Origin of the sequence: Collinsella aerofaciens (genome assembly GCF_025289055.1) — a bacterium.
Classification (GTDB): domain Bacteria; phylum Actinomycetota; class Coriobacteriia; order Coriobacteriales; family Coriobacteriaceae; genus Collinsella.
In genome coordinates this window covers 1-56,686 of sequence record NZ_JAESIQ010000001.1, presented here as the reverse complement: position 1 = coordinate 56,686, position 56,686 = coordinate 1, and the positions used below count along the sequence as shown (strand labels likewise).

General features: G+C 61.0%; 57 protein-coding genes and 1 riboswitch (1 of these 58 cut by a window edge). Of the genes, 47 read left to right on the top strand and 10 right to left on the bottom strand.

All coding sequences use genetic code 11. The features are described from left to right. The 8 genes from JMJ97_RS00285 to JMJ97_RS00250 form a co-directional block, all read left to right on the top strand. Positions 1-143, top strand: partial view of a 5'-methylthioadenosine/S-adenosylhomocysteine nucleosidase gene (locus tag JMJ97_RS00285; RefSeq protein WP_260698765.1) — the end only. The gene continues 202 nt to the left of window position 1, outside the view; 143 of the gene's 345 nt are visible here — the last part of the coding sequence; the start codon falls outside the window, past its left edge; its stop codon occupies positions 141-143. A gap of 226 nt (positions 144-369) precedes the next feature. Next, positions 370-3,111 (top strand): PRD domain-containing protein, encoded by a 2,742-nt coding sequence (locus JMJ97_RS00280; protein ID WP_260698764.1) that lies wholly within the window; start codon positions 370-372, stop codon positions 3,109-3,111. A 121-nt stretch (positions 3,112-3,232) separates the two neighbouring features. Further along, a complete protein-coding gene (locus tag JMJ97_RS00275) occupies positions 3,233-3,706 on the top strand; it encodes a PTS sugar transporter subunit IIB (protein ID WP_260698763.1) in 474 nt (157 codons plus the stop codon). A 9-nt stretch (positions 3,707-3,715) separates the two neighbouring features. Then, positions 3,716-4,501: a PTS mannose/fructose/sorbose/N-acetylgalactosamine transporter subunit IIC gene (locus JMJ97_RS00270; RefSeq protein ID WP_152067441.1), complete on the top strand. Its 786-nt coding sequence runs from the start codon at positions 3,716-3,718 to the stop codon at positions 4,499-4,501. Positions 4,502-4,503: 2 nt separating this feature from the next. Further along, positions 4,504-5,334, top strand: coding sequence for a PTS system mannose/fructose/sorbose family transporter subunit IID (locus JMJ97_RS00265; RefSeq protein WP_260698762.1), 831 nt, complete (start codon positions 4,504-4,506; stop codon positions 5,332-5,334). 26 nt (positions 5,335-5,360) lie between these two features. Next, positions 5,361-5,759, top strand: a complete 399-nt coding sequence (locus JMJ97_RS00260) for a PTS sugar transporter subunit IIA (protein ID WP_152067443.1) — start codon at positions 5,361-5,363, stop codon at positions 5,757-5,759. A gap of 12 nt (positions 5,760-5,771) precedes the next feature. Next, positions 5,772-6,896 (top strand): glycoside hydrolase family 172 protein, encoded by a 1,125-nt coding sequence (locus JMJ97_RS00255; RefSeq protein WP_260698761.1) that lies wholly within the window; start codon positions 5,772-5,774, stop codon positions 6,894-6,896. A 79-nt stretch (positions 6,897-6,975) separates the two neighbouring features. Beyond that, complete coding sequence (locus JMJ97_RS00250) at positions 6,976-7,860, top strand: ROK family protein (RefSeq protein WP_215694938.1); 885 nt, start codon at positions 6,976-6,978, stop codon at positions 7,858-7,860. 115 nt (positions 7,861-7,975) lie between these two features. Here the strand turns inward: JMJ97_RS00250 and JMJ97_RS00245 are convergent, their stop codons facing one another. Then, positions 7,976-8,212 (bottom strand): DegV family protein, encoded by a 237-nt coding sequence (locus tag JMJ97_RS00245; RefSeq protein ID WP_193221404.1) that lies wholly within the window; start codon positions 8,210-8,212, stop codon positions 7,976-7,978. 605 nt (positions 8,213-8,817) lie between these two features. Here JMJ97_RS00245 and JMJ97_RS00240 point away from each other — a divergent pair. Beyond that, positions 8,818-9,897, top strand: coding sequence for a Gfo/Idh/MocA family protein (locus JMJ97_RS00240; RefSeq protein WP_260698760.1), 1,080 nt, complete (start codon positions 8,818-8,820; stop codon positions 9,895-9,897). 3 nt (positions 9,898-9,900) lie between these two features. Further along, positions 9,901-10,647, top strand: a complete 747-nt coding sequence (locus tag JMJ97_RS00235) for a DeoR/GlpR family DNA-binding transcription regulator (RefSeq protein ID WP_260698759.1) — start codon at positions 9,901-9,903, stop codon at positions 10,645-10,647. Between the two features lie 377 nt (positions 10,648-11,024). Here the strand turns inward: JMJ97_RS00235 and JMJ97_RS00230 are convergent, their stop codons facing one another. Continuing rightward, on the bottom strand, positions 11,025-11,684 hold the full coding sequence (locus tag JMJ97_RS00230; protein ID WP_260698758.1) for an RluA family pseudouridine synthase: 660 nt from the start codon (positions 11,682-11,684) through the stop codon (positions 11,025-11,027). Positions 11,685-11,699: 15 nt separating this feature from the next. Continuing rightward, the gene (locus tag JMJ97_RS00225) at positions 11,700-14,192 is read right to left on the bottom strand and encodes a peptidase U32 family protein (protein WP_260698757.1); all 2,493 of its coding nucleotides are present in this window, start codon (positions 14,190-14,192) and stop codon (positions 11,700-11,702) included. Positions 14,193-14,492: 300 nt separating this feature from the next. Between JMJ97_RS00225 and JMJ97_RS00220 the strand changes: the two genes are divergently transcribed. Then, on the top strand, positions 14,493-14,870 hold the full coding sequence (locus tag JMJ97_RS00220) for a RidA family protein (protein ID WP_055285184.1): 378 nt from the start codon (positions 14,493-14,495) through the stop codon (positions 14,868-14,870). A gap of 112 nt (positions 14,871-14,982) precedes the next feature. Here the strand turns inward: JMJ97_RS00220 and JMJ97_RS00215 are convergent, their stop codons facing one another. Next, entirely contained in the window at positions 14,983-15,639 is a 657-nt protein-coding gene (locus tag JMJ97_RS00215) for a helix-turn-helix transcriptional regulator (RefSeq protein ID WP_233506175.1), read from the bottom strand. Positions 15,640-15,991: 352 nt separating this feature from the next. Here JMJ97_RS00215 and JMJ97_RS00210 point away from each other — a divergent pair, with 352 nt between their 5' ends. The 5 genes from JMJ97_RS00210 to xdh all read left to right on the top strand — a co-directional run bounded on the left by JMJ97_RS00210 (position 15,992) and on the right by xdh (position 25,367). Beyond that, positions 15,992-17,386: a uracil-xanthine permease family protein gene (locus tag JMJ97_RS00210; RefSeq protein WP_055285183.1), complete on the top strand. Its 1,395-nt coding sequence runs from the start codon at positions 15,992-15,994 to the stop codon at positions 17,384-17,386. A 195-nt stretch (positions 17,387-17,581) separates the two neighbouring features. Then, positions 17,582-18,937 carry a putative aminohydrolase SsnA gene (gene ssnA, locus JMJ97_RS00205; RefSeq protein WP_260698756.1) on the top strand — a complete coding sequence of 452 codons (1,356 nt, stop codon included), beginning with the start codon at positions 17,582-17,584 and terminating at the stop codon, positions 18,935-18,937. 149 nt (positions 18,938-19,086) lie between these two features. Continuing rightward, complete coding sequence (ygfK, locus tag JMJ97_RS00200; RefSeq protein ID WP_260698755.1) at positions 19,087-22,086, top strand: putative selenate reductase subunit YgfK; 3,000 nt, start codon at positions 19,087-19,089, stop codon at positions 22,084-22,086. Positions 22,087-22,097: 11 nt separating this feature from the next. After that, entirely contained in the window at positions 22,098-22,577 is a 480-nt protein-coding gene (locus JMJ97_RS00195; RefSeq protein ID WP_055309382.1) for a 4Fe-4S binding protein, read from the top strand. Positions 22,578-22,589: 12 nt separating this feature from the next. Then, entirely contained in the window at positions 22,590-25,367 is a 2,778-nt protein-coding gene (gene xdh / locus JMJ97_RS00190; protein ID WP_217108323.1) for a selenium-dependent xanthine dehydrogenase, read from the top strand. 487 nt (positions 25,368-25,854) lie between these two features. Here the strand turns inward: xdh and JMJ97_RS00185 are convergent, their stop codons facing one another. Continuing rightward, complete coding sequence (locus JMJ97_RS00185) at positions 25,855-26,853, bottom strand: hypothetical protein (protein ID WP_260698754.1); 999 nt, start codon at positions 26,851-26,853, stop codon at positions 25,855-25,857. Positions 26,854-27,446: 593 nt separating this feature from the next. Between JMJ97_RS00185 and JMJ97_RS09570 the strand changes: the two genes are divergently transcribed. Then, positions 27,447-28,826 (top strand): ATP-binding protein, encoded by a 1,380-nt coding sequence (locus tag JMJ97_RS09570; RefSeq protein ID WP_260698753.1) that lies wholly within the window; start codon positions 27,447-27,449, stop codon positions 28,824-28,826. Positions 28,827-29,347: 521 nt separating this feature from the next. Here JMJ97_RS09570 and JMJ97_RS00175 read toward each other — a convergent pair. After that, positions 29,348-29,473 (bottom strand): hypothetical protein, encoded by a 126-nt coding sequence (locus JMJ97_RS00175; RefSeq protein ID WP_255412934.1) that lies wholly within the window; start codon positions 29,471-29,473, stop codon positions 29,348-29,350. Positions 29,474-29,935: 462 nt separating this feature from the next. Here JMJ97_RS00175 and JMJ97_RS00170 point away from each other — a divergent pair, with 462 nt between their 5' ends. Continuing rightward, entirely contained in the window at positions 29,936-30,670 is a 735-nt protein-coding gene (locus tag JMJ97_RS00170) for a 3'-5' exonuclease (RefSeq protein ID WP_260698752.1), read from the top strand. Between the two features lie 110 nt (positions 30,671-30,780). Here JMJ97_RS00170 and JMJ97_RS00165 read toward each other — a convergent pair whose 3' ends face one another. The 3 genes from JMJ97_RS00165 to JMJ97_RS00155 all read right to left on the bottom strand — a co-directional run bounded on the left by JMJ97_RS00165 (position 30,781) and on the right by JMJ97_RS00155 (position 33,347). Next, on the bottom strand, positions 30,781-31,203 hold the full coding sequence (locus JMJ97_RS00165) for a hypothetical protein (protein WP_260698751.1): 423 nt from the start codon (positions 31,201-31,203) through the stop codon (positions 30,781-30,783). Between the two features lie 8 nt (positions 31,204-31,211). Beyond that, positions 31,212-31,302: riboswitch (SAM riboswitch) on the bottom strand. A gap of 281 nt (positions 31,303-31,583) precedes the next feature. Then, complete coding sequence (locus JMJ97_RS00160) at positions 31,584-32,570, bottom strand: hypothetical protein (RefSeq protein ID WP_260698750.1); 987 nt, start codon at positions 32,568-32,570, stop codon at positions 31,584-31,586. 123 nt (positions 32,571-32,693) lie between these two features. After that, entirely contained in the window at positions 32,694-33,347 is a 654-nt protein-coding gene (locus JMJ97_RS00155) for a helix-turn-helix transcriptional regulator (protein WP_175406064.1), read from the bottom strand. Positions 33,348-33,624: 277 nt separating this feature from the next. Between JMJ97_RS00155 and dpaL the strand changes: the two genes are divergently transcribed. From dpaL to hydA, 6 genes are all read left to right on the top strand, one after another. Then, positions 33,625-34,839: a diaminopropionate ammonia-lyase gene (gene dpaL, locus JMJ97_RS00150; RefSeq protein WP_118266260.1), complete on the top strand. Its 1,215-nt coding sequence runs from the start codon at positions 33,625-33,627 to the stop codon at positions 34,837-34,839. Positions 34,840-34,913: 74 nt separating this feature from the next. Continuing rightward, positions 34,914-36,299, top strand: a complete 1,386-nt coding sequence (locus JMJ97_RS00145) for a YgeY family selenium metabolism-linked hydrolase (RefSeq protein WP_195232234.1) — start codon at positions 34,914-34,916, stop codon at positions 36,297-36,299. Between the two features lie 201 nt (positions 36,300-36,500). Beyond that, positions 36,501-37,703, top strand: a complete 1,203-nt coding sequence (gene ygeW, locus JMJ97_RS00140) for a knotted carbamoyltransferase YgeW (protein ID WP_260698749.1) — start codon at positions 36,501-36,503, stop codon at positions 37,701-37,703. Positions 37,704-37,717: 14 nt separating this feature from the next. Then, a complete protein-coding gene (gene arcC / locus JMJ97_RS00135) occupies positions 37,718-38,668 on the top strand; it encodes a carbamate kinase (RefSeq protein ID WP_260698748.1) in 951 nt (316 codons plus the stop codon). 176 nt (positions 38,669-38,844) lie between these two features. Continuing rightward, positions 38,845-39,459, top strand: a complete 615-nt coding sequence (locus JMJ97_RS00130; RefSeq protein WP_260698747.1) for a nucleotidyltransferase family protein — start codon at positions 38,845-38,847, stop codon at positions 39,457-39,459. A gap of 8 nt (positions 39,460-39,467) precedes the next feature. Next, the gene (gene hydA, locus JMJ97_RS00125) at positions 39,468-40,835 is read left to right on the top strand and encodes a dihydropyrimidinase (protein WP_260698746.1); all 1,368 of its coding nucleotides are present in this window, start codon (positions 39,468-39,470) and stop codon (positions 40,833-40,835) included. Positions 40,836-40,944: 109 nt separating this feature from the next. Here hydA and yqeC read toward each other — a convergent pair whose 3' ends face one another. Then, a complete protein-coding gene (yqeC, locus tag JMJ97_RS00120) occupies positions 40,945-41,679 on the bottom strand; it encodes a selenium cofactor biosynthesis protein YqeC (protein ID WP_260698745.1) in 735 nt (244 codons plus the stop codon). Between the two features lie 102 nt (positions 41,680-41,781). Between yqeC and yqeB the strand changes: the two genes are divergently transcribed. From yqeB to JMJ97_RS00005, 23 genes are all read left to right on the top strand, one after another. Next, a complete protein-coding gene (gene yqeB / locus JMJ97_RS00115; protein ID WP_260698744.1) occupies positions 41,782-42,576 on the top strand; it encodes a selenium-dependent molybdenum cofactor biosynthesis protein YqeB in 795 nt (264 codons plus the stop codon). 9 nt (positions 42,577-42,585) lie between these two features. Continuing rightward, positions 42,586-43,629, top strand: a complete 1,044-nt coding sequence (locus JMJ97_RS00110) for an XdhC family protein (RefSeq protein WP_260698743.1) — start codon at positions 42,586-42,588, stop codon at positions 43,627-43,629. 311 nt (positions 43,630-43,940) lie between these two features. After that, positions 43,941-44,498, top strand: a complete 558-nt coding sequence (gene rplE / locus JMJ97_RS00105) for a 50S ribosomal protein L5 (RefSeq protein ID WP_006235260.1) — start codon at positions 43,941-43,943, stop codon at positions 44,496-44,498. 79 nt (positions 44,499-44,577) lie between these two features. Beyond that, positions 44,578-44,763 carry a type Z 30S ribosomal protein S14 gene (locus JMJ97_RS00100; protein ID WP_022094280.1) on the top strand — a complete coding sequence of 62 codons (186 nt, stop codon included), beginning with the start codon at positions 44,578-44,580 and terminating at the stop codon, positions 44,761-44,763. 119 nt (positions 44,764-44,882) lie between these two features. Next, complete coding sequence (gene rpsH / locus JMJ97_RS00095) at positions 44,883-45,281, top strand: 30S ribosomal protein S8 (RefSeq protein WP_006235262.1); 399 nt, start codon at positions 44,883-44,885, stop codon at positions 45,279-45,281. A gap of 33 nt (positions 45,282-45,314) precedes the next feature. Then, positions 45,315-45,851 (top strand): 50S ribosomal protein L6, encoded by a 537-nt coding sequence (gene rplF / locus JMJ97_RS00090; protein ID WP_006235263.1) that lies wholly within the window; start codon positions 45,315-45,317, stop codon positions 45,849-45,851. Positions 45,852-45,926: 75 nt separating this feature from the next. Next, on the top strand, positions 45,927-46,295 hold the full coding sequence (gene rplR / locus JMJ97_RS00085; protein ID WP_006235264.1) for a 50S ribosomal protein L18: 369 nt from the start codon (positions 45,927-45,929) through the stop codon (positions 46,293-46,295). A 14-nt stretch (positions 46,296-46,309) separates the two neighbouring features. Further along, entirely contained in the window at positions 46,310-46,834 is a 525-nt protein-coding gene (rpsE, locus tag JMJ97_RS00080) for a 30S ribosomal protein S5 (protein WP_006235265.1), read from the top strand. A gap of 2 nt (positions 46,835-46,836) precedes the next feature. Continuing rightward, the gene (rpmD, locus tag JMJ97_RS00075) at positions 46,837-47,019 is read left to right on the top strand and encodes a 50S ribosomal protein L30 (protein WP_006235266.1); all 183 of its coding nucleotides are present in this window, start codon (positions 46,837-46,839) and stop codon (positions 47,017-47,019) included. A 3-nt stretch (positions 47,020-47,022) separates the two neighbouring features. Then, complete coding sequence (gene rplO, locus JMJ97_RS00070; RefSeq protein ID WP_006235267.1) at positions 47,023-47,472, top strand: 50S ribosomal protein L15; 450 nt, start codon at positions 47,023-47,025, stop codon at positions 47,470-47,472. Beyond that, the gene (gene secY, locus JMJ97_RS00065; RefSeq protein WP_055252237.1) at positions 47,466-48,752 is read left to right on the top strand and encodes a preprotein translocase subunit SecY; all 1,287 of its coding nucleotides are present in this window, start codon (positions 47,466-47,468) and stop codon (positions 48,750-48,752) included. The genes rplO and secY overlap by 7 nt, the downstream gene beginning before the upstream one ends. Before the next feature lie 18 nt (positions 48,753-48,770). Next, positions 48,771-49,397, top strand: a complete 627-nt coding sequence (locus JMJ97_RS00060) for an adenylate kinase (protein WP_260698742.1) — start codon at positions 48,771-48,773, stop codon at positions 49,395-49,397. Further along, positions 49,394-50,182, top strand: coding sequence for a type I methionyl aminopeptidase (map, locus tag JMJ97_RS00055; protein WP_006235270.1), 789 nt, complete (start codon positions 49,394-49,396; stop codon positions 50,180-50,182). Before JMJ97_RS00060 ends, map begins: the two co-directional genes overlap by 4 nt. 232 nt (positions 50,183-50,414) lie before the next feature. Next, a complete protein-coding gene (infA, locus tag JMJ97_RS00050) occupies positions 50,415-50,633 on the top strand; it encodes a translation initiation factor IF-1 (protein ID WP_035137443.1) in 219 nt (72 codons plus the stop codon). Between the two features lie 150 nt (positions 50,634-50,783). Continuing rightward, entirely contained in the window at positions 50,784-50,897 is a 114-nt protein-coding gene (rpmJ, locus tag JMJ97_RS00045; RefSeq protein WP_006363204.1) for a 50S ribosomal protein L36, read from the top strand. A 14-nt stretch (positions 50,898-50,911) separates the two neighbouring features. Further along, the gene (gene rpsM / locus JMJ97_RS00040) at positions 50,912-51,286 is read left to right on the top strand and encodes a 30S ribosomal protein S13 (protein ID WP_022094275.1); all 375 of its coding nucleotides are present in this window, start codon (positions 50,912-50,914) and stop codon (positions 51,284-51,286) included. 14 nt (positions 51,287-51,300) lie between these two features. After that, positions 51,301-51,705 (top strand): 30S ribosomal protein S11, encoded by a 405-nt coding sequence (gene rpsK, locus JMJ97_RS00035; RefSeq protein WP_006235274.1) that lies wholly within the window; start codon positions 51,301-51,303, stop codon positions 51,703-51,705. A gap of 19 nt (positions 51,706-51,724) precedes the next feature. Further along, entirely contained in the window at positions 51,725-52,321 is a 597-nt protein-coding gene (rpsD, locus tag JMJ97_RS00030) for a 30S ribosomal protein S4 (protein WP_006235275.1), read from the top strand. Positions 52,322-52,353: 32 nt separating this feature from the next. After that, entirely contained in the window at positions 52,354-53,295 is a 942-nt protein-coding gene (locus JMJ97_RS00025; RefSeq protein WP_006235276.1) for a DNA-directed RNA polymerase subunit alpha, read from the top strand. Positions 53,296-53,325: 30 nt separating this feature from the next. Then, positions 53,326-53,793 (top strand): 50S ribosomal protein L17, encoded by a 468-nt coding sequence (gene rplQ / locus JMJ97_RS00020; RefSeq protein WP_055252240.1) that lies wholly within the window; start codon positions 53,326-53,328, stop codon positions 53,791-53,793. Between the two features lie 92 nt (positions 53,794-53,885). Further along, positions 53,886-54,710 (top strand): tRNA pseudouridine(38-40) synthase TruA, encoded by an 825-nt coding sequence (gene truA, locus JMJ97_RS00015; protein WP_260698741.1) that lies wholly within the window; start codon positions 53,886-53,888, stop codon positions 54,708-54,710. 203 nt (positions 54,711-54,913) lie between these two features. Continuing rightward, the gene (locus JMJ97_RS00010; RefSeq protein WP_260698740.1) at positions 54,914-55,912 is read left to right on the top strand and encodes a glycosyltransferase family 2 protein; all 999 of its coding nucleotides are present in this window, start codon (positions 54,914-54,916) and stop codon (positions 55,910-55,912) included. 132 nt (positions 55,913-56,044) lie between these two features. Further along, positions 56,045-56,482: an arginine repressor gene (locus tag JMJ97_RS00005; protein WP_006235280.1), complete on the top strand. Its 438-nt coding sequence runs from the start codon at positions 56,045-56,047 to the stop codon at positions 56,480-56,482. Positions 56,483-56,686: the final 204 nt, after the last annotated feature.

Here is a 56,686-nt window from a genome sequence, read left to right as displayed (position 1 = left end):
ATCTCAACGGCGTGCCCCTCATCGTCGTGCGCGCCATCAGCGACAAGCCCTGCGCCGAGGGCCAGGTCGTCGACTACAACACCTTCGAGAAGAAGGCCGCCTGCGACTGCGCCCGCATCGCCGCGCGCATGGTTAAGCTTTAGGCCCTGCGCGCCGGGGCCCTTCTTTATGTTGGGACCCCGGCGCGCAGGGCCCTTTCCAAAGCGAAGTGTCGAGCCGAAGTGTTGAGCGTCGGCCCTGAATGTTCAATGGCCGTTGTTTTCTGCCCCTCAAGTGGTGGACTTTTCCTCGGGGCTGTTGATTCCCCCACGCGCCCCTTTCCGTTCTCTGTGTTCCCCTTATACTCCTTGTACGAGGAGGTAAGAAGTCATGGACAAGACCGCACAGGACAGCTTGGCAAAGAAGCCCGTCGACATGAGGGACAGGATTCTCGAGCATCTCGAGGCCCTCACCTCTGCCGTCTCGCTCGACGACCTTGCCCGTCTGTCCACCTCCGACATCGCCGAGACGCTCATCATCTCCAGGAGCCTGGCGAGCCAGTACCTCAACGACCTTGTTCGCGCCGGCTTTGTGGTTAAGGTGGCGGGCAGGCCTGTCCGTTATTTTCATCGCCGCGCGTTCCAGAAGCGTTTTCAGGTAAAGCTCTCTGCAAGCGAGTACGCCTCGCTCGCCGACCTCATCCAGGCGACGGGAATCGCCGATCACCGCGACTTCGCGCGTGCCGTGGGCTTCGACCTGAGCCTCAGCTCCGTTGTCGAGCAGTGCAAGGCTGCGGTTCAGTACCCTCCGTTTGGCCTGCCCATCCTCTTGAGCGGCGGCGTGGGTGTCGGTAAGTCTTTCCTTTCTCGCCTTGTGTACGAGTACGGCAAGAACCAGGGCTTGCTGTCCCGCGACTCCTCCTATGTGCGCATCGACTGCGCCGGGGTCCCGGACGCCGCCTCGTTCAACGGGCTTCTTGACGAGTCGATCGCGAAATCGCGCGGGGGTGTGGTCTTTGTCAACGGCATCGAGGCACTCTCTCCCTCTGCGATGGAACACTGCCTTGCGACGGCCCTCGGGCTCGATGTCTCTCAGGATGCGCCGCGCGCTCGCCTCGTTCTTTCGACGACGCTTTCCGCCGATGACCCGAAGGTTTCCTCGGCCTACAGCAAAATGCCCATCTGTGCCCGCGTCCCCTCACTCAAGGAGCGGACCCCCGAGGAGCGCGAGGATCTCATCTTGAGCTTCCTGCGCAGCGAGGGGTGCCGAATCGGTTCTGATGTGAAGATCAGCCGCGGCGCATACCGTTGCCTCGTGAACGCGGACTTTTCCGATAACATCGCCGGCTTGCGCGCCTGCGTGACGAACTGCTGCGCCAAAGCGTTCCTCAATCGCGAGGGCGACTACGTCGTCGTTCGCCCGTATCTTCTTCCCAGCGGGCTCCTCTCCTCCGCGCAGATCGATCAACAGCCCGACGATGGCGTTCTGATCGACGCGTCCCTGGATGCCGCCGAGAGCACAGGGCCGGTCGAGCAGGCGCTCGATGCCCTGTGCTCTCTCGATGAGCGATTCTGCGCCGGGGAGCTCTCTGTCTCCGAGCTTGTCTCGCAAGCTGTCTCCGCTGTGCGCGGCGTTGAGGATCACTTGATCTTCGGCCACGGCGTCGCCTCATCGAGGTCGCGCGCCTTCGAGCGCGTCGTGGGCGCGGTCCTTGCCGACGCAGGCTCTTCTTATGGCATCGAGCTTTCGAGGAAGGTCACTTTTCTACTGGCCCAGGAGATTTGCCTGCAGTTGTGGCCGGGCATCGGCCTGGCTAAGCGAAAGTCTGCCTGTGCGGAGCAAATTTCCCATCTCCTCGGTGCCGTGACCTCCGAATTGCCGTTTGCCTCGAGCGTCTCCGATCAGGTCGCCGCAGACATGGAAGGGGCGCTCGGAATCTCGCTCGATCACTTCACGAAGACGCTTCTGACGTTGTGCGTCGCATCGGAGTCTCGCGACGCGAAGGCCCTTCGGACGCTCTGCGTCATCTTGTCACACGGCTACTCGACGGCGACGAGCATCGCCGACGCGGCGAACCGTATGCTCGGCGTGCATGTGTACGAGGCGGTCGACATGCCCTACGACCAGCAGCTGAAGGACATCGTCGGTCCGCTCCAGCGCCTCGTCGACCGCCATTCCTACTGCACCGGGGTCGTGTTTCTTGTTGACATGGGCTCTTTGGAGGAGGCCTATAAGGCCCTCGAGAACGTTACCGACTCCACCATCGGGGTGGTGAACAACGTCTCCACCGGGCTCGCGCTCGAGATCGGGTCCGGGCTGCTCGGCGGCAAGTCCATCGCCGAGGTTCTTGGCGATGCGACCGCCGTGTGCGTGACGCACTGCAAGGTAATCGAGCGCGTCAACCGTGAGGACGCCATCGTCTTCTGCTCCGAGTCCGGGGTCGACGCGGCCGAGAGGATACGTCAGCTCGTCTCGCAGAGCCTCCCGCGCACCATAGGCGCGCGCCTGCTCACGAGGCCCTTCAAGCAGCTTGCCGCGAACGGGTCGAACGACGCCGTTTTCTCCGAGCACCGCGTCTGCGCCGTCATCGGCACGGGAGACCCCAGGATTGCCTCCGTTCCCTTCGTCGCCCTCGAAGACATTATGTCGACGGCGTCCGCCTCGAAGGTCGATGCCGTGTTCGGCAGGTGGCTCGACGTCTCCGAGCTCGCTTCTTTCCACGAGAAGCTGCTTTCGAATATGACGCTACAGAACGTTATCCGCTCCATCACCATCCTCGACCCGGAGCGGCTGTTCCACGAGATCGAGAGCGCCGTGCACGAGCTTCAGCGCAGAACGGGCGAGAAGATCAGCAGCAACGCCATCATCGGGCTGTACGTTCACCTCTGTTGCCTCGTCGAGCGCCTCGTCACCCGCAACCCCATCGAGACCTACGTCGGCCAGGATCGCTTCGAGGAAGAGCACACCGACTTCATCGAGTCCTTCAGGCAGAGTTTCTCGAGCATCTCGACGCGCTATCGCGTGGAGGTTCCTGTAAGCGAGATCGCCTACGTCTTCGACTACATCAGCGTGAGCGCCGCCCCGGCGCGAGAGGAGCGTCTCGGCTCCTCGAGCCTCCTGTTCGACGAGTGACCCCCCGCGCCGTCACGAGCTGACCGCGCGTCTTCAATAATCCGATAATCCCTCGCCCGGCGCGAATCCGGATAGCGCCAAGGCAGTGCTGAATGAAAAACTTGATTTGATAGGAGCAAACATGAGTGTTGTTATGGCACGAATCGACAATCGCCTGCTTCACGGCATCATCGTGACGCAGTGGGCCCCGGTGTCGGGCGCAACCCGAGTCATGGTCATCGACGACAAGGTCGCCGGCGACGAGGTCCTGAAGTCCACCATGAGGATGGCGCGCCCCGCGGGCATGGCCGTCTCGATCATCTCCGAGGAGACCGCGCTCAAGAACTTCGCGGCGGGCAAGTACGACCGCGAGAAGGTCTTTGTCATTGCCAAGGAACCCGAGACGATGCTTCACCTGGTCGAGTCGGGCATCGAGCTCCCGACGCTGATCGTCGGCGGCTCTCTTGTCAAGGAGGGCGGCGTCCAGCTCACCCAGCGCGCCTATGCCTCCGCCGAGAACGTCCAAAGCTACAAGGCGCTCATCGCCCACGGCGTCAAGGTGACGGCACAGTTCGTGCCCGCCGACAAGCCCGTCTCCGTCGCCGACCTCATCTAAGGAGGGATCATGGTCAACTTCACTATCCTGCAGGTCGTCCTTTTGACCCTGCTTGCCTTCATCAAGCACGTGGACTACTACGGCATCCCGATGATCTTCGTCAACTATGCCGTCTTCTGGGGCCTTATCACCGGCGTGGTCATGGGCGACTGGCAGACCGGCCTCGTCATCGGCGGCACCATCCAGCTCATGCAGCTCGGCGTCGCGGGCTTCGGCGGCTCGTCGATTCCCGATTACGGCACGATGGCCATCATCGCCACCGCCTACGGCGTGACCCTGGGCTCCGACACGGGCCTCGCCATCGGCCTGCCGGTCGGCATGCTCGGCATCCAGCTCGACGTCGTCGTCAAGATCCTCAACGGCTTTGTCGTCGAGAAGTCCCAGAAGTTCTGCAACGAGGGTAAGTTCAATCAGATGAACGCCATCCTGTGGGTCTGCCCCGCGCTCTTCGGCCTGTGCGCCGCCCTGCCCGTCTTTGTCTCCGTGACGCTCGGCCAGCCCGCCGTCAACTGGCTCCTCGAGGTCATGCCCCAGTGGTTCCTCTCCGGCCTCACCCTCGCCGGCAAGATGCTCCCGGCCATCGGTATCGCCATGCTGCTCCGCTACATGCCAACCGCCAAGTACTTCCAGTACCTGCTCGCCGGTTTCTTCCTCTCGGCCTTCCTGAACGTGCCCATCATCGGTGCCGCCATCGTCGGCGTTGCCCTCGCGATCGCGTTCTATCAGCGTGCCGAGAAGGACGCCGAGCTCACCGCCCACGCTTCCGCAGACGCCTTCATCGGAGAGGATGAGTAACCATGGAAAACGAGAACATCACCGCCGCCGAGGGCAAGCCCTCCGGCTATAAGGTCACCAAGAAGGACCTGCGCAACGCGAACTGGCGCTGGCTCATGAGCGTGTGCACCTTCAACTACCAGACCCAGCAGGGCGCTTCGGTCGCCTACGCCCTCTCGCCGATCCTGAGGAAGATCTACACGAACGACGAGGACTATAAGCAAGCGCTCAACAACCACTTCCGCTACTACAACACCCAGCCTTGGCTCGCCGCCATCATCCTCGGCGCCTGCGTGGCCATGGAGGAGCGTGACGGCCTCGCGGCGGCGGACGCCGTCCAAGACCTGAAGATCGGCACCATGGGACCGCTCGCCGGCGTCGGCGACTCCCTGCTCATGACCATGATCCCGACCATCATGGGCTCCATCGCCGCCTACATGGCCATCGAGGGCAACCCCGTGGGAGCCGGCATCTGGTTCGCGCTCATCCTGGCCATCTTCTGGGTCCGCATGCACGCCCTCGAGTTCGGCTACAAGCAGGGTGTGAAGCTCGTCACCGACTTCAGCGAGAAGCTTCCCAACCTCACTGCCGCCGCCTCCGTGCTCGGCCTCACCGTGGTCGGCTGCCTCATCGCCTCGGTCATCGGCGTCACCTGCCCGATTAGCTTCAGCTTCGGCGACGTCTCGATGGAGATTCAGCCGCTGCTCGACAAGATCCTGCCTGCCATGATCCCCGCCGCCATCACGGGAAGCGCGTATTACCTTCTTACCAAGAAGAACGCGAGCATGACGGCCCTCATCCTCGTGGTGATCGTCCTCGCGATGGTCGCCTCCGCCGCCGGCATCCTCGCCTAGCTTCGACCCAAGAGATTGGTGAATCAATGAGAAAGATAGTTGTGGCGAGCCATTCCCTTCTCGCCCAGGGCTTCAAGGACACCCTCGAGTTCCTTACGGGTAAGAGCGACGCCGTCACCGCCGTTTGCGCCTACGTGAACGACAACGGCGAGGGGCTCGACGCGGCGGTCGAGGCGGCGCTTTCGGGCACTGACGAGGTCGTCGTCCTTACCGACGCGCTCGGCGGCAGCGTGAACCAGCGCTTCTCCCGCTTCGCCTCCGACCGGATCCACGTGATCGCGGGTGTCAACCTCCCGCTCGCCATGACGGTCGCGCTCGCGCGCCCCGACGAGAAACTCGACTTCGACGCCCTCGTCGACGAGGCGCGCCAGCAGATCGTCTACGTGAACGGTGCCAGTTCCGCCGAGTGCGAAGACGACGAATAGAGGAGGTCGACGATGAGAGAGTTCCTTAAAGACGTGTGGATGCACGGCGGTGAAGAAAGCCGCGCCATCACCCCCGAGAACATCACGGGCGAGAAGGGCCACGCCGCCATGTCGGCCAGCCACCTCGGCGTCGGCCGCAAGGGCTCGTGCTGCGTGCCCCTTGAGTCCGGCGAGACCATCACGCTCGCGGACATCGAGGGCCCCGGCATCATCCGCCACATCTGGATGACCGTCCCCGACAAGACCGCCGCCGGCAGCTTCGTCATGCGCGACCTCGTGCTGCGCTTCTACTGGGACGACGAGGAGACCCCCTCGGTCGAGTGCCCTGTCGGCGACTTCTTCTGCAACGGCTTCGGTGAGCGCGCCATCGTCAACTCGATGCCCATCTGCGTGAACCCGACGGGCGGCATGAACTGCTACTTCGAGATGCCCTTCAGGAAGCACGCCAAAGTCACGCTTACGAGCGAGCACCCCGGGTTCATTAAGTACATCTTCTACACGTTCAACTACGCGCTCACCGACGTGCCGGACGACGCCATGTACTTCCACGCCCGTTTTAACCGCGAGCGCAGCACCCGCAGGGGCGTCGACTACACCGTGCTCGACGGCGTGCGCGGTAAGGGCTACTACGTCGGCACCTACATGGCCCTGTGCGCCCTGGAGCGCTATTGGTGGGGCGAGGGCGAGATGAAGTTCTTCCTCGACGGCGACGAGGAGTTCCCCACGGTCACCTCGACGGGAGCCGAGGACTACTTTGGCGGTGCCTGGGCCTTCCTCGACAGGCCGCCCCACGCGCTGCCCGAGGCGCAGTGCTTCAACACACTGTTCGCCGGCTACCCGTACCGCTCGACGCGCGACGCCACGCGCGACCGCTTCAGCGCGGGCAAGCCGAACCCGAACCCGATGCTCGCGACCAACGACGACGCGCTGCCCAGGCACGGCCTCTACAGGTGGCACCTTCCCGACCCGATCTCGTTCAAGGAGGACCTGCGCGTGACGTTCCAGGACCTCGGCAACGACGACATCAAGCTCTACGAGCGCGAGGACGACATCTCCACCGTCGCCTACTGGTACCAAAGCGAACCGCACGCCGTGCTCGCCCCGTTTGCCGCAAGGCAGGACCGCGTGCCCAGGTAGGGTCGCCTCGAAACAAGCCAACGTTATGGGCGTCCGCGGTTGACCATGACTGCGGGCGTCCCTTTGTAAGGAGGATCGCATGAGCGAAAAGCAAATGAGGCTCGGCGCCCTCGAGGCCGGCGGGACCAAGATGGTCTGTGCCGTGGTGTCCGGCGACGGCGAGGTCCTCGACCGTATGGAGACCCCGACGCTTGCGCCCGCCGAGACCGTCCCGCAGATGATCGAGTGGTTCGCCGCCCGCGATGTGGACGCGTTGGGCATCGGCGCCTTCGGCCCGACCTGCGTCGACCCCGCCGACGAGCGCTACGGCTCCATCCTCCAAACGCCCAAGCTCGCGTGGCGAGGCTATGGTCTTCGCGCCGCGTTTGCCGACGCCCTCGGGATTCCGGTGGCCTACGATACGGACGTGAACGTTGCCTGCCTCGGCGAAGCGGTCTTCGGCTGCTGCAAGGGGCTCAAGGACGCCGTCTACGTGACCATCGGCACCGGCGTGGGCGCGGGCGTCATGTGCGCGGGCAGGCTCCTTCACGGCATGCTGCACCCCGAGGCCGGCCACATGCTGGTAAGGACCCGTCCCACCGAGGAAGGACGCTGCGTCTGCCCGAGCCACGCGAGCTGCCTCGAGGGCCTCGCCTCCGGCCCCGCCATCGCCGCGCGCTGGGGAAAGCCCGCGGCCGAGCTCGCGGACAACGATGAGGTGTGGATGCTCGAGGGGGATTATCTGGGGCAGATGTGTGCGAACCTCGTGCTCATGTACTCGCCTCACCGCATCGTCCTCGGCGGCGGCGTGATGCACCAGGAGCAGCTCTACGGCATCGTCCGCAAGAAGACCCTCGAATATCTGGGTGGCTACATCCAGACCGCCGAGCTTAAGGACATGGAGAGCTATATCTGCGCCCCGGGCTGCGGCGGCGACCAAGGAATCCTCGGCGCGGCCGAGCTGGCAAGAAGGGCGCTCGCGTAACTTGCGCTCTCTCCGCCATACTACGCGTTAAGAAAAGACGAGCGCTTCTTGCCAATTGGGCGGCAAGAAGCGCTCGTCTTTTGCATTTGTTTTTGGGCAGAACGCCCCGCCTCCGCTAGAGTCCCTGGACCGCTACACCCACGAGGTTTGGACCGGTGTGGACAAGAAGCGCGGGGCTGATGTCGGAGCGGACGATCTCCACCGCGTTGGCCACGCGCTCGCGCAGGGCCTGCTCCATGCGGTCGTAAAGGTCGGCGTAGGCCGAGGTGTAGCTCACGGCAAAGCGCACCTTGGGGTGCTTCTCGGCGATGGCGGCGACGAGCTTGACCTCGGTGCGATGCGGTACTTGCATAGCCATTTCGTGTGCGCGAGGCTGTCGGCTTTCTGGGCCACAGCAATCACATTCCCCCTAGCATGATGATCTGAACAATCCTCATGCTAGGGGGAAGGTTTTTGTCGCGTAGCGGAAATTGGCCTCCACCCGCTGAGCGGGTGGCTTTCTATGCCGCGCGTGCCGTGCGGCACGGACTAAAGTCCATGAATAAAAACGAGGGAGGCCGTTTCCGACCTCCCTCGCAAAGGGTCTCTGATTACTCCCACTCATTGGGGACAGACTTAAATGAGTGCTCTTGAAATGCCGGCGCCTGGGGACGTTCCTTTTCTGTCGGCAGTTTGGGACGGTCCTTAGAGTTGCAGCGCGCCATGAGTGACGTGGTGAAGCGGATCATCCTGTCTTTGAAGTTCTAAGTAGAATTCCCCGTCTCTGAGCAATGATTAGTGCGCATTTGTGCGTATTTGCGTGCGCAGGATTGCGTGACCATGCGTGTATATGCGCCGTCTGCGGTTGTATTTTGACCGTTTGGCGGTTATATACGCAGAAGTACGCACATACACGCGTATTTGTGCGAATATATAGCTGTCAGAATTGAAAGACTTTTCACGACGCAGGAGGCATTCATGGCAGATTCCAAGCAGGTTCCACTCGACTCCGCGGCAGCCGCAAAGGCGGCGTTTGCCTCGGTCCAGGATCAGCCGTTCCCCGATGATATCTTTACGACCCCCGAGCTCCGCTGGGCCGTGATCGGGTGCGGCGTTATCGCCAACCAAATGGCCCAGTCCCTCGCTCTGGCCGGTCGCAAGCTCGCGGGTGTCGCCAACCGTACGCTGTCCAAGGCCCAGGCTTTTGCCGAGCAGTATGGCGTCGAAAAGGTGTACGAGACGGTTGAGGACCTCTACGCCGATCCGGACATCGACGCCGTCTATATCACCACGCCGCACAACACGCATATCACCTATCTGCGTGCCGCGCTGGCTGCCGGCAAGCACGTGCTCTGCGAGAAGGCCATTACCCTCAACTCTGCCGAGCTCGACGAGGCCCGTGCCATCGCCGACGAGCACAACGTGGTCCTTATGGATGCCACCACGGTGCTCCACATGCCGTTGTATCAGGAGCTGCGCCGTCGCATGGATGCGGGCGACTTTGGCCGCATGAACCTCGCCCAGCTCAACTTTGGCAGCTATAAGGAGTACGGCGACCTGACCAACCGCTTCTACAATCGCAGTCTCGCCGGCGGCGCCATGCTCGACATTGGTGTGTATGCCCTGTCCGTCATGCGCCTGTTTATGGCCAGCCAGCCAGCCGAGGTCGTGTCTCTGGGCAATACCTGCGAGACTGGCGTTGACGTCGCGGGTGGCATTGTCTGCCGTAATGCTGAGCAGCAGCTGGGCGTTGTGAGCCTTACGCTCCACTCCAAGCAGCCCAAGCGCTCGGTCATCAGCTTCGATAAGTGCTATATCGAGGTCAACGAGTATCCGCGTGCCGACCATGCGACCATCGTGTGGACTGCGGACGGTCACCGTGAGGAGGTCCACGCTGGCACCGAGGCATACGCTCTGTGCTACGAGATGGCCGACCTGGAGAAGGCCGTTGCCGGCGATGATTTGAAGCGCGAGCTTCTGGGCTATGCTTCTGATGTTATGGAGCTGATGACCAAGCTCCGCGCCGATTGGGGAGTCGTGTACCCCGAGGAGGAGTAAGCGATGCTTGCGGAAGATAGGCTCAACGCGATCGTGACGATGGTGCAGCAGGCCGGCTCGGTTACCGTGCCGGAGCTTGCTGAAGCCCTGGGCGTGACGGCGTCTACCATTCGGCGCGACCTGCAGGCGCTCGACCGTGCACACCGTATCGCCAAGGTGCACGGAGGCGCGACGAGTCTGGAGCGTGCGCACGTGACGCGCGACCTGACGATCAGCGAGCGCAGTGATCTCCATAACGATGACAAGGAGCGCATCTGCGCCCGTGCGGCGGCGCTTGTGGAGCCCGAGGGCTTTGTGTATATCGATTCGGGCTCCACGACCCTCAAGCTCATCGAACATCTCCCGCATCTCGACGGCGTCACCTATGTGACCGATTCCGTGCTCCATGCTCAGCATCTCGCCCTGCGCGGTATGCGTACCGTGGTGCTGGGCGGCGAGCTCAAGCCCGAGACCGAGGCGCTCGTCGGTCCCGATGCCTTGGCAACCCTAGACCGCTATAACTTCAACTGCGGCTTTTGGGGTTCCAATGGCATCGCCGCCGAGCAAGGTCTCACCACACCGGATATCGAGGAAGCGCAGGTCAAGCGTATCTCGATGCGCCATACCGCCAAACGCTTCGTAATCTCGGACGCCAGTAAATTTGGCATGGTGGCGCCCGTTAAGTTCGCGGACTTCCGCGACGCAACGATTATTACCGCGGGCGAGGTGCCAGCCAAGTACCAGTCGATGGACAACGTCATCACGGTCTAGCGACAGGGCAAGGTCAAAACCATTTAGGTTCCTCAATAGAAAAGCGGCAACACCCTCGATGGGCGATGCCGCTTTTGTTGTCTGCCGTTTTGTCTAAATCTGTAACAACTAGACCGTTAAAAGTGGGCTAGGTGTTACAGATTGAGATACTTCCGAACCTTGCCGTCCCTTTGTCTCGATCTGTAACATCTGGGACCGATTTTGCCGAGTTATTGTTACAGATTGAGATTTTCCCTTAAGGGGGATTCGAATGTCTCGATCTGTAACAGATAGACCGGAAAATGGGTTCTAACTGTTACAGATCGAGACATTTTGGGACCGCGGTTGAACCATTGCGGCAAAACCACCACAAAGGTGCCTGTCCCCATTGTGGTGGTTTAGGGCTCCCAGGGGCAGGGGGCTTCGATGTGGATGTGCTCGCCGGTTACGGGATGCGTGAAGGACACGCTGTGGGCGTGGAGCATCAGGCCGCAGGGGCGCGGCGTTCCGTACAGGTCGTCGCCAACCAGGGGATGATGCTCGCTTGCCAGGTGCACACGGATTTGGTGCTTGCGGCCGGTGAGCAACTCGACATCGATATACGAGCGCGCGGGCAGGCCACGACGGCTCTTAAGACGTTTGAGCACCTTCACGCGAGTTTGAGACGGCTTGCCGCTGGCGCCGACGCGCATCTTTCGGCTGTCGTGACGGTCGCGGGCGATGGGCTTGTCGATGAGCTTCTCGTTCCAGTCGATCTTGCCCTCGGCCAGCGCCAGATAGTGCTTTTCGAAGGCGTGGTCGATGACCATTTGGTCAAAGGCGGGCTGCGTCTGTTTGTCGAGCGAAAACAACACCACGCCGGTGGTGTTGCGGTCCAGGCGGTTGAGCGGCTGCATGTCGGTCGCGGCAAAGCCGTCACCCATCGCCAGCAGCAGGTCGCTGGCGTAGTCGGTGAGCGTGCGCTCGCCGGTGCCGTCGCCGTGGACGATCATGTCGGCGGGCTTGTCGATGGCCATGAGCCAGGCGTCGCAGTAAAGGACTTGAGGTTCTTCGTTCACGTGTAAGCCTTTCGGTTAGCTAATTCCCACAAACATGCAGCCCGAGGTGGCGCCGCGCAGGCGGGCGGCGGGCTTGCGGCCGGCCTGTGCTGCTTCGACGGCACGACGGACGCGGGCGACGGCACGGCCCACCTCATCTGTCTCGAGCAGCGTTCCGTCTACCATGAGACGACGCACGCCGGCATCGAGCAGCTGAGGAACCTGCGGCGTGAGGTCGATGGGGTAGGCGTCGTACAGGCGAGAGCGGCCATGGATGTCGGTGCGTACGGGCATGACCTTGCCGTCGATATTCTTGAGTGACAGCTTGCGGGCGCGCAGGCGGCAGTTAGCGCAATCGTGGATGCAGCCATTGGCCACCTGCAGGATGCAGTGCTCACTCGTCATAACGCGCGGGCGGCCGAACACAGTGATGCCCAGGGCTGCGGGCGCGGCGGTGCCAAGCGAGACGATCTCGTCGAGCGTGATCTCGGGCGAGAGCCAAAACGCACCGGCTCCGCGCTCGGCAAGTGCCTCCATGCAGGGCGTGTTATGCACCGGCAGGCAAGAGCGAATCTCAGCCGTGGCGCCGGCATGAGCGGCTACGGCGAGCTCGGAGATATTGCCGACGGCGACGGTGGCTCCGGCATTGATCCAAGGATCGACGCGCTCGTGGTCGACGGCGCGGCAGACCTCGTCGAGTACGGGCACGATACCCTGCTCAAATGCATCGGCAGGGGAGAGTCCGACAGCCTCGAGCGCGTCGGTGGTCATATAGATGCGCGTTGCACCCTCCGCGCGGGCTGCCTCGGCGGCCTCGAGCGAGGTGACGGTGGCGCAGATCTGCGGCTCGTCGCGGTAGTGCTTGGGCATGGGGCGCGTACATTTGTCGAGCACCGGCAACTCGAGCGTTTTTGCGCGCTCCTCGTACGGTGCCAGAATGGCCTCTTCCAGCGCCTTACAAGCGGCGGCGCGCACCTTGTGCACGGCGGAGAAGCCCATGCCGCAGCCCTCATCGAGCGCCACATCAAAGCTCGCGGCCTCAAAGGGAGAGGAGCCCATGCGCCCGACGTGCTCAACCAGATCGGATGCCTCGACGGCGCGGGTCTTGGCGGCCTCGACGGTGAAGCCCGTGGCGGTGGCGGTGAGCGCGGGGTTGTCACAGCAGGTGAGTGTGACAGTAAACGGCTCGCCCAGGCGCGCCACGACGGACACGTCAACAGCTCGGCGGCGCAGCACATCGCGCTTGAGCGCGGCGCCGGCGGCGTCAATGGCGCTCTGGCTTCGAATCACGCGCACGCGGCAGCCCTCGGGCATGCTACGGGGCACGCGGCACTCAATGATGTCACCGGCGGCGGCATCATCGGCGGCAATGGTGGTCAGGAACTGGTCAAACTCGTTATCGTGGCGAAGCTCCAGCAGGTCGCCTTTGCCCACGGGCTCAAACAGCTCAATGCGGGCGATGGCGGCGCGGCGACGGCGGTCGTCGGACTTGAGGCCGCGCACATCGCGGTTGGCCGGGCGGCTGCCCAGCACCGTGCCCACGATCTGGCCGCGGTTGTTGGAACGCTCATAGCTCATCATCTCGTCGCCCGAGGTGCCGTCCTGATAGGCGTGCGTAAAGTCGCGGTTGAAGCAGCGCTTGAGCTGGCGCTGGCGGGCGGCTTCCTCGTCCTTGGCAACGGCGGCTCCGGATAGCATGTCGTCAATTTCGTGACGATACACATCAACGATGGAGTACACGTAATCGGGTGCCTTCATGCGGCCCTCGAGCTTGAGCGATGCGGCGCCGGCGTCATACAGACGGCGAACAAGCTGTGAGGTGTTGGTGTCACGCGGGCACAGCGCGCGCTCGCGACCGGCAGGGGAGAGCGCGCGACCGTTCTCGTCGATCAACTCGTAGGGCAGGCGGCAGGGCTGGGCGCACATGCCGCGGTTGGCCGATCGTCCCGCCATGGCAAAGCTCGACAGCAGGCACAGGCCCGAGTAGCAAAAGCAGATGGCGCCATGGCTGAATACCTCAAGGTCCACATCGGGCGCGGCGTCGTGAATGGCGGCGATTTCGTCGATGGAGAGCTCGCGCGAGAGAGTCACGCGGTCGGCGCCCTGCTCACGGCACCAAAGGGTTCCGCGGTCGTCGTGGATGTTCGCCTGGGTCGAGATATGTGTCTCGATGCCGGGCATGGTGCGCTTGGCCTCAAAGAACAGACCCCAGTCCTGGATAATGAAGGCATCGGCGCCCAGCGTGGAGCAGCGATGAATGAGCTGCAGTGCATCGCCCATCTCGGACTGCTTGATGACGATGTTGACCGTGACGTAGACGCGCGACCCGGCTAGATGCGCGGCGCGGCAGGCTTGCTCAAAGGCCTCGTCGGTAAAGTTGGTTGCCTTGCGGCGGGCGTTGAAGCTGCCCATGCCGCAGTAGATGGCGTCTGCCCCGGCGGCGAGCGCGGCGGCAAAGGGCTCCGGGCCTCCGGCGGGGGCCAAAAGCTCGGGCCTGCGGTTAGTGGTTCGGCTGGCGGTTGCGGTCATATCCTGCCTTTCAAAATGCTCAGATATTCAAAAGTATAGTGGCGTCGCTGCGGTGGGCGACGCCCGCAGCCTAAGCAGGACAAAGTCTTCAGCAGCTTGGACTGGCTGCTCCACATGAGAACCGTTCAGCGGTTCGGGGAAACCGTTGGGCGATAAAATATTCTCGCAAGCTGATAATATTCTTGCATCAAACAGAAACCTTGAGTACTATCCCAATCAAGCGCGGTGTTCAGACCGAACTGTGCCTCCCGGTGTGAACACCGCGCTCACGCTCTCTCAATTGATCGTAAGGAGAAAAACATGAGCAAGACCGTCGTGTCTTCCGATAACGCACCCGCAGCCATCGGCCCGTATTCCCCCGGTATCCAGGCCGGCAACATGGTGTTCCTGTCCGGCCAGCTGGGCATCGATCCCGCGACCGGCAAGATGCCCGAGGGCGTCGAGGCCCAGGCCAAGCAGTCCCTCGCCAACGTCGAGGCCCTGCTGACCGCTGCCGGCGCCACCTTTGCCGATGTCGTCAAGACCACGGTCTACCTGGCCGACATCGCCGACTTCGCCGCCGTGAACGAGATCTACGCCTCCAAGTTTGAGGCCCCGTTCCCCGCGCGCAGCGCCTTCCAGGTTGCCGCCCTTCCGGCTGGCGGTCTGGTCGAGATCGAGGTCGTTGCCGCTCTCTAAGGCGTTGGCCACAACTAAACATGACATGCAAAAAGACCCTGCAGCGCGTGCGAGCTGCAGGGTCTTTTATCAAGTGACGGATCGCTTGTGGAGCCGCACTCCATTTTGCTCGTTAGCCTTCCTTGCGGACTTTTTGCAGGTAGCGGTAGACGCTGGGCTCAGAGATGCCCAGCGCGGCGGCGGCGCAGGCCACGGCGCCCTTGAGCATGAACACCCCGTTACCGTTGAGGTGGCGAATGACGTCCACGCGGTCGCTCTGACCAAGCGACGCTACATCCAGCCCGCGCGCGCTCAGCAACTCGGCAATGCTGCGGTCGATGAGCTCCTGTGTAGACTCCGAAAGGCTTTCGACCTCGATAGGGGCGGGCTCCGTGCGCGTCGGCGCCGCGTCGAAGCACGCCATGAGCTGCTGCGCCATGGCGTTGATGGAGCGCACGGTCGAGAGGTCGGTGTTGACGCAGAGCATACCGACAATCTCATCATTCTCGCGGATAAAGTACGTCGCTGACTCCAACGTCTTGCCGCCGGCACCGCGCCCCTCGTAGCCCGTAATAAACGGCAGGTCGCGATACTTGGCGTCGTGCATGATCTTGAGTGCCAGATCGGTGGCGGGACCGCCGACCTTGCGGCCGCTCACGATGCCGTTGCGAATATCAACGATGGCGTGGTCGGGATCCGAGAAATCGTGCAGCACGATTTCGCTGTTTTTGCCGAGTATCTGCTCCAGAAAATCGACCATCGGCAAAAAGCGACGTACGGTCTCGTTCACGGGCAACTCCTTTGGGTGAAATCGGAAATGTTCATAACAATTTTTTCTCATGGTAACACGCTGCCCATCATCTCGTATATCCGCAGGTACATTGCGTAATGCAGACGAACGGTAGGAATTTAGCGGTAAACGGTTGACCAAAAGAAAAGTTAGATGCTATTTTGACCAGACACTTTCCTGACCTGCGGAAATGCGTTATTTCAGCTGAAGAATAGTCTGATAACAAAAAATTATTATTGAGAATGAGAATCATCTTTAATACGATATGCAATGAAGGCACAACCTCAACCCCGCACTGCGTCACAATAGAGCGTTAGATGCGAAAACAACTACTTCGAGGATTGGTGGTCAAATGACCCAGGAGACGGTTACGAACGGCACTGAAGCCCTGTTCACTCGCGAAGGCATGCCTCCCGTTAAGGAAATGATCCCGTGTGCCCTTCAGCACGTACTGGCATCGTTTGCCGGCATCATTACCCCGGCGGTCATCATGGCCGGCGTCTACGGCTTTAATAGCCAGCAGAGCACCGACATCATCCAGGTCGCCCTCATTCTTTCGGCGATCGATACGGCCCTTCAGGCCTTCGCTCCCTTCCGTCGCATCGGCGGCGGCCTGCCCATCGTCATGGGCGTTTCGTTCGCGTTCCTGCCGGCCCTGCAGGCCATGGGTGCCTCGGGCTTTAGCTTTGGTGCGCTGCTGGGTGGCGAGATCGTCGGCGGCGCCGTCGCGGTCCTCTTTGGTCTGGCCTACAGCAAGATCAAGTGGCTGTTCCCGCCCGTCGTGACCGGTACGGTCATCTTCTCCATCGGCGTTTCGCTGTATCCCACGGCCGTCAAGTATATGGCCGGCGGTATGGGTACGCCGCTGTGGGGCACCCCGCAGGCCTGGTGCGTCGCTCTTATCACCTTCGCCGTGGTCTTTGCGCTCGCCAACTTTGGCAAGGGCACGCTCAAGCTGGGATCCGTGTTCTTTGGCATGATCGTTGGCATGATCGTCTCCATCCCCTTTGGCATGATCGACTTCTCCAGCGTCGCCACCGCTCAGGTCTTCGCTCTTCCCAAGCTCATGCCCTACGCGCTCGAGTTTGATCCCGAGGTCTGCATTACCCTCGCCGTCGTGTTCCCCATGGTTGCCATCCAGGTTATCGGTGACGTCTCCGCTGCCTGCCTGGGCTCCATCGACCGTATGCCCACCGAGCGCGAGCTCTCCGGCGCTATCGTGTCCCAGGGCCTCACCTCTATGGTCGGCGGTCTGCTGGGCGGTCTTCCCACCAGCGCCCTTGGCCAGAACGTGGGCATCATCTGCTCCAACAAGGTCGTCAACAAGTGGGTCTTTGTGATCATTGCGGCCGTCTTTGCCATCGCCGGTCTGTTCCCGCAGCTTTCTGCCGTCCTTTCCGCTATCCCGCAGCCCGTCATCGGCGGCGCGACCGTCGGCGTCTTTGGCACCATCACCATGAACGGCGTGCGCATGTTCACCCGCGAGGGCCTCACGCAGCGCACTACCACCATCGTCGGCACCTCCGTCGTCTTTGGCCTGGGTATCTGGATGGCCAGCGGTTGCCTTGCCGGCGAGGGTATGCCCGCCTGGGTGTCCACCGTCATCGGCTCCAATGCCGTAACCCCCACCGCCATCATGGCCATTGTCCTTAACCTGATCCTTCCGCAGACGCCGGTCGTGGCTCAGCACATCGATGCTGCCAAGGACGCTGCCGTGGATCTGGTCTTGCCCGAGAGCAAGAAGTAACCAATTCGGTGCTATTCGTCGGCGGACGCATCGCCTCGTCCGCCGACGCCATGCGGCACCAAGCCGCACTTCAAAGGGTTTGTCCCTTTGGTGAAGCGTTGACGGGAGAGGGCCCGTTTCCGGTGTAGGCCGGCGCTTCGCACTCCGCCATGTCAGAGGTGTCAAACCCCGCCTCTGATGTTGAAGGGAGCATCCATGCTTCTGGTCGCTAACGGTTCCGTCTTTACCCGCAACGCTCAGACCCCGTTTATTCCAAACGGTGCGGTCGCCATTGACGGAGATACGATCGTCGAAGTGGGCCCCGAGCGCGAGCTCAAGGCCAAGTACCCGGATGCCGAGTACGTCGATGCCCAGGGCAACCTCATCATGCCCGGACTCATCAACTGCCACACCCACATCTACTCGGGTCTGGCCCGCGGCCTTGCCATTAAGGGCTGCAACCCCACCAACTTCTTGGAGAATCTCGAGCAGCAGTGGTGGAAGATCGACGACAACCTGACACTCGACGGCACCAAGGCCAGCGCCTATGCTACGATTTTGGACTCCATCCGTGATGGCGTCACCACGATCTTCGATCACCATGCGAGCTTCTGCGAGATTCCGGGAAGCCTCTTTACCATTAAGGATGCAGCTCAGGAGCTGGGCATGCGTTCGTGCCTGTGCTACGAGGTCTCCGATCGCCGCGGCCAGGAAAAGTGCGACCAGGCCATTGCCGAGAACGCCGAATTTGCCCAGTGGACCGCCAAGGAGCGTCGCGATAACGACAACCACATGATCGCCGCCATGTTTGGCGGACATGCTACCTTTACGCTTTCGGACGAGACCATGGATAAGATGGCCGAGGCCAACAACGGCCTGACCGGCTTCCACATCCATGTGTGCGAGGGCATGAACGACGTGTGGGACTCCCGCCTCAACCGCGGTGGCATCAGCCCCGTCGAGCGCCTGCTGCAGCACAACCTGCTGGGTCCCGACACCATGCTGGGCCACTGCATCCACGTGACGCCTGCCGAGATGGATATCGTCAAGGAGTCCGGCACTTGGCTGGTCAACAACCCCGAATCCAATATGGGCAACGCCGTGGGCTGCGCCCCCGTGCTCGAGTTCTTCCGCCGCGGCATCCCCGTGTGCATGGGCACCGACGCCTACACCCACGATATGCTCGAGAGCCTTAAGGTCTTCCTGATTATTCAGCGCCACAACGCCGCCATGCCCAACGTGGGCTGGTGCGAGGCCATGACCATGCTGTTCGAGAACAACGCCAAGATGGCGAGCAAGTACTTCGATCGCAAGCTCGGTGTGCTCGAGGCCGGCGCTGCCGCCGACGTTATCGTTATGGACTACAAGCCCTTTACGCCGCTGAGCGAGGAGAACATCGACGGCCACATGCTCTTTGGCATGATGGGCAAAAACTGCCGCACCACCATCATCAACGGCCGCGTCCTGTACAAGGATCGCGAGTTCGTTGGCATTGATGAGGCCAAGATCAACGCGTGGACCATGGCCGAGTCCAAGAAGCTCTGGAGCACGCTCAACGATCGCACCTACTAATTCACAAGTAGATTCGCGCGCGTCGGATGTTTCGCCGCATCCGGCGCGCGCATAGGCGGCCTCCGCGGGGTCGCCGGCGCTGTGCTAGCGCTACACCGTATTTGCGCCCGCCGCGCGGTCTCGCCGGGCGTTACAGAGAGGAACTCATTATGAGCGACATCATGAGGCCGATCCCGTTTTCGCAGCTGATGAACTGGATCATCGAGGAGCACAAGACTCAGGGCGCCGTCTTTGGCGTGCGCAAGATGGTTACGACCAACCAGGAGGGCGCGCTTCCCATTTTTGACGAGCGCATCGAGACTCCGTTTGGCCCGGCCGCCGGCCCCAATACGCAGCTTGCCCAAAACATCGTGGCATCCTACGTGGCCGGTTCCCGCTTCTTTGAGCTCAAGACCGTTCAGGTTATGGACGGCGAGGAGCTCTCCAAGTGTGTGAACAAGCCCTGCATCGTGGCGCAGGACGAGTGCTACAACTGCGAGTGGTCGACCGAGCTCGAGGTTTCGCAGGCTTTTGCCGAATACGTGAAGGCATGGTTCGCCTGCCACCTCATCGCTCGCGAGTACGGCCTAGGTAGCCCGGACGGCTTTGTCTTCAACATGTCCGTGGGCTATGACCTCGAGGGCATCAAGAGCCCCAAGGTCGACGCCTACATCGAGGGCATGAAGGACGCCAGCGGCTCCGACGCCTGGAACGAGTGCCGCGCATGGGCGCTCGCCAACCTGGACAAGTTTGAGCATGTCGATGCCGCGTTTGTCGAGTCCATCCCGGCGCGCGTCTCCAACTCCATTACCGAGTCCACGCTGCATGGCTGCCCGCCGGCGGAGATCGAGCGTATCGCGACCTATCTGATCACCGAGAAGGGCCTCAACACCTACATCAAGTGCAACCCCACGCTGCTGGGCTATGAGTTTGCACGTCAGCGCCTCAACGAGCTGGGCTTTGACTACATCGTCTTCGATGACACGCACTTCCGCGAGGACCTGCAGTGGGCCGATGCCGTGCCTATGTTCGAGCGCCTGATCGCCCTGTGCGCCGAGCGCGGCCTGGAGTTTGGCGTCAAGCTGACCAACACGTTCCCCGTCGACGTGACGAGGAACGAGCTGCCCTCTACCGAGATGTACATGTCCGGCCGTTCGCTGTTCTCGCTGACCATCGAGGCTGCCCGCCGCATTACCGAGCAGTTTGACGGCAAGCTGCGCATCAGCTACTCCGGCGGTGCCACGGTCTACAACATCCGCGCCCTGTACGATGCCGGCATTTGGCCCGTCACCCTGGCGACCGACGTGCTCAAGCCTGGTGGCTACGAGCGCTTTAGCCAGATGGCCGGCGAGTTTACCGACCTGGATGGCAAGCCGTTCGCGGGCGTCTCGCTCGAGGCTGTGACTGCGATCCAGACCGACTCGCTCACCAATCCGCTCTACAAGAAGCCGCTGCGCCCGCTGCCCGACCGCAAGGTCGCCGGCAAGAGCCCGCTTTCCGATTGCTTTACCACGCCGTGCCGCACGAGCTGCCCCATCCAGCAGGATATTCCCGCCTATCTGGCGGCTGTTGACGAGGGCCGCTACGAGGACGCACTCAACATCATCATCGAGCGCAACGCCCTGCCGTTCATTACCGGCACCATCTGCCCGCATCCCTGCGGCCGTGCCTGCGAGCGTGCGTTCTACGAGCCCGAGGGCGCCCAGATTCGCGCCAGCAAGCTCAAGGCCGCCCGCGAGGCCATGACCGCCGTGCTGCCCAAGCTGCGCGCCCAGGCCATCGCCAACGACGGCGAGCACAACGTTGCCGTTATCGGCGGCGGCCCGGCCGGCCTGGCGACGGCGTTCTTCCTGACGCGCGCCGGCGTGCCCGTCACCATCTTTGAGGCCCGCGATTCGCTCGGTGGCGTGGTCCGTCACGTGATTCCCGAGTTCCGCATCGCGAGCGACGATATCTCCCACGATGCCGAGCTCTGCCTAGCCTTTGGCGCCAAGGTGCAGCTCAACGCTCGCGTGGATTCCATCGACGAGCTCAAGGCTCAAGGCTTTACCGACGTGGTCGTGGCCACCGGTGCCTGGATGCCCGGCTCTGCGGGCTTGGGCGAGGGCGCCGAGCTCGACGTGCTGGAGTTCCTCGAGGCCGCCAAGAAGGGCGAGAAGCTCGAGCTGGGCGAGGACGTCGTGGTCATTGGCGCCGGCAACACCGCCATGGACGCGGCCCGCGTGGCCAAGCGCCTGGCCGGCGTGAAGAACGTGCGCCTGGTCTACCGCCGCACCAAGAAGCAGATGCCCGCTGACGAGGAAGAGCTTGATCTTGCTCTTGCCGACGGTGTTGAGTTCTGCGAGCTGCTGGCCCCCAAGGCGCTTAACGGCGCCGTGCTGACCTGCGACGTTATGGAGCTTGGCGAGCCGGATGCAAGCGGCCGTCGCAGCCCCGTCGCCACGGGCGAGACCGTCGAGCTTTCCGCCACCACGGTGATCTGCGCCGTGGGCGAGGGCATCGATGCCAGCCTGTACGATGCCGCGGGCGTCGAGCACGACCGTCGCGGCCGTCTTGCCGCCACCTCCACCGGCGTCGAGGGCGTTTGGGCTGCAGGTGACTGCCGTCGCGGTCCTGCTACCGTGGTCGAGGCTATCGCCGATGCCGCCGAGGTCGCCCGTGCCATCGCCGGTGTGGACTTTAACAAGTACGCCGAATGCAACGAGCAGGCCGGCCGCGAGGACACCTGCTACGAGCGCAAGGGGTCGCTGTGCCGCGACAAGCGCAACTGCACCAAGACCCGCTGCCTGGGCTGCGGCTCGGTGTGCGAGGTCTGCTGCGACGTGTGCCCCAACCGCGCCAACGTGGCAATTAAGGTGCCGGGCCTGGCCAAGCATCAGGTCGTCCATGTCGACGGCATGTGCAACGAGTGCGGTAACTGCGCCGTGTTCTGCCCCTACCAGGAGGGTCGTCCCTACAAGGACAAGCTCACCCTGTTCTGGAGCGAGGAGGACATGGAGAACTCCGAGAACGAGGGCTTCCTGGCCGTGGACGAGGACCACTTTAAGGTTCGCGTCGCCGGCACGGTCCGCACCGTCTCGGTCGATGCCGTCAACACCGGTCTTCCCGAGGCCGTCCGCCTGACCATCAGGGCTGTGCGCGACAACTATTCGTACCTTCTTAAGAAATAGGCGAGTCTCTTATGGCCAAATCCATTCAACATAACGTGGCCTACGTTGCCTGCGGAAGCGGTTGCGCCTCCGCAGGCGGCGACGCCCACTGCAGCGAAGGCTGCATTGGCTGTGGCGCCTGCGTCACGGCCTGCCCCCACGGCGCCATTGCGCTGGTCGATGGCATCGCCCGCGTGGACCGCTCCAAGTGCACGGGCTGTGGCCTGTGCGGCATGGCGTGCCCGCAGCGCGTGATTGCCTTCGTCCCCGGCTACCAGAACATTCTGGTGCGCTGCAACAACACCGATAAGGGCGCCATTGCGCGCAAGGTCTGCGACACGAGCTGCATCGGTTGCGGTATGTGCGCCAAAAAGTGCCCTGCCGGCGCTATCCGCATCGAGGACAACTGCGCCCATATCGACGGCGTGGACTGCCTGTCGTGCGGCATGTGCGCCGTCGTCTGCCCGCATGGCGCCATCCACGACCGCACCGGCATCGCCGCCGGCGTGTAGAAGGGAATCACCATGGCACAGGAATTCACTTTTACCGTTAACGGCGTCGAGTGCACGACGACTCAGAACAAGCCACTGCTGCGCTATCTGCGCGACGACCTGCACATTCACTCCGCCAAGGACGGCTGCTCCGAGGGCGCCTGCGGCACCTGCACCATTCATGTGGACGGTGCGGCCGTCAAGGCGTGCGTGCTGACCACCGCTCTTGCCGCCGGCCGCAACATCGTGACCGTCGAGGGCCTGCCCGAGGACGTGCGCGAGGCCTTTGTGTACGCCTTTGGCGCCGTGGGCGCCGTGCAGTGCGGTTTTTGCATTCCCGGCATGGTCATGGCGGGTGCGGCGCTCATCGCCGAGGACCCCGAGCCCACTGAGGAGCAGATCAAGTACGCCATTCGCGGTAACGTCTGTCGCTGCACCGGCTACAAAAAGATTATCGAGGGCATCTCGCTGGCCGCTGCGGTGCTCCGCGGCGAAAAGCAGATCGACGAGGACCTGGAGCGCGGCGATGACTACGGCGTGGGCAAGCGCGCCTTCCGTATTGACGTGCGCAAGAAGGTGCTCGGCGAGGGCAAGTATCCCGACGACATCGACGAGCTCGATCAGCCGGGCCTGACCTATGCCAGCGCCGTGCGCTCCAGGTATCCGCGCGCCCGCGTGCTCTCCATCGACACCTCCAAGGCCGAGGCCCTGCCCGGTGTAGTGGGCATCCTGCGCGCCGAGGACGTGCCGGTCAACCAGGTCGGCCACCTTATCCAGGACTGGGACGTCATGATCGCTCAGGGCGATATCACCCGCTGCGTGGGCGATGCCATCGTGCTGGTGGTCGCCGAGGACGAGGCGACGCTCGAGAAGGCCAAGAAGCTCGTAAAGATTGACTACGAGCCGCTGGAGCCCGTGCGCAACATTGTCGAGGCCAGGGCCGCCGATGCCCCGCGCCTGCATGACAGCTTCTTTGCCTTCGGCAACACGGTGGAGCTCAAGGACAACGTGTGTCAGAGCCGTCACGTGACGCGCGGCGACGCCGCCAAGGCGCTGGCAGAGAGCGCGTTTACCGTGACGCAGCGCTTTACCACGCCCTTTACCGAGCATGCCTTCTTGGAGCCCGAGTGCGCCGTTGCCTTCCCGTACAAGAACGGCGTCAAGGTGCAGTCGACCGACCAGGGTGCCTACGACACGCGCAAAGAGTGTGCCCATATGTTTGGCTGGGATAGCGAACCCGAGCGCGTGGTCGTCGAGACCATGCTCGTGGGCGGCGGCTTTGGCGGTAAGGAGGACGTTTCGATCCAGCACCTGGCCGCGCTTGCTGCCTATAAGTTCCAGCGTCCTGTGAAGTGCAAGCTCACGCGTGCCGAGTCGCTCGCGTTCCATCCCAAGCGTCATGCCATGGACGGTACCTTTACGCTGGGTTGCGACGCCGAGGGCAACTTTACCGGCCTGGATTGCGAGATCAACTTTGACACCGGCGCCTACGCGTCGCTGTGCGGCCCGGTGCTCGAGCGCGCTTGCACGCATGCTGTCGGCCCCTACAAGTACCAGAACACCGACATTCGCGGTTATGGCTACTACACCAACAACCCGCCCGCCGGCGCGTACCGTGGCTTTGGCGTCTGCCAGTCCGAGTTTGCGCTCGAGAGCCTAATCGACCTGCTGGCCGAGAAGGTCGGCCTGGATCCGTGGGAGATTCGCTACCGCAACGCCATCGAGCCGGGCGAGGTTTTGCCCAACGGTCAGATTGCCGACTGCTCCACGGCGCTGAAGGAGACACTGCTCGAGGTCAAGGATGCCTACTATGCGCATCCCGGACACGCCGGCATTGCCTGCGCCATGAAGAACGCCGGCGTGGGCGTGGGCCTGCCCGATGCCGGCCGCTGCAAGATTCGCATCGAGAACGGCGCGGCCGTGGTCTATGCCGCCACGTCCGACATTGGCCAGGGCTGTAACACCGTCTTTTTGCAAGACGTTGCCGAGGCATGCGGCCTGCCGCTTCGCTGCATCGCCAACGGCGAGTGCTCCACCGAGAACGCTCCCGACTCCGGCACCACGTCTGGCTCGCGTCAGACGGTCGTGACCGGCGAGGCCGTGCGCGGTGCCGCCTTCCTGCTGCGCGATGCCATGCTTGATATCGAGGCCGGCAAGTCTGCGCCCGCCGCTCCCGTGAGTGCGCATGGCGACGGCGTCAAGATCGAGTATGACGACGGCCGCGCCTATCAGCTGCACACGCAGGAACTCGTCGCCGGCCAGGGTATGCACCCTCAGGATCCCGCGGCCGCCATCAAGGCGCTCGAGGGATGCGAGTTTGGCTACGTGTACCTGGAGCCGACCGACAAACTGGGCGCCGACGTTCCCAATCCCAAGAGCCACATCTGCTACGGCTTTGCCACGCATGTGGTCATTCTGGATGATGACGGCCGCGTGAGCGAGGTCTACGCCGCGCACGATTCCGGCAAGGTGGTCAACCCCATCTCCATCCAGGGTCAGATCGAAGGCGGTGTGCTCATGGGTATGGGTTACGCACTTACCGAGGACTGGCCGCTCAAGGACTGCGTGCCCCAGGCAAGGTACGGTACGCTCGGGCTGTTCCGTGCACCCGAGATTCCGGATATCCACGCTATCTACGTGGAGAAGGACGAGCTGTTGCCCGTGGCATACGGCGGCAAGGGCATCGGCGAGATCGCAACGATCCCCACGGCGCCCGCCGTGCAGAACGCCTACCGCGCGTTTGACGGCAAACTACGTCCAGATCTGCCCATGGTGGATACGCCCTACAGCCGCGCCCGTCGCCGCGGGTAGGGTAGGGTGCGGACAGCATTGCTGACGGGCTGTTCGCGCTCAACACCAACTGCATATGCTGCGCCTTTGGCCCCAGCTCCATCGCGAGCCGGGGCCTTTTGTTTGGAGCGCCTCCGCATGCGGAAGCTGCGTCCCAGATTTCGGCTCCAGAATGGGACGTACTTTCCAGACGGGGCTTCAAACGGAAACTGTATCCCGGATTCGACGCTCAGAATGGGATTCGTTTTCCGCTGGCCGGCCGTTTGGAAAGTGCATCCCAGTTTGAGCGTTTATTCCGGGATGCGGTTTCCGCTGAAGGACTCAACCGGAAAGCACGACCCGTTCCGAGACCTGATTCCGGGACACGCTTTCCGCCAGGCCCGCCATCCGGAAAGTGCATCCCGTTTTGAGCGTCCAGGCTGGGCCGCGCTTTCCGTTGGCGTGGCCGTTGGGAAAACGCGGCCCAGATAGGGGGGATGCGATCCGGCGATGCACGGCCTAGCAGCTCCTACAGCTCCACGTCGTTGAGCCACGTCGGCAGCGCGGTCTGCCGGATGCCTGCCGTCTGCAGCTTTTTGGCGAGCATTCCTGCCGAGCGGACCTCGTTCATGGTAAAGCGCAGCAGAGGGTGGCCGTAGAGCGATAGGTGCGCCTCGCGCTGTCGTTCGGCAACGAGCGCCTCGGCGGTGGTGCGTCCGGCCAGCATGGTCTGGTCGGTATATTTGATGAGCCCGTCGAGTTCGCCCAGCGTGAGTTCCCGCGCCTGGCGCTCCCAGGCAAAGTCCGTTCGTATGGGCTTGGCCGAATCGAAGGGGTCCGTCAGCTCGTATTGAAGCCAGTCGGGCGCAAAGCCCGTCTCGATCATGATGGCTCGGGCGGCCGATTCCCCGCCGCTCTCGGCGCGGGCGTCGGCATATCGAAGCGTTGTGAGGGCGGTGCGAATCGCGCGACCATTGCGGGCAGTCGCTCGTTGCTCAACGGCCTCCATCAGCTGTTCCGACGCAAGGCCGAGCTTTGAGATCGCCGAATCGGCAATGGGCATGCCGTCGGCAAAACCAGTTTGCAGCAGGCAATCTGTGGCCGTTTGGATGGGCGGCGTTACCGATATGCCGGCTCTGCGTATTGCTCCGGCCGGCTCAATCTGGTGTCGCTGAATATGTGCGCCCGGACGAGCCGACGGCTTTGTCGAGCTGCAAACATGCACGACGTTCAGGTGTCGCCACGAGACCTCGAGCCCCAGCAGGCAAGCTGCCGAAAACGAGCAGAACGTCCAATCGGGATGGATGATCGCAAGGGCGCGGAGGATCTCGCAATGGCGTTGCGCTCGGTTGAGTTCATCCCAGTGCGTTTTTCGCGCAAACAACCCCGGCATGGGCGAGACAACCGTGCCGCCGGTGCGCCGAAGGAGCGCTTTTCGGATCGCCGCGCTCGGGGGAATCAGACAGCGCTCCTCTTGTTCGGCTTGGTTCAACAGCTGGTCGATGAGTTGGTCATTGCAATGGGTCATGAGCTACCGCCTTCTTTTGGGTAGCAAAAACGTACCAGCTGGAACTTGCCGCTCAGCTGACCAAAAGCTGACCAAAATCTAACCATGCAGGTAGATGACCTGCTTTTGGCGACATATTTCTTGTTTGAATCGGTGGGCGGTAATCGGCGACCGTGAACGGTAGCTGGATATGAAGTCTTGGTAAGTTTCGGGACGTGTACTTTTCCGAAAAAGAGCAATCTATCTGCTGTTTTGTGTTTCTGAACCGCATATTTGAAGGCATGTGATAAGGGCGGCGGATCGTTGCATTGTATCTGCGGAAACTGTGTCCCGGAATTGCCACTCGGAATGGGACGTGCTTTCCGGATCAGCCCTCAAGCGGAAACTGTGTCCCGGAATCGAGCCTCGGGGTGGGACGCACTTTCCGGATGGCATGCTTGGCGGAAACTACGGCCCAGTTTTTGGCTCCAGAACGGGATACATTTTCCGGAACGGTCCACGTGCGGTGGTGTACCGCCTCTTTTGCGTGCGCCGCTTGTCGAATTACGTTATAGCTAGCTATATTATAGGAAGATATAATATAGCTAGCTATAACGTAAAGGAAGGATGGCCCTGTGTTTATCGGAAGAACAACGGAAATGTCCGAGCTCAATCGACTGTATGGCACGGGCTCCTTTGAGATGCCTGTGATTTACGGCCGCCGTCGTGTGGGTAAAACGCGCCTTATCACAGAGTTCATCCAAGGCAAGAAGGCTATTTACTTTCAGGCTCGTCGTACCAATGCGGAGGCAAACCTGCACGGCTTTAGCCAGGCGATACTTGCGGGTTCGGTTGGTGCTGCAGGCGTGTCGTTTCGTAGCTTTGATGAAGCGTTCGATGCATTGGCCACCATGGCTCGCACGGAACGTTTGATTGTCGTGATTGACGAGTATCCCTATCTCGCCCAATCGAATCCTGAGATCAGTTCGTTGCTGCAAGACAAGATTGATCACTTGTACAAAGAGACCAGGCTCATGCTGATTCTATGCGGCTCGTCTCTTTCGTTTATGGAGGAACAGGTGTTGGGCTACGAGAGCCCACTATACGGTAGGCGTACGGCCCAGTTTAAGATCATGCCGCTCGATTTTACGACGACCCTCGGCCTGTGGCAGAGCATGAGTCGCGAAGACGCTGCAGTTTGCTATGGCATGACGGGCGGCATTCCTGCATATATCGAGAAAGTCGATCCTGCCGTATCGCTCAAGGACAACATCAAACGTCTTTTTCTTACTCCTACGGGATATCTCTTTGAGGAGCCGAGTAACCTGCTAATGCAAGAGTGCCGCAATCCCGAGCAATATGATGCGATCGTGCAAGCAATTGCACAGGGGCGCTCGAAGATCTCGGAGATTGCGAGCTCTACGGGAATCCCTGCGAGCAACGTAAAGAGCTATGTGGATAAGCTGGCGTCGCTTGGGATTGTCGAGCGCGAGCTGCCCCTAAACGAGACGAGCAATAAGCGAGCCGTGTATCTGCTGAGCGACCAGATGTTTAGGTTCTGGTACAAGTTTGTGCCGCAGAACATCGGGCTAATCCAAAACGATATGGCCGAGATGGCGTATAGGCGCATTGAGCCGCACATATCGGATTACATGGGCACGGTCTTTGAGCTTATATGCAGACAATACGTGTACGAACTCGCGCGCGCGGGCCAGCTCGATGTGGTTCCGGCGAGCGTCGGGCGCTGGTGGGGGACGGATAATCGCACGCATACGCAGGAAGAAATCGACTTGATTGTTGACGATGGCGAGGGCACTGCGCTGTTTGCGGAGTGCAAATGGCGCAATGAACCGGCGGGCGAAGACGTGCTGCAAAAGCTCGTGCATCGAAGCGAGCTCTTTAGACGGCAACGAAAAAGCTATGCGCTTTTCTCAAAAAGTGGCTTTACGCAGGGATGTCGGGATGCCGCGGAGAGTAGGGGAGACGTCAAGCTGATCTCGTTTGCCGAGATGTGAGGGCGGGGTAGCTCTGCTCGAGGGTAAAGCCTGTCCTCGAATGGCTGGAACGGGGTCCCTCTGTTGTCGTGCTAGCTGTCAGCGGAATGCCGGCGGAAAGCGTGTCCCAGATTTCGGCCTCAGAGTGGGATGCCGTTTCTGGATCGGCCCTCAGGCGGAAACTACGACCCGGAATTCGGCTCCAAAACGGGATACACTTTCCCGGTGGCATCTCTAGCGGAAACTGCATCCCGGAATGAGCTCTCGGAACGGGACACGCTTTCCCATCGGGGCTTCAAACGGAAACCGTGTCCCGGAATCGAGCCTCAGGGTGGGACGCATTTTCCGGTAGAGGCCTGGGACGGAAGGCGTGTCCCAGAATCCGGCTAATCCGATGGCCAGGTGGTTGAGCGAGCGGGCTCCGAGGCTCCATTACTGAAAATTCATTTGTTAAACCTGGCAACCGTGGGTAGAATAAAGTCGACGGCAGCCCAAGGGTGATAGCTGGGCAGCGCCGTTACTTAGTTCAAGGGGTCAATGCCTTAACGGCGTCGACCCCTCTTCTTTTGCTTCGTACGCTGCTTAAGTGCCTCGGAAAGTCCGATAAGCGCCGTGAGGAGCGAGACCAAAGCGGTCAGGAGCTTCACGAAATCAATCAGATCGGTCATGGGCATCACCTCCCGTCGCATGGAGGGCGCTGCCCGGCACATGGAACTGCCGTCAACAACTGCCATTCTATCAAAGCGCGGTCATAAATACGAATATATGTTCGATAATAACAGCAACGTGATTCCCTCGAATAGCAGCCTTTCGTAAGGGCGGCAGAAGACGACGCTGGGCGATTGGGGATAGACGCGCAGGTCTTCGTCACCGAAAGCCCGTTTGATTAACCAGCCCTCTGTAGGTACACTGCATATTGATGGGCTCGGGATGACCGCTGATTCAAGTCACCGGGCCTAAATCTTTTTCATGCATTTGAATAGAGCGGGCGACTCTCTTGGGGCGGTCTGCATGGCGTGCGACCGGCGCATGGCGTTGCACCCCGCTTTTGTGTCCGCACGGGCGCCTATCCTTACGGCAATGTAGCCGCTTATGTAACAAGCGGCAGTTGACGGAGAAAGGCCCTAACCGTGTCAGCTGAAAAGATGCCGGGTATCTCGGCTATCGATACGACGAACTTTGCGCGCCAGATCGTGCTGGACTTTGAGTTTGCGCCGGTGCCAAGGCAGCGCCAGCGCCGCGGGTTGCGCAACGAGATTATCGAGGTCGGCGCGGTTAAGCTCGATAACCGCGGCAACGTTATGGGCGAGTTCTCGCAGTTTGTGCAGACAGAATTTACCGAAGGCGTTGCGTTTCCCGTCCGCGAGCTTACGGGGATATCGGCCGTGGACACCGCGATGGCTGATCCGCTCTATGTGGTGATCAAAAGACTCAGCGATTGGATCGGTCGCTACTCCGCCCAGATAGTTTGCTGGAGCGGGGCGGATCATCGACAGCTTATGACCGAGTGCCAGGCAAAGCACATGGACCTTTCCGCATTTCCTACGGACTGGGCCGACCTGCAGGCGTTTTACACTTCGATCATGGACGTGGGCAGCCACGGGTGCGTCTCTTTGAGTGACGCGGCAACGTGGTTTGGCATCGAGTTCGACGAGTCGACGGGTCACGCCCACAGCGCCTTAGCCGATGCGCGCGTGACCGCCAAGCTGCTCAAGCAGATGATGGACGGGAACTACCGCGTGAGCCCGCGCGCCCAGGAGATCCGCCAACGATGGGGGATGGGCGAGCGAGCTCAGACGCGCCTTTCCAGCAAGTGCCCCGAGCTGAGCGATCTGCTGCTGAAGTTGAAAGCGGAGGGAAGGTAGGCCTTTTGAGAACGCCATTCGGTTTGGCATGGCAGGGCTGTAAGCGCGACTTCGCACTGCTGTTTGAATCGAAGCGTCAACCAGTATGACGAGCTGTCTGGTCTGTCTGCCTACACCATCGCAATCCCGCGGGCCGCACTCAACAGCTCATACTCCCTTTCGCTCCACTGCCGCAGCTCGGCTGTGCGTACGGCGTCGCGACACAGGTCCAGAAACACCTCAGCTCCCTCGCAGAAGCACTCGCGGGCAAAGTCGCCCGAGCCGCTTGCGACGCACGCGCCGTCGGCAAAGAGCTTCCAGCTAGACGGCTCACGCAAATCGTCTCCGAACAACTTAATCTGTAGCACATGCGGATTGCCAGCAGCGCAGAGCTCTTCCTCGAGCTTCTGTACCGTGAAGCGCATCTGGTGGGAGAGGCTGTTCTTGACCATGGCCGAGGCATAGCCGCTCGGCTCGTCCAGAAGATGCATTCGTTTTGGCTTGGCTGCCAGGTTGTGGAAGTTGCGCTCGCTGCGCACAGAGAAATTGTCCATACGGACTCCTTTCATCGATGTTGGCAGGGCCACCGTGCCTTTTGGCCGGTTGGCGTCGGGATCGTGGAGCCAACTCTCTACCCCGACTCTGGATAAAACGTGCCGACTCCTTGCGGGCAAGAGGAAGTCTATCAACGTGTACGGACTCAGCGTGTACGGACGGAAATCAAACGCCGCCTGCGAAATGACGCGTGAACGGCGTTAGTTTCCCAAGTGATTATTCGGCTTTCATCCGGAAAAGTGTCGAAATAGGCACCTTAAAACTTCGGAAAAGTGTCAAATTCGATAGGCAAATTATCCGGAAAAGTGTAGCTGGATGCCAAAACAGCACTTAGAAGCCGGTGCTGGATGCGGGATCCTGTGGTCGCCTTCAGCCCTCGCTACTCGTCGTCCTCGTCGTTGGGGTCGCCCTTGAGGGTGTTGATGTCCAGGTACTGGTTATCGTCCTCTTTTTGCTGGGTTTCCGACTCCGCTTGGGTGGGGCCGCGGAACAGCTGGAATCCCTCAAACGCAATGACACCGAGCAGGGCAATGACAATGGCGATAAAGGCAACCTTGACTGCCTGCGGAAATTCCGAGAAACGCAGCGCCTTTTCCTTGGCGTAATAATCGGCGAAGCGCTCTTCGCCCGTGCTTTTGGTATACGCCGGCGCGGACGCGGCCTCCGGGTCATATTCCGGTGCAGGCGTGGCAGCGTACGGATCGTTGAGATAATCGCTCGATGCGGTGCCATAACCCTCGGTCTCGATGCGACCATTGCCAGCATAGTCATCGGAATAATCGGAATATGCTGCACCGCCCTCATAGTCCACGGCGCTCGTGTTGGTGGCAAAAAGCGGGTTAACTGGAACGTCGAGCGCCGGCATGCCGGTAGAGGTCTCATCCAGATCGGCTGTGGCCCAGGAATCGTAGGCAACCTGATGGGCAACGGGCTCGTCGAGCCTTGCGATCGGAGGCTTGCGTGCCGCAGGAACAGGCAACTGCTGGGCGCTGTACATAACGGTGCTGTCGGCCGATTTGCCCTGCGTCGCTGCAGCGAGAAATGCCGCGGTCTCGGACGGGTCGCTTGCGGGGCGGGGAGCGGTCGTGGGCGCCGAAGTGGGTGCGGGCGTAGGCGCGGGCGTCGAAACAGCCAACTGCGCAGGAGTCGGCGCAGATGCGGTCTTAGGCGCAAGTGCGGGATTGGGGTTTGACGGGCGAGTCCCGCCGCCCATGAGTTCGTCGGCGGTCCACGGGCGATCATCCATCACGTCGTCAAGGCTCAGCGAAAACAGGTCGTCTTCACCCTCATCGAACATGCGGTGCACATGTCCACCAATTGCCGGAATCAATCCGCGATCGGTGCATGATGCCTTGCTCAACGCCATTCTATTCCATCCTTTCGAAATACCAATGACATCGATTATATGGAACTTCCCAAGCGGCTCGGTCTTGGATTCGTGCTTTCCAGAACTCGCGCCCAAAAGGGGAGGGGCAATCCAAGCGAGTGCCTACTTGTCGCCGGTCGCCGCCTTGGCCTCATTGAGGTAGCTATAGAAGCTGTACTTGGAGATGCCAAAGAACTCGCAGGCGCGCTCGCTCGACTTGGAAATGAGGAAGGCACCGCGACGGTCGAGGTAGCCAATGGCACGAATGCGCTCGTCTTTGGTCATGAGCGCCGCGGGCTTGCCCACAAACTGTTCGCACTCGCGCAGTAGGTCTTCGAGCAGGTCGCCGATGTTTTTGGTGATGGGCTCGGGCTCGGTATAGCCCGTGCCGCCGGTGCCGGTGAAAGCGTCGAGCGAGCGCTCAAAAGCCTTCATAAGCGTAATGTCAAAGTTGATGCCCAAAATGCCGACGGGCTTGCCTTCGTCGTTGCGGATAAAGATGGTCGAGGACTTGAGCAGCTTGCCATCGGCGGTTTTGGTGAGGTATGGCTCGCGGTCGTGCACGTCGGTGGTGCCATCGTGCATGGACTCAAGCACAATATGGCTGGGACCGTCACCCAGTTTGCGCCCGCTGACGTGGCCGTTTTCGATCACTACGATGGAGTGGTCCACGTCCTCGGTCTCCAGATCGTGGACGACGACTTCGCAGTTGGGGCCAAACTGGAGCGCCAGACCGTGTGCGAGGCGCTTGTAAAACTCAATCTGTGACGGGGTCATGGGTGCCTTCCTAAAAATTAGTTTGGGCATACTTTGTCATAAACCACACCTGTTCGCAAATAACGAAAGCGTTGCTGCGTTATGTAACCGTTCGTCGGCGAAAAGGTACCGATTACGGCAACAAACAATTTGTTAGGTTTGCCAATCAAAAAGTGTGATAGAACAGTGCTAACAAACTTTTTGTTTGGCATCCACATAAAAGTTCAGTCGCATGAATGGGAATGGGCTGAAACGCGTATGCGGGGGCCGGCAAGAGAGGACTTAAGGAGTTCACCGTATGGCCGATAAGATCCAGTGGGCGGGCAACACGATGCCCAAGAGCGATGACAAGCACTTGGGAATCATGAGCCTCGACCACGTGAAGAAGGCCCGTGCCTTCCACCAGTCGTTCCCCCAGTACACCGTCACTCCGCTTGCCCGCCTGGACGGCCAGGCCGCGCGCCTGGGCCTGTCCAACCTGTGCGTTAAGGACGAGAGCTATCGCTTTGGCCTCAACGCCTTTAAGGTCCTGGGCGGCTCGTTTGCCATGGCCAACTACATTGCCGACGAGACCGGCAAGGACGTTGCCGAGTGCACCTTCGATTACCTGACCTCCGATCAGCTTGCCAAGGACTTTGGCCAGGCCACCTTCTTTACCGCCACCGACGGCAACCATGGCCGCGGCGTGGCATGGGCTGCCAACAAGCTCGGCCAGAAGGCCGTCGTGCACATGCCCAAGGGTTCCACCAAGCCCCGCTTCGATAACATCGCCGCCGAGGGCGCCACGGTGACCATCGAAGAGGTCAACTACGACGAGTGCGTGCGCATGGCCGCCGCCGAGGCCGACGCCTGCGAGCGCGGCGTCATCGTTCAGGACACCGCCTGGGAGGGCTACGAGAAGATCCCGTCCTGGATCATGGAGGGTTACGGCACCATGGCTTCCGAGGCTGCCGAGCAGCTGCGCGAGATGGCCATCAACCGCCCGACGCACGTGTTTGTCCAGGCTGGCGTGGGTTCGCTCGCCGGCGCCGTGGTGGGCTACTTCACCAACCTGTATCCCGATAACCCGCCCACCTTCGTCGTGGTCGAGTGCGCTCCGGCCGCCTGCCTGTACAAGGGCGCTGCCGCCGGCGACGGCGACCCGCGCATCGTGGACGGCGACATGCCCTCCATCATGGCCGGCCTGTGCTGTGGCGAGCCCAATATCCTGGGCTGGGATATCCTGCGCAACCACGCTACCGCCTTCGTGTCCTGCCCCGACTGGGTCACCGCTCGCGGCATGCGCACCCTAGGCGCCCCCGAGAAGGGCGACCCGCGCGTCATCTCCGGCGAGTCCGGCGCTGTGACCACCGGCCTGGTCGAGACCCTCATGCTCGATCCCGAGTACGCCGAGCTCAAGGAGCTCATCGGCCTGGACAAGACGAGCTCCGTGCTCTGCTTCTCCACCGAGGGCGACACGGATCCGGATCAGTACCGTCGCATCGTCTGGGAAGGCGAATACCCCACTTGCTAATCGTTGGGGCGGAGTAAATAGGTATCGCTCCGCCACCTCACAGGTAGATTCCTTCGTTTGAAAGGTTATGAACAATGGCTAAAGAACTCGATTTCGACGCTATCAAGGCTGCTGCTGAGTCTCATCGTGCTGATATGACTCGCTTCCTGCGCGCTATGATCTCGCATCCCTCTGAGTCTTGCGAGGAGGGCGAGGTTGTCGCCTGCATCAAGGCCGAGATGGAGAGCCTTGGCTATGACGAGGTCAAGGTCGACGGCCTGGGCAACGTTATGGGCTTTATGGGCGAGGGCGACAAGATCATCGCCATCGACTCCCACATCGACACCGTCGGCATCGGCAACATCGATAACTGGGATGCCGATCCCTATGAGGGCTACGAGACCGACGAGATCATCTACGGCCGCGGCGGCTCCGACCAGGAGGGTGGCATGGCTTCTGCTACCTACGCTGCCAAGATGATGAAAGACATGGGCCTCATCCCCGAGGGCTACAAGATCATGGTCGTCGGTACCGTCCAGGAAGAGGACTGCGACGGCATGTGCTGGCAGTACATCTACAACAAGGACGGCATTAAGCCCGAGTTCGTCATTTCCACCGAGCCCACCGACGGTGGCATCTATCGCGGTCACCGCGGCCGCATGGAGATCCGCGTCGACGTTCACGGCACCTCCTGCCACGGCTCCGCTCCCGACCGCGGCGACAACGCCATCTACAAGATGGCCGACATCATCGCCGACGTCCGCGCTCTCAACAACAACGGCTGCGACGAGTCGACCGACATCAAGGGCCTCGTCAAGATGCTCGACCCCAAGTACAACCCCGAGCACTTCGAGGACGCCCGCTTCCTGGGCCGCGGCACCTGCACCGTCAGCCAGATCTTCTACACCAGCCCCAGCCGCTGCGCTGTCGCTGACTCCTGCGCCATCTCCATCGACCGTCGCATGACCGCCGGTGAGACCTGGGAGTCCTGCCTGGACGAGATCCGTAACCTGCCGGCCGCCAAGAAGTACGGCGACGACGTGAAGGTCTCCATGTACATGTACGACCGTCCGTCCTGGACCGGCGAGGTCTACGAGACCGAGGCTTACTTCCCCACGTGGATCAACAAGGAGACCGCTCCGCACGTCAAGGCCCTCGTCGACGCCCACAAGGCCATGTTTGGTGACGAGCGCATCGGCTGCGAGCCCAGCATGGACAAGCGTACCGGTCGCCCGCTGTGCGACAAGTGGACCTTCTCCACGAACTGCGTTTCCATCCAGGGTCGCTATGGCATCCCCTGCGTCGGCTTTGGCCCGGGTGCCGAGTCTCAGGCTCACGCTCCCAACGAGGTCACCTACAAGGACGACCTGGTCACCGCTGCCGCCATGTACGTGGCTGCCCTGAACCTCTACGATCCGAGCCAGGCCGATGGCGATGCCACCGTGTTCCGCGCCGGTCTGACCAACAACAAGATCGACTAGTCCCATTCCTCGATCTTGTTGAGCCGGGGACAGTTTATGCCCCCGGCACCTCCTGTTGACTTGGGGCCCGCGGTCGTTATCTCCCATGCTTCCTCAACGGTAGCGGGTCCTCGTCATAGCGCTCTGCATGTTCTAGCCACACGCGCATGCCGGAGCACATTTACTCATTGCGATCGTTTCACCTTTAGAAAGGACATTTACATGGACGCCAAGTTTACCGAGCTCGTCGAGCAGCTGAACGGCCTCGATTTTAAGGGTATGTACGGCAGCGACTTCCTGCACACCTGGGACAAGACCACCGATGAGCTCAAGGCGCTCTACATCGTCGCCGACGCCCTGCGCGAGCTGCGTGAGAACAACGTTTCGTCCAAGATCTTCGACTCCGGCCTGGCCGTCTCCCTGTTCCGCGACAACTCCACCCGTACGCGCTTCTCCTTCTCTAAGGCTGCCAACCTGCTCGGCCTTGAGCTGCAGGACCTGGACGAGAAGAAGTCCCAGATCGCTCACGGCGAGACCGTCCGTGAGACCGCTACCATGATTTCCTTCATGGCCGACGTCATCGGCATCCGCGACGACATGTACATCGGCAAGGGCGACGCCTACATGGCCGAGGTCTCCGAGTCTGTCCAGCAGGCTTACGAGGACGGCGTTCTGGATCACCGTCCCACGCTCATCTCCCTGCAGTCCGATTCCGACCATCCCACGCAGTCCTCTGCTGACATGCTCTACCTCATCAACGAGTTTGGCGGCCTCGAGAACCTCAAGGGCAAGAAGGTTGCCGTCACCTGGGCCTATTCGCCCTCTTACGGCAAGCCGCTGTCCTGCCCGCAGTCGCTGATCAGCCTGCTGCCCCGCTTTGGCATGGACGTCACCCTGGCTCACCCCGAGGGCTACGATCTCATGCCCGAGGTCGTCGAGCGCGCCAAGGGCTATGCCGCCGAGTCCGGCACCACCTTTAAGCAGGTCAGCACCATGGCCGAGGCCTTCGAGGGCGCCGACATCGTGATCCCCAAGAGCTGGGCTCCGTTTGCCGCCATGGAGAAGCGTACCAACCTGTACGCCGAGGGCGACGACGCCGGCATCGCTGCGCTCGAGAAGGAGCTGCTCGCTCAGAACGCTACGCATCAGGATTGGTGCTCCACGACCGAGCTCATGGAGAAGACTGCCAACGGCCAGGACACCATCTTTATGCATCCGCTGCCCGCCGATATTTCCGGTGTCTCCTGCGAGCACGGCGAGGTCAACGCCGACGTCTTCGACATGCACCGCGTGGGCATGTACAAGGAGGCCAGCTACAAGCCGTACGCCATCGCTGCCATGATGTTCCTGCAGAAGGTTGCCGATCCCGCCGCTACCCTCAAGGCCCTCGACGAGCGCAACACCGCCCGTTGGCTCCAGGCCTAAAGCTGGGCTGAGAAATGGCTAAGCGTATTGTTGTCGCCTTGGGCGGAAACGCCCTCGGCGCCAACCTTCCCGAGCAGATGGAGGCCGTCAAGACGACTTCTAAGGCCATCGTCGACCTGATCGAGGAAGGCAACGAGGTCGTCGTCGTGCATGGCAACGGCCCCCAGGTGGGCATGATCGCCAACGCGATGGCCGAGCTCACGCGTTCTAATCCTCAGAAGTACATTCCCTGCCCGCTGTCCGTTTGCGGCGCCATGAGCCAGGGCTACATTGGCTATGACCTGCAAAACGCCCTGCGCGAGGAAATGCTCGACCGCAATATCGACAAGGGTGTCGCCACCGTGCTCACCCAGGTCGAGGTTGCGGCAGACGATCCGGCCTTTGCCGACCCGGTCAAGCCGATTGGTCCGTGGATGAGCGAGGCCGAGGCCAAGGAGCTGGAAGCCGACCGCGGCTATCAGTTCATCCACGACGAGAAGCAGGGCTTCCGTCGCGTGGTTGCCTCGCCCAAGCCCGTGAACATCGTCGAGCTCGACACCATTAAGTCGCTCGTCGAGTCCAACCACGTGGTGATTTCCTGCGGTGGTGGCGGTATTCCCGTCACCAAGGCCCAGGGCAACCACCTTAAGGGCGCTGCTGCCGTCATCGATAAGGACTTTGCGGCCGAGAAGCTCGCCGAGCAGCTCGATGCCGATGCCCTGATTATCCTGACGGCCGTGGAGAAGGTTGCCATTGGCTTTGGCACCGACCACGAGCAGTGGCTCGACACGCTGACCGCGGCTGACGTAAAGCGTCTGTCCGAGGCCAACGAGTTTGGTCGCGGCTCCATGCTGCCCAAGGTCCAGGCAGCCTCGACGTTTGCCGAGAGCAAGCCGGGCCGCACGGCGCTCATCACGCTGCTCGAGAAGGCGCGCGATGGCCTTGCCGGCAAGACCGGTACCACGTTTACCGGCGACGCTGAGTAGGCATATCTGCACCATTGAGGAGGGTGCCCTGCGTCGCGGGGTGCCCTCCTTTGTGCTATGGGGAGCCAAGGGGCGTTCGCTGGAAAACGAGTGCGTGCCTGTTCCGACGGAGTGCGAGCTCGGTATGGTGGGTATAGCAGCTATGGTGTCCAAGGCAGCCAGGGGGGTTTGCGGAGATGAAACTCGGTTGCGTGATTATGGCTTCGGGCGAGGGCAAGCGGTTTGGCTCTAACAAGATGCTCGCCGATATCTATGGCGAGCCGCTGATTGCCCGGACCATCGATTCGGTTCCCCGGGGCTTTGACGTCGTGGTTTCGACGCGTTGGCCCGAGGTCTCCCAGATTTGCGAGGACAAGCATTGCCCGTGCGTGCTGCACGATGGCGAGCTGCGCAGCGAAAGCGTCCGTGCGGGCCTTTCGTGGGGAGTCGAACGCAACTGGAAAGGTTGCCTCTTTTTACCGGGCGACCAGCCGCTCGTGAGTTCGGATTCTTTTGAGGCTATGGTTCGTGCATTTGACGAGTGTGGCCGCAAACATCCGGTGCGTCTTGCGTGTAACGGTGAGCCTTCGAGCCCGGTGCTCTTTCCGGCGGAACTGTTCGATGCACTTATGTGTCTTGAGGGCAAGGACGGCGGGGGCTCGATTCTCAAAGGTCGCACCGACGTGGTGCTGGTCGAGGCGCGTGCCTACGAGCTGTGGGACGTCGATACCGTCAAGGGACAGCGACGCATAACGGAGCATATTGCCGCCTGCTCGTATTTTGATCGCGTGGCCAACTGTATTAATCAATAAGGAGCAACATGATCATCATCAAAAACGGCGCGCTCGTGACGCCCCAGGGGCTTCGCCGCGCCGATCTTGCCATGGAGGGCGACAAGATTGTGCGGATTGCCGCGGCGATTGAGCCGGCCGAGGGCGATACCGTCGAGGATGCCGTGGGCTGTTGGGTGTTCCCCGGCTTTATCGACGGCCACACGCACATGCAGTGCTGGACTGGCATGGATTGGACAGCCGATAGCTTTGAAACCGGCACGCGTGCGGCTGCCTGCGGCGGTACGACGACCATCGTGGACTACGCGACGGCCGATCGCGGCGTGACCATGCCCGACGCCCTTGCCGAGTGGCATCGCCGTGCCGACGGAACCTGCACGGCCAACTACGCCTTTCATATGGCACTCGCCGAGTGGAATGAGCGCAACCGCGCCGATCTTTCGGCTATGCGCGAGGCGGGCGTATCGTCGTTTAAGACCTACTTTGCCTATGACCACCTGCGCTTGGACGATGCCGAGACACTCGAGGTGCTGGAGGAGCTCAAGCGCGTGGGCGGTATCCTGTGCGTGCATTGCGAGAACGGCACGTTGGTCAACGCGCTGCAGAAGCGCGTGTTTGAGCAGGGTATCCACGGGCCTGAGGGCCATGCGCTCAGCCGTCCGGACGTGTGTGAGGCCGAGGCCGTGAGCCGCCTGCTGTATCTGGCTCACTTGGCCGGGGACGCTCCGGTCAACGTGGTACACCTTTCGACCAAGCTGGGGCTCGAGGCCATTCGCGCTGCCAAGGCGCGCGGGCAGAAGAACATTTATGTCGAGACCTGCCCTCAGTATCTGATGCTCGACGACACCTGCTATCTGGAGCAGGGCGAGGACGGCTTTGCGGGTGCCAAGTATGTGATGAGCCCGCCGCTGCGCCGTGCGGGTGACCGTGCGGCACTGCGTGAGGCGCTTGTGGCCGGCGAGATCGATACGATTGCGACCGACCACTGCAGCTTTAACCTGCACGGGCAAAAGGACCGCGGGCGCGACGACTTCCGCGCGATTCCCAACGGCGGGCCCGGCGTGGAGCATCGTCCCGTCGCGATTGCCACGAGCTTTGAGGGACAGCTGGGACCCGAGGATCTGTGCCGTTTGATGAGCGAGAACCCGGCGCGCGTGTTTGGCATGTACCCGCGCAAGGGCTGTCTTGCCGAGGGTGCCGATGCCGACGTGTGCGTGTGGGATCCTTGCGCGCGTTGGACGATCAGCGCCGCGACGCAGCATCAGGCCGTGGACTACACGCCGCTCGAGGGCTTTGAGGCACATGGCCGCGCCAAGGCCGTGTTTGTGAACGGCGTGCTGGCTGCGCGCGACGGTGAGCCCACCGGAGCTCAACCCGGCCGTTACGTGCCCCGCTAGCAGCAAAGATGCCGTGTCCCCTCCGCAGTTGCGGTGAAATACGGACTGTTTGCGGCCGTTAGGCGGCCAAACAGTCCGTATTTCACCGCAACTGACGAGATGGGGCCGGCTACTTGAGGCTGGTGGCGATGAGGGGGCGGTTGAGGGCTGCCTCGAAGCGATCTGCCATCGTGGGGTCGCTGAGCGTGTCGACTTGGTTGAGCATGATGCGGGCATTGTTGAGGTTCAGCATCCGCAGCTCGGCATTGAGCACCTGGGCGACACGCTCTGGGGTGGCGATGTCGGTGAGCTCGCAGCCGCAACGCTCGCAAAAGAGCTCGGGGCGGTGGACGGCTTCGTTGATGGGCTTGCTGAGCCCCGAGGCGCCGATGAGCCAGATGACGTTGGCCGTGCCGGCGGGAACGACCGGCTCCCACGGGGCGTGCGCCTTGAGCGGGAGCCGCTTGCTGCCGTCCGCCTCGGCCAGGACGTAGTCAAAGCGCTGCGCCAGCTGGTCGAGCGGCTCGGCAGGGGAGGAGAGCTTGCCCGTCTGGGGGTCCAAGACGCCCGCCTGGCAGATGCTTCCCCGCACAAGCCCCGCGCAGGCCTCGCAGGTGCAACCGGGGACATGCGCGGCGCCCGGCTTCCAAGGTACGGCGTCCAGGCGACGGCTCGACCCGTCCCACGGCACGCCGGCGACGGGGAACATATGCGTGGTGGTGCAGAGGAGCACGCGGCCGCCAGCGCGCATGAGCTCAAGACCCAGCGTTTTGAGCAACGTCGACTTGCCACCGCTGCCGATAATCGCGGTAATGCCCGGCTCGATCCTGAGCGCCGAGGGAAGATTGCCGCTAACCGTTTCCATCTGTTCACCGCCGTATAATACTGTGATAATAAATAATCATCAGAGTAGCGGTCGAACCGCTTTTGCTCTGCTCAAACCGTAGCACAGGGAGGTGCCCCGGGAATGCTCGTTTATGTTCGCGGCGCCGGCGATATCGCCACGGGTGTCGCCGCTCGCTTGGTGCGCGCCGGCGTGTCGGTCGTTATGGCCGATATCGCGGTTCCCACGTGCATCCGACGCACAATCAGTTTTTGCGAGGCTATTCGCCTGGGCGAGGTCCAGGTCGAGGGCATTCGCGCTCGCTTGGCGCAGACGCCGGCAGAGGCGCTCGAGATTACCCAAGCGGGGGATGTTGCCGTCGTGGTGGACCCTCAGGCCAAGATGCTCGATGAGCTTAAACCCGCGGCTGTGGTCGACGCGATTTTGGCCAAGCGCAACCTGGGCACCACGCGCGACATGGCGCCTACCGTCATCGCCGTGGGGCCGGGCTTTACCGCGCCGGTCGATTGCGACGCCGTGGTCGAGACCATGCGCGGGCATTTTTTGGGCCGTGTCATTACCCAGGGCTCGCCCCAGCCCAACACGGGCGTGCCGGGCGTGATCGCCGGCTATGGCAAGGAGCGCGTTATCCACAGCCCCGCCGCCGGCGTGTTTCGGTCCGACCGCGCGATCGGCGACATCGTGAGCGCCGGAGACGTGATTGGCTACGTGGGCGATTCGCCCATGTGCACGCAGATCGATGGCTGTCTGCGCGGGCTTTTGGCGAACGGCGTGCAGGTGACTGAGGGCTTTAAATGCGCCGATGTCGACCCGCGCGGCGATGCCAGCTATATCAACTACATTTCGGACAAGGCGACGTCGGTCGGCGGCGGCGTACTCGAGGCGCTCGCCATGCTCACCGGTGTATTCCAGGGATAGGAAATTGCAATGGAAAAGCTCGATGTGGTGAATGCTGCGCTTGGCGCTCTGAAGGCTGGTAAGACGTGCGAACTCGTGGTCGTGGCCGGCACGGCAGGGTCATCGCCGCGCGGCGTGGGCGCCTGGATGGCCGTCTTTGCCGATGGCAGCCAGGCGGGCACTATCGGCGGCGGCAAGATCGAGCTCTTTGCGCTGAACGAGGCGCGCGAGCTTCTGAGCGCGGGACAGTCACGTCTGGTCCGCTACACCATGGGCGGCGAGAACTCCGATACCGGCATGATCTGCGGCGGCGCCATCTGCCTGTGCTACCTGCATCTGGATGCGACTCAGGCACCGTTGTTCCAGGAAATTGCTGACGTTTTGGCGTATCGACGCATCGGCGACTTCGTCATCGACTTTGAGCCGTTTATCGCGAGCGCGTTCGAGGGCGATGTGGTCGAGTACCATGGCGAGGCATCGCGCCGCACCATTGCGGGCTGCCCCGGGCTTTCGCTGGTGGAGGAGGGGAGTAAGGTCACCTACACCAACGCCGCCTCCGAGATTCCCCCGGCGCACATCGAGACGCTCTGCCCCGAGGGCCTGACCTACATCTTTGGCTGCGGACACGTGGGCGCCGCGACGGCGCGCGTGCTCACGGCCGCGGGCTTTGCCGTTGTGGCGTGCGATGACCGCCCCGGCACGCTGACGCCCGAATGGGTGCCCGGTGTCTACGATCGTCGCCTGGTCGATTACAAGAACCTGAGCGAGCTGTGTCCCATCGGTCCGCGCGACTTGGTGGTCGTGGCCACAGCAGGCCACAAGTCCGATATCGATGTGGTGATTCAGGCCATGCGCGCCAAACCCGCCTACCTGGGCTGCCTGGGTTCGCGTCGCAAGACGGCCTTTGTGCGCGCCCGCCTGGAGCAGGAGGGCTTTACGCAGGGCCAGATCGACGAGCTGCACCTGCCGATCGGCGTTGCCATCGAGGCCGAGGACCCCGAGGAGATCGCCATCTCCATAGCCGCCGAGATGATCCACCTGCGCCGCACCAAGCTCGTTCCCCGTAAACGCTAATCTCATCCCCATCAATAAGTTGCGGTGAAATACGGACTGTTTAAGCCTGTTAGGCCGCCAAACAGTCCCTATTTCACCGCAACTGCTTTTTGGGACCCATTTGTGCGGGGGAGTTGTGGAGTTGTGCAGGCAGACGAGGTTTTTCTGGAAATACGCTCCCGATGCGCGTATAGTACCGATTGTTTTGTCGGCTCCTGCTGCGTCGAGTCCAAACCGCAAAATGCCATGAGCGGCGCGGATGCAGCCAGGAGGCACGAGGACAACCCATCGTGGCCACGCCCCGTGCTTAAAACCCCAAGAAGGAGTGAACAATGGCAGAAGAGAAGTATGTGCCGCGTCTGAAGACCAAGTACAACAACGAGGTCAAGCAGCAGCTTCAGGACAAGTTCCAGTACGAGAACGTCATGATGATCCCCAAGTTTGAGAAGATCGTCGTGAACATGGGTGTCGGCGAGGCCGCTACCGATTCCAAGGCCATCGACGGTGCCGTGCGCGACCTGCGCGCCATCACCGGACAGCAGCCGATGATCACCCGTGCCCGTAAGTCCATCGCTACCTTCCGCCTGCGCGCTGGTATGCCGATCGGCTGCAAGGTTACCCTGCGTGGCGACCGTATGTGGGAGTTCTTCGATCGTCTGACCTCCGTCGCGATCCCCCGTATCCGCGACTTCCGCGGCATTTCCGCCAAGAGCTTCGACGGCCGTGGTAACTTCTCCATGGGCGTCACCGAGCAGCTCATCTTCCCCGAGATCGACTTCGATTCCGTCGATCACCAGCGTGGTATGGACATCACTTTCGTGACCACCGCCAACACCGATGAGGAGGCCAAGGCCCTTCTGGACGCCTTCGGTTTCCCGTTCAAGAAATAGGTTCACCTGCCCTATAAGCGCCGTTCCCACAAGGGGGCGGCGCTTGGGGCGAACAATACTCTATGTGAGGAGGATATAAGTGGCTAAGACATCGATGATCGTCAAGTGCAATCGCAAGCAGAAGTTCTCTACTCGTGAGTACACGCGCTGCCAGCGCTGCGGCCGTCCGCACTCTGTGTACCGCAAGTTCGGCCTGTGCCGTGTCTGCTTCCGCGAGCTTGCACTCAAGGGCGAGCTTCCCGGCGTTAAGAAGGCCAGCTGGTAAGTCACTACCAGCGTTTCAAGCATCAGTTTGGAACAGGGAAAACGCGCTAAAAAGGCTTTGCCGTTAAGGGCGGCGAAGAACCAAGAGCACGTGTTCATCAAGAACGAAGGAGAATCTGTATGAACCTTACAGACCCGATCGCAGATATGCTTACGCGCATCCGTAACGCTAACTCTGTGAACAAGGCCACGGTCTCCATGCCGAGCAGCAAGAAGCTCGTCGAGATCGCTCGTGTTCTGCACGAGGAGGGCTACATCGAGGGCTACGATGTCGAGGACACCGTTCCCCAGAAGACTCTGCACATCACGCTTAAGTATGGTCCCAAGAAGGCTAAGGTCATCAACGGCATCCGCCGCATTTCCAAGCCGGGCCTGCGTAAGTACACCGGCGTTGCCGACATGCCCCGCGTCCGCGGTGGCCTTGGTACCGCCATTATTTCCACCAGCCATGGCGTCATGACCGACCGCGATGCTCGCAAGCACAACGTCGGCGGCGAGATCATCGCTTACGTCTGGTAATTCGCTCGGTAGGTAGAAGGAAAGGAGATCACCGTGTCTCGTATCGGTAATAAGCCTGTCCAGATTCCCGCCGGAGTCGAAGTGGCAGTCAACGGCAACAACGTTGTCGTCAAGGGCCCCAAGGGCCAGCTCGAGCTCGATGTCTTTGAGAAGCTCGCTATCAACGTCGAGGACAACGTCCTCACCGTTTCCCGTCCCGACGACGAGCGTGAGACCCGTGCCCGCCACGGCCTCACCCGCGCCCTCATCCACAACATGGTTGTTGGCGTTTCCGAGGGCTTCGAGAAGAAGCTCGAGCTCGCCGGCGTCGGTTACCGCGTGCAGCAGAAGGGCAAGAACCTCGAGTTCTCCCTGGGCTTCTCGCACCCCGTGATCGTCGAGGCTCCCGAGGGCATCACCTTCGAGGTTCCCGACAACACCCACGTGAACGTCAAGGGTATCAACAAGCAGCAGGTCGGTCAGATCGCCGCTGAGATCCGCGGCCATCGTCCTCCCGAGCCTTACAAGGGCAAGGGTATCCACTACGTTGGCGAGCACATCCGCCGCAAGCTGGGTAAGGCCGCCAAGTAGTCGTAACCGACTCACTCGCATAAGACCAGCACCCCGTCAGGTGCTGGCAAGATCAACCTTTTTAGGAGTTTACGTATGAACAAGCATAAGGCGAAGCTGGAAGGCCTCAAGCGTCGTCAGCGTCGTGTTCGCGGCAAGGTCTCGGGTACCTCCGAGCGTCCGCGTCTTCGCGTGACCCGTACTAACGCCAACATCTATGCCCAGATCATCGACGACAGCAAGGGCTCCAGCCTGACGCTCGTCTCTGCCTCGACCCTCGAGGCCGAGTTCAAGGGCACCCACACCTCGAACAAGGAGGCTGCGGAGAAGGTCGGTCAGCTCGTTGGCAAGCGCGCCATCGAGGCCGGCATCACCAAGGTCGCCTTCGATCGCGGTGGCCGTATCTACCATGGCCGCGTCAAGGCCCTCGCCGACGGTGCTCGTGCCGCCGGTCTCGAGTTCTAGGAGGTATGTAGCACATGGCTCGTAATCAGAAGCAGCAGCGCGAGGCCTCCGAGTTCGAGGAGCGCGTCGTTTACATCAACCGCGTGTCGAAGACCGTCAAGGGTGGTCGTCGCATGAGCCTCGTCGCTCTCGTCGTCGTTGGCGACGGCAAGGGCAACGTCGGCGTTGGCATGGGCAAGTCCGCTGAGGTGCCCATGGCCATCTCCAAGGCGTCTCTCGATGCCAAGAAGAACATGTTCCACGTGCCGGTGACCGAGCAGGGCACCATCCCGCACGAGGTTCTCGGCCACTTTGGTGCCGGCCGCATCATCATCAAGCCCGCTGTCGAGGGTACCGGCGTTATCGCCGGCGGCGCTGTGCGTCCCCTCTTTGAGCTTGCTGGCATCAAGAACGTCCTGTCCAAGTCCCTCGGTACCGACAACGGCCTCAACATCATCAAGGCTGCCGTCGAGGGCCTCAAGGAGCTCTCCAGCCCTGAGGACGTCGCGGCTCGCCGTGGCCTGACGGTCTCCGAGATGTTCGTCGGTAAGGAGAACTAAGCATGGCTGACACCATCAAGATCAAGCAGGTCCGCAGCACCAACGGTTGCAAGCAGGACCAGGTCCGTACTGTCCGTGCCCTCGGTCTCCACAGGATCCGCGAGGTTCGCGAGATTGCTGACAACGAGTCCGTCCGCGGCATGATCTTCAAGGTCAAGCACCTTGTCGAGATTGTAGAGGAGTAGCAAATGCAGCTTCACGATCTTACTCCCGCGCCCGGTTCCACCAAGAACCGCAAGCGCGTCGGCCGTGGCAATTCTTCGGGTCACGGCACCACTTCTGGCCGCGGCCAGAAGGGCCAGGGTTCCCGCTCTGGTGGCACCAAGGGTGCCGGCTTCGAGGGTGGCCAGACTCCGCTGGCTATGCGCCTGCCCAAGCTTCCGGGCTTCCGCAACCCCCGTCGTATCGAGTACACCGCTGTTAACGTTGAGCGTCTCGAGCGTAAGTTCGAGGACGGCGCTGTGATCGACGGTGCCGCTCTTAAGGCCGCTCGCATCACCAAGAGCGAGTTCGAGCCCGTCAAGGTGCTCGGCAATGGTGAGCTCACCAAGAAGTTCACGGTCAAGGTCGACAAGGTCAGCGCTTCTGCGCAGGCCAAGATCGAGGCCGCCGGCGGAAAGGTCGAGCTGCCGTGCTAAATGGTCTTAAGAATGCTTTCCGCATCAAAGAATTGCGCGAAAAGATTCTTTTTACCATAGCTATGCTCGTCGTGTACCGCATTGGTGCGCACGTTCCTGTGCCCGGCATTCCCTTCCAGGGGATGCTGGGCCTTTTCTCGACCGATAACAATTCGGTCGCCGCAGGTGCTATGGCCCTCCTGAATCTTTTCTCTGGCGGCGCGTTGAGCTATGTGTCGGTGTTTTCGCTGGGCATCATGCCTTACATCACCAGCTCGATCATCCTCCAGATGCTCCAGGCCGTTGTGCCTTCCCTGCATGAGCTTGCCCGCGAGGGCGAGGTCGGTCAGACCAAGATTACGCAGTATTCGCGTTACCTCACCTTGGCTCTGGCAATCCTCAACTCCGTGGGTTACCTCTTCCTCTTTAAGAGCTTCGGCATCAGCTTTAATGGCGCCGGCGCTCCCGAGATCATCTTCGACCTCATGATCGTCGGCACGCTCACCGCGGGCGCCATGCTGATCATGTGGATTGGTGAGCTCATCACCCAGCGCGGTATCGGTAATGGCATGTCGCTGATCATCTTCGCGAACATCATGGCCGGTCTGCCGCAGGCTATCTTCTCCAGCACCGAGGGCAACGCCGGTGGCATCATCACCATGGTGATCATCTGCGCCATCATCCTGCTGGTTATCCCGCTGATTGTTTTCCTTGAGCGCGGCCAGCGCCGCATCCCGGTCTCCTACGCTAAGCGCGTCGTGGGCCGTCGCATGATGGGTGGCCAGACCACCTACCTGCCCATCAAGGTCAACACAGCGGGTGTCGTGCCGATCATCTTCGCTTCGGCGCTGCTGTACTTCCCGGCTCAGATTGCCGTGTTCTTCCCCGGCATCGGCTGGATTCAGGCAGTTGCCTCCGCGCTTTCGACCGGCTGGCTCAACTGGGTGCTTAACGTTGTCCTCATCGTGTTTTTCGCGTACTTCTACACGTCCATGGTGTTCAACCCCGATGACACGGCCGACAACCTTAAGAAGCAGGGCGGCTTTATTCCGGGCGTGCGTCCGGGTAGGGCTACCGCGGCCTACATCAAGAACGCGCTCAACAAGATTACGCTTCCCAGCGCTGTCTTTTTGGCGCTCATCGCCATCGTGCCTTCGATCATCTTCTCCTTTACGGGTAACCAGCTAATCCAGGCATTTGGCGGCACGTCCATCCTCATCATGGTCGGCGTCGTGCTCGACACGGTCGATAAGCTCGAAGGCCAGATCAAGATGTATGATTACGATGGATTCTTTAAATAGGCTAGAGGAGGATTGCTCATGAACCTCGTATTGCTCGGAGCTCCGGGTGCCGGTAAGGGCACCGTCGCACAGGAGCTCGTCGCCGAGTTTGGCGTCGCCCACATTTCCACGGGCGACCTGCTGCGTGCTGCCGTCAAGGGTGGCACCGAGCTTGGTATTCAGGCTAAGAAGTACATGGACGCTGGCGAGCTCGTCCCCGACCAGCTCGTGATCGACCTTGTCAAGGAGCGCCTTGCCGCCGATGACGCCCAGCAGGGCTTCATCCTCGACGGCTTCCCGCGCAACACCGCCCAGGCTGTGACGCTCGATTCCGAGCTCTCCGCCATGGGTCGCGAGATCGACTGCGCCCTTCTGGTCGATGTGGCCCCCGAGGTCATTATCGATCGTCTGTCTTCGCGTCGCACCTGCCGCGCATGCGGTTACACCGGCACCGCTGCCGATGCTACCTGCCCCAAGTGTGGCGGCGAGATGTATCAGCGCGACGACGACAAGCCCGAGACCATCAAGAACCGTCTCGACGTCTACGAGAAGTCCACGAGCCCGCTCGTCGACTACTATCGTGGCCAGGGTCTGCTCAAGTCGGTCAACGGTGACCAGGCTCGCGAGACCGTGTACGGGGATGTCAAAGAGGCTCTCGCTCTATGATCAAGATTAAGTCTGCAACGCAAATCGAGCAGATGAAGAAGGCAGGAGCGCTATCTAAGATGGCGCTCCGCCACGTTGGAGCCATGGTGCGCCCCGGCGTTTCCACCTTTGAGCTCGATCAACTCGCGGAGCAGATTATCCGCATGCATGGCGGCACCCCGGCCTTTAAGGGTTACGGCGGGTTCCCGGGGACCATTTGCGCATCGATCAACGATGCCGTGGTCCACGGTATTCCCAACCCCGACATGATCCTGCGCGATGGCGATATCATCTCCATCGATACGGGAGCCGTTGTCGACGGTTGGGTCGGCGATAACGCTTGGACGTTTTTCGTCGGCACCCCCACGCCCGAAGCCAAGGCTTTGTGCGAGGTCACGCGCGATTGCCTTAAGGCTGCCATCGAGCAGGCTGTTCCCGGTAACCATATCGGGGACGTCGGTTATGCCGTTCAGTCCCTCGCCGAGTCTCACGGTTACGGTGTGCTTCGTGATTATGTAGGCCATGGCATTGGCCGCGTGATGCACGAGGACCCCAACGTTCCTAACTATGGAAAGAAGGGGAGGGGCGTTCGCCTCCAGGCCGGCATGGTCATTGCCATCGAGCCGATGGTTACGATGGGTTCCAACCATGTGAGCACGGGCTCCGACGGTTGGATTGTTACGACCAACGATCACCTGCCCGCCGCGCACTACGAGAACACCGTCGCCATTACCAATGATGGTCCGGTGATTCTCACCACGGATGCCCAAGGTGCTTGGTGTTCGCTCCAAGGCGGAGAAATGTAAAAGTCGCCGCCCCCTGATGCCCAACCTCGCCTTTCAATTTCGAAGGCATGACCCCAAGGTCTATGCCTTCTCATTTCAAGGCGATCTTGGGCATCAGGGAACGGCTTTGTTTTACATTTCAAATGTAACAAGTTCCACTTAGTTGTGGAGCCATTACGAAGTTATTACGATGCGTGCATACGTGTTGTAGAATACTCAATCGCTGTCGTTTTCTAGAGAAAGATGATTGCTTGTGAAGAAGGAAGACGCAATTGAGCTCGAGGGTACGGTAAAGGAACCGCTGCCCAATGCCATGTTTAAGGTCGAGCTCGAGAACGGTCATTCGGTTCTGTGCAACATTTCTGGCAAGATCCGAATGAATTACATCCGTATTCTCCCCGGTGACAGGGTTGTCGTGGAGCTTTCCCCGTACGACCTGACCCGCGGCCGCATCACCTATCGCTACAAATAGCGGCACGCATACACGCACTCCATTTCCGACTGCAGGCTTAGCTCAACCTACGGTCGGATTGTGTGTGAAGACCAGCCATAGTTTTAAACGCCTGCGGCTGGGCGAGTAGATAGTAGGGAAGTAGTTTGAGCGCTACCGAAAGGAAGAACGATGAAGGTACGTCCTTCGGTCAAGAAGATGTGCGATAAGTGCAAAATCATTAGGCGCCATGGCAAGGTCCTCGTCATTTGCGAGAACCCCCGTCATAAGCAGCGTCAGGGTTAAGAGAGGAGACTACGTTGGCCCGTATTAATGGTGTCGACCTCCCGCGTGAGAAGCGCGTTGAGATCGGTCTGACCTACATTTACGGCATCGGCCGCACCACTGCGACGAAGATTTGCGTCGAGTGCAACGTTAACGTGGATACGCGCGTTAAGGACCTCACCGAGGATGAGGTTAACGCCATCCGCGATTATATCGATAAGAACCAGATCATGGTTGAGGGCGACCTCCGCCGTGAGCGCAACCAGAACGTCAAGCGCCTTATGGACATCGGCTGCAACCGCGGCCTTCGTCACCGCAAGGGCCTCCCGGTCCGCGGCCAGCGCACCCACACTAACGCTCGTACCCGCAAGGGCCCGAAGCGTCAGATCGGTGCTAAGAAGAAGAAATAAGGAGCGCTAGATAGATGGCTACTGCTAAGAAGAACGTTCGCGCTGCCCGTCTGAAGCGCGCGGACCGTAAGAACATTTCCGTGGGCCAGGCTCACATTCGTTCTACGTTCAACAACACGATCGTTTCGATCACCGATCCCCAGGGCAACGTCATTTCCTGGAAGTCGGCTGGCCAGGTGGGCTTCAAGGGCTCCCGTAAGTCCACGCCGTTCGCTGCTCAGATGGCTGCCGAGGCTGCTGCCAAGCAGGCCATGGAGCACGGTATGAAGAAGGTTTCCGTCTTCGTCAAGGGCCCCGGCTCCGGTCGTGAGACCGCCATCCGCTCCCTCCAGGCTGCTGGCCTCGAGGTCTCGAGCATCCAGGACAAGACCCCCATTCCGCACAACGGCTGCCGCCCCAAGAAGCGTCGCCGCGTGTAACTGAAAGGATCGTATCAATATGGCAATCGACAGGACTCCTGTTCTTAAGCGCTGCCGTCAGCTCGGGATCGATCCCGCTGAGCTCGGTTACAGCAGCAAGAAGGAATCTATCCGTCAGCCCAAGCGCCGTCGCAAGGAATCTGAGTACGGCATGCAGCTGCGCGAGAAGCAGAAGGTCAAGTTCATCTATGGCGTTCTGGAGAAGCAGTTCCACGGCTACTTCAACAAGGCCCGTAAGATGAACGGCGTCACCGGTGAGAACCTCATGATCATTCTTGAGTCTCGCCTCGACAACGTTGTCTTCCGTCTTGGCTTCGCCCGCACCCGCAAAGAGGCTCGTCAGTCCGTCCGTCACGGTCACTTCACCGTGAACGGCAAGCGCGTGGACATCCCGTCCTACCGCGTCAAGGCCGGCGACGTCGTCGCTGTCGGCGAGAAGTTCCGTGACCTCCTCCCCATCAAGGAGGCCCTGATTTCCTCCGAGCGCTTTGAGGTCCCTGGCTGGCTCGAGGTCGATATCGAGAAGCTGTCTGGTAACGTGCTCGCTCTGCCGACGCGTGAGCAGATCAGCGGTGATATCAACGAGCAGCTCATCGTCGAGCTCTACTCTAAGTAGTCCATCCGGGCTGCTGAGGCTGGAGGTAATACATGTCAGAATTCATTAGGCCTCAGGTTCAGGTCGAAGAGATCAACGAGACGTCTGCTCGTGTCTCCGTCGAGCCGCTCGAGCGTGGCTACGGCGATACGCTGGGTAACTCCCTTCGTCGCGTTCTTCTGTCCTCGCTCGAGGGTGCCGCCGTCGAGGCTATTCAGATCGATGGTGCGCAGCACGAGTTCATGACCATCCCTAACATGGTCGAGGATGTCACCGACATCGTCCTGAATGTCAAGGGTCTTGTCTTCAGGGCTCTCGGCACGACCGACGAGGCGACCGCCACTATTTCGGTTGACGGCCCCTGCGAGGTCACCGGTGCGGACTTCTTTATTCCGTCCGAGTTTGAGCTGGTCAACCCCGAGCAGCACATCGCTACGCTCACCGAGGGTGGCCATCTCACCATGAGCATGCGCATCGGCTATGGCCGCGGCTATGTTTCTGGCGAGGCCAACAAGCGCGACAACGATCCCATCGGTGTGATCCACGTCGACTCGCTGTACTCGCCGGTTTCCCGTTGCGCCAAGCTCGTTGAGGCTTGCCGTGTCGGTCAGCACACCGACTACGACCGCCTTGTCCTCGAGATCGAGACCAACGGCTCCATCGCCCCGCGCGACGCCGTGGTCCAGGCTGCCAATATCATCAACCAGCATATGGCCGCCTTTATGAACCTTGCCGAGACCCCCGAGGTCGAGGAGGAGGCTTCGATCTTCGCTCCCGAGGTCACCAACGACAACGCCGAGCTGGACAAGCAGATCGAGGATCTGGACCTTTCCGTCCGTTCCTACAACTGCCTTAAGCGCGCCAGCATTCACTCGGTCCGTCAGCTCGTTGAGTTCTCGGAGAACGATCTGCTCAACATCCGTAACTTCGGTGTTAAGTCGATCGAGGAAGTGAAGGACAAGCTTGAGTCCATGGGCCTGAGCCTGAAGGCTTAATGCTTCGCATATTTGAGGAGAAACTAGACCATGCGTCACAACGTTAAGAAGGGCCTGAAGCTCGGCACCGATGCGAGCCACACCAAGGCCATGAAGAAGAGCCTTGCTAAGGCCCTCTTCGAGAACGACCGCATCAAGACCACCGAGACCCGCGCTAAGGCGCTGCGTTCGGTCGTCGATCCGATCATCACCTGGGCCAAGAAGGGCGACCTGCACTCTCGTCGTCTGGCTATCGCCAAGCTCGGTGATAAGCAGCTCGTTGCCGAGATCTTCGACAAGGCTGCTCAGGGTATGTGGCAGGACCGCAACGGCGGTTACACCCGCATCATGAAGCTCGGCAACCGCAAGGGCGACAACGCTCCCATCGTTATCATGGAGCTCGTCACCGAGCCTTGCACGCCTAAGGCCAAGAAGGCTGCTCCGGCCCCCAAGAAGGCCGCTGCTCCCAAGAAGGTCGAGGCTGTCGAGGAGACTGCTGCTGAGGAGACCGCTGAGTAGACATTCCGTCTGCATAGGCTATATTCGAGGGGTACGTTCGCGTACCCCTCTTTTTTTGTCGAAATGCCATTGCCTGTTTGTTGGGAGCGCCCATGACCGCGCCGTCTGATTTCAATTCGATTCCTGAGCTCGATGCCACGCTCGTTTTCCGCGTGGCCTACGATGGCTCGTCCTATAGCGGCTTTGCCGAGCAGCCTGGCCAGACGACGGTTGCGGGCGAGCTGCGCCGCGCTATCGAGACGCTCCTGCGCCGTCCGATCGACCTGACGTGCGCAGGGCGCACCGATGCCGGCGTGCATGCGGTGGCGCAGTACATTAGTGTGCCCGTAACGGACGCTGAGCTTGTCCTGACGCGCCGTAGGTGGCTGAGGGCCATGGATGCCCTGCTGCCCAAAGATATCGCCATAAACGAGGTCTACAGGGCCCGTAAAGGCTTTTCTGCACGTTTTGACGCGCGTTCCCGTACGTATACGTACCGTATTGCCGATCGCGACGCGCGCCCTGTGCTTTCGCGCGGTGCGGTGTGGTGGCATCGCTACCCATTGGATGTTGAGGCGATGTCTGCGGCCTGTCCCGCGCTGCTGGGCGAGCAGGACTTCAAGAGCTTTTGCAAGGTGGCGTCTGCCGTGGGCAAGCCCACGCACCGCTGCGTGATGCGTGCCGAGTTTGGCCATGAGGTTGCGTTTGGCGAGGACATCCTGACGTTTACCATCGAGGGCAATGCGTTTCTGCATTCGATGGTCCGCACGATCGTGGGCACGCTTGTCGAGATTGGCATGCATCGCCGTGAACCCGAGTGGATGCGCGAGGTCATCGATGCTTGCGACCGTACCGCTGCGGGCCCCACGGCTCCTGCCTGCGGCCTTACGTTTATGGGCGTGGATTACGATCCCGCCGAGCTTGTCGTGCTCGACTAGGGGAGGGCTCGACGCGTCGTGCGTCGGCACCCGTCATCTGTGGGCTGCGCGTGTGCAACATCTGTTCTTGGCGTGCAATACAACCGGTGTCTCATTGCTTTTATTGCCGGGGTGTACCATGAACCACGGTTTGATTCATTGCTGTCGAGAGGACGGATAACTTGGTTCGACGTGGCTCGCATCCGCGACTTTCGGTGATCCTTGTGGTAGAAGGTTCGCCCAGCTATGCGATGCGTGCGCTCGAGAGTATCCAGAACCAAGACCTCTACGATTTGCAGATTGTCGTTGTCTGCCGCGATGCTGCGCCCGGTGTGCGCCATTCGCTTCAAGTTGCTGCCGACAGGGACATTCATATTGATTTGATTGACGTCGAGGACGCGAAGCGCGGTGCTTGTCTTCGTGCCGGTTTTGCTGCCTCGCGCGGCTCTCAAATCATCGCTATGAACGCCGATGAGTGGTTTGCTCCGCAGTCCCTTCCCAAGATGGTCGATATCGCGTGCGATACTGCGGCAGACATAGTGTTTCCCACGGTGTCGCTCGACCGCTATGATGCACATCGAGAGCGCCATTCGCGCGTCTTGGATGCTACTCATATTTCCATTGATAGCAAATCTTCGATGGTGACCGGGCTGCCCCAGTTGATTTTAGGCGGCTTGGTCGCTCAAGTCTCTGGCGTGATGTATGGCCGTCCGCTGTTTGAGGCATGCCTGTCGCACGGCAAGGCGTACCGTACGGTTGAGTTTATGGCATATGCGCTCTCGCAGGCACGATGCGTGTCCGGCTGCGGCGATGCTTGTTTCCACGCGGCGGCACCTAAGCTTACAGATGCCTTTGATCCCACCATGTATGCTAAGGTATCCGATGACACCCGAGCGCTCGACGAGCTTGCGGACTCACTCTCGGAGGCAGATAGCGGTGGTCGGCTCAAGCTGGCAAGCCAAAAGTTCTACTTTGCCGGACTGGTCGCCTGCATCGAGAATTTGTGTCTGAGCCCGCATGGGGTGTCGTCAATCGAGCGTTCCGCCCGCATGCGTGATATGCTCGAGGCGCCTCGAACCCGTCAGATGGTCGCCGCGCTCAAGGATAACCATCGGGGGCTCGGTCTGTTGTTTGGGCCGATCGCCAGCGCCAAGCCCGCGCGCTGCGTGATGTGTACGCATTTGGCAGCTTTTCTTAACCGTACGGGCGCAAAAACCGCCTAAACGGCTCATTTCGAAACAAACTTGCATAGAATTGTTTCGAAATGCGTTCTTATACACAAAAGCCTTCAAATAGCGTTAAACTATTCAATCACTGATTGATTGTCTCCGCCATCTTTTGGAGTGAGGGTTTGTATGGCTAAAAAACGCAATGGGCGCCAGGATGCCATTAGAGATATTGTGCGCAATAAGGACGTCCGTACGCAGCGCGTGCTGGTCGATGAGCTCCGTGCTATGGGCTTTGATTGCACGCAGGCGACTGTCTCTCGCGATATTGCCGACATGGGGCTGCGTAAGCTCCCTGAGGGCATCTATGTTCTGGCAGAGGACCTGCACCTGCAGCGTATGGTTTCCGAGCTCGTAACGGGCGTTCTACGTACCGATAATCTGGTCATGATCAAGGCTCAGCCTGGCACGGCTTCCGGCATCGCCGCCGCCGTTGATGCGGCAGAGTTGCCCGATGTGCTTGGCTCGCTTGCCGGCAACGATACGATTTTGGTTATTGCCCAGACGGCCGAGGACGGCGAGCGTCTTGAGGCGCTGATCAATAAGCTGAGCAATTCTCGCAAGTAGGCGTGCGGGTCGTGCGCTCGGCACTGTGTGCGTGACATGGTGGCTTGTAAGGGGGTATCGACGTTGGTCGGTACCCCCTATATTGTTTGCCGATATAAAGACCGTCCACCAGGTCGCTTTAAACTAAAAGGCCCCCGAGCACTTTAATATGAACTGCACCCCAAAACTTGGACGGCTTAAATAAGAACTACGCCGCAAGGGACT

Excerpts from the sequence above, each read along its gene's own strand:
- JMJ97_RS00280 (WP_260698764.1), top strand. The coding sequence starts at position 370 with ATGGACAAGACCGCACAGGACAGCTTGGCAAAGAAGCCCGTCGACATG.
- JMJ97_RS00275 (WP_260698763.1), top strand. The coding sequence starts at position 3,233 with ATGAGTGTTGTTATGGCACGAATCGACAATCGCCTGCTTCACGGCATC.
- JMJ97_RS00270 (WP_152067441.1), top strand. The coding sequence starts at position 3,716 with ATGGTCAACTTCACTATCCTGCAGGTCGTCCTTTTGACCCTGCTTGCC.
- JMJ97_RS00265 (WP_260698762.1), top strand. The coding sequence starts at position 4,504 with ATGGAAAACGAGAACATCACCGCCGCCGAGGGCAAGCCCTCCGGCTAT.
- JMJ97_RS00260 (WP_152067443.1), top strand. The coding sequence starts at position 5,361 with ATGAGAAAGATAGTTGTGGCGAGCCATTCCCTTCTCGCCCAGGGCTTC.
- JMJ97_RS00255 (WP_260698761.1), top strand. The coding sequence starts at position 5,772 with ATGAGAGAGTTCCTTAAAGACGTGTGGATGCACGGCGGTGAAGAAAGC.
- JMJ97_RS00250 (WP_215694938.1), top strand. The coding sequence starts at position 6,976 with ATGAGCGAAAAGCAAATGAGGCTCGGCGCCCTCGAGGCCGGCGGGACC.
- JMJ97_RS00245 (WP_193221404.1), bottom strand. The coding sequence starts at position 8,212 with ATGCAAGTACCGCATCGCACCGAGGTCAAGCTCGTCGCCGCCATCGCC.
- JMJ97_RS00240 (WP_260698760.1), top strand. The coding sequence starts at position 8,818 with ATGGCAGATTCCAAGCAGGTTCCACTCGACTCCGCGGCAGCCGCAAAG.
- JMJ97_RS00235 (WP_260698759.1), top strand. The coding sequence starts at position 9,901 with ATGCTTGCGGAAGATAGGCTCAACGCGATCGTGACGATGGTGCAGCAG.
- JMJ97_RS00225 (WP_260698757.1), bottom strand. The coding sequence starts at position 14,192 with ATGACCGCAACCGCCAGCCGAACCACTAACCGCAGGCCCGAGCTTTTG.
- JMJ97_RS00220 (WP_055285184.1), top strand. The coding sequence starts at position 14,493 with ATGAGCAAGACCGTCGTGTCTTCCGATAACGCACCCGCAGCCATCGGC.
- JMJ97_RS00210 (WP_055285183.1), top strand. The coding sequence starts at position 15,992 with ATGACCCAGGAGACGGTTACGAACGGCACTGAAGCCCTGTTCACTCGC.
- ssnA (WP_260698756.1), top strand. The coding sequence starts at position 17,582 with ATGCTTCTGGTCGCTAACGGTTCCGTCTTTACCCGCAACGCTCAGACC.
- ygfK (WP_260698755.1), top strand. The coding sequence starts at position 19,087 with ATGAGCGACATCATGAGGCCGATCCCGTTTTCGCAGCTGATGAACTGG.
- JMJ97_RS00195 (WP_055309382.1), top strand. The coding sequence starts at position 22,098 with ATGGCCAAATCCATTCAACATAACGTGGCCTACGTTGCCTGCGGAAGC.
- xdh (WP_217108323.1), top strand. The coding sequence starts at position 22,590 with ATGGCACAGGAATTCACTTTTACCGTTAACGGCGTCGAGTGCACGACG.
- JMJ97_RS00185 (WP_260698754.1), bottom strand. The coding sequence starts at position 26,853 with ATGACCCATTGCAATGACCAACTCATCGACCAGCTGTTGAACCAAGCC.
- JMJ97_RS00175 (WP_255412934.1), bottom strand. The coding sequence starts at position 29,473 with ATGACCGATCTGATTGATTTCGTGAAGCTCCTGACCGCTTTGGTCTCG.
- JMJ97_RS00165 (WP_260698751.1), bottom strand. The coding sequence starts at position 31,203 with ATGGACAATTTCTCTGTGCGCAGCGAGCGCAACTTCCACAACCTGGCA.
- JMJ97_RS00160 (WP_260698750.1), bottom strand. The coding sequence starts at position 32,570 with ATGGCGTTGAGCAAGGCATCATGCACCGATCGCGGATTGATTCCGGCA.
- JMJ97_RS00155 (WP_175406064.1), bottom strand. The coding sequence starts at position 33,347 with ATGACCCCGTCACAGATTGAGTTTTACAAGCGCCTCGCACACGGTCTG.
- dpaL (WP_118266260.1), top strand. The coding sequence starts at position 33,625 with ATGGCCGATAAGATCCAGTGGGCGGGCAACACGATGCCCAAGAGCGAT.
- JMJ97_RS00145 (WP_195232234.1), top strand. The coding sequence starts at position 34,914 with ATGGCTAAAGAACTCGATTTCGACGCTATCAAGGCTGCTGCTGAGTCT.
- ygeW (WP_260698749.1), top strand. The coding sequence starts at position 36,501 with ATGGACGCCAAGTTTACCGAGCTCGTCGAGCAGCTGAACGGCCTCGAT.
- arcC (WP_260698748.1), top strand. The coding sequence starts at position 37,718 with ATGGCTAAGCGTATTGTTGTCGCCTTGGGCGGAAACGCCCTCGGCGCC.
- JMJ97_RS00130 (WP_260698747.1), top strand. The coding sequence starts at position 38,845 with ATGAAACTCGGTTGCGTGATTATGGCTTCGGGCGAGGGCAAGCGGTTT.
- hydA (WP_260698746.1), top strand. The coding sequence starts at position 39,468 with ATGATCATCATCAAAAACGGCGCGCTCGTGACGCCCCAGGGGCTTCGC.
- yqeC (WP_260698745.1), bottom strand. The coding sequence starts at position 41,679 with ATGGAAACGGTTAGCGGCAATCTTCCCTCGGCGCTCAGGATCGAGCCG.
- yqeB (WP_260698744.1), top strand. The coding sequence starts at position 41,782 with ATGCTCGTTTATGTTCGCGGCGCCGGCGATATCGCCACGGGTGTCGCC.
- JMJ97_RS00110 (WP_260698743.1), top strand. The coding sequence starts at position 42,586 with ATGGAAAAGCTCGATGTGGTGAATGCTGCGCTTGGCGCTCTGAAGGCT.
- rplE (WP_006235260.1), top strand. The coding sequence starts at position 43,941 with ATGGCAGAAGAGAAGTATGTGCCGCGTCTGAAGACCAAGTACAACAAC.
- rpsH (WP_006235262.1), top strand. The coding sequence starts at position 44,883 with ATGAACCTTACAGACCCGATCGCAGATATGCTTACGCGCATCCGTAAC.
- rplR (WP_006235264.1), top strand. The coding sequence starts at position 45,927 with ATGAACAAGCATAAGGCGAAGCTGGAAGGCCTCAAGCGTCGTCAGCGT.
- rpsE (WP_006235265.1), top strand. The coding sequence starts at position 46,310 with ATGGCTCGTAATCAGAAGCAGCAGCGCGAGGCCTCCGAGTTCGAGGAG.
- rpmD (WP_006235266.1), top strand. The coding sequence starts at position 46,837 with ATGGCTGACACCATCAAGATCAAGCAGGTCCGCAGCACCAACGGTTGC.
- rplO (WP_006235267.1), top strand. The coding sequence starts at position 47,023 with ATGCAGCTTCACGATCTTACTCCCGCGCCCGGTTCCACCAAGAACCGC.
- JMJ97_RS00060 (WP_260698742.1), top strand. The coding sequence starts at position 48,771 with ATGAACCTCGTATTGCTCGGAGCTCCGGGTGCCGGTAAGGGCACCGTC.
- map (WP_006235270.1), top strand. The coding sequence starts at position 49,394 with ATGATCAAGATTAAGTCTGCAACGCAAATCGAGCAGATGAAGAAGGCA.
- rpmJ (WP_006363204.1), top strand. The coding sequence starts at position 50,784 with ATGAAGGTACGTCCTTCGGTCAAGAAGATGTGCGATAAGTGCAAAATC.
- rpsK (WP_006235274.1), top strand. The coding sequence starts at position 51,301 with ATGGCTACTGCTAAGAAGAACGTTCGCGCTGCCCGTCTGAAGCGCGCG.
- rpsD (WP_006235275.1), top strand. The coding sequence starts at position 51,725 with ATGGCAATCGACAGGACTCCTGTTCTTAAGCGCTGCCGTCAGCTCGGG.
- JMJ97_RS00025 (WP_006235276.1), top strand. The coding sequence starts at position 52,354 with ATGTCAGAATTCATTAGGCCTCAGGTTCAGGTCGAAGAGATCAACGAG.
- rplQ (WP_055252240.1), top strand. The coding sequence starts at position 53,326 with ATGCGTCACAACGTTAAGAAGGGCCTGAAGCTCGGCACCGATGCGAGC.
- truA (WP_260698741.1), top strand. The coding sequence starts at position 53,886 with ATGACCGCGCCGTCTGATTTCAATTCGATTCCTGAGCTCGATGCCACG.
- JMJ97_RS00005 (WP_006235280.1), top strand. The coding sequence starts at position 56,045 with ATGGCTAAAAAACGCAATGGGCGCCAGGATGCCATTAGAGATATTGTG.